The 57,231-nt window shown below is 65.7% G+C and carries 47 protein-coding genes and 3 tRNA genes (1 of these 50 running past the window's edge); 27 read left to right on the top strand and 23 right to left on the bottom strand.

Features of this window, described 5'->3' with window-relative positions; genetic code table 11:
* Positions 1–60 precede the first annotated feature (60 nt).
* From tatC to HOP58_RS09685, 13 genes are all read right to left on the bottom strand, one after another.
* Positions 61–840 (bottom strand): twin-arginine translocase subunit TatC, encoded by a 780-nt coding sequence (gene tatC, locus HOP58_RS09745; protein WP_234260185.1) that lies wholly within the window; start codon positions 838–840, stop codon positions 61–63.
* Positions 837–1,283, bottom strand: coding sequence for a Sec-independent protein translocase protein TatB (gene tatB / locus HOP58_RS09740; RefSeq protein WP_010630130.1), 447 nt, complete (start codon positions 1,281–1,283; stop codon positions 837–839). The genes tatC and tatB overlap by 4 nt, the downstream gene beginning before the upstream one ends.
* Positions 1,284–1,289: 6 nt before the next feature.
* A complete protein-coding gene (gene tatA / locus HOP58_RS09735) occupies positions 1,290–1,550 on the bottom strand; it encodes a Sec-independent protein translocase subunit TatA (RefSeq protein ID WP_010630129.1) in 261 nt (86 codons plus the stop codon).
* 46 nt (positions 1,551–1,596) lie between these two features.
* Positions 1,597–1,932 carry a phosphoribosyl-ATP diphosphatase gene (locus HOP58_RS09730; protein WP_010630128.1) on the bottom strand — a complete coding sequence of 112 codons (336 nt, stop codon included), beginning with the start codon at positions 1,930–1,932 and terminating at the stop codon, positions 1,597–1,599.
* Between the two features lie 30 nt (positions 1,933–1,962).
* Positions 1,963–3,585 (bottom strand): ubiquinone biosynthesis regulatory protein kinase UbiB, encoded by a 1,623-nt coding sequence (ubiB, locus tag HOP58_RS09725; RefSeq protein WP_026038327.1) that lies wholly within the window; start codon positions 3,583–3,585, stop codon positions 1,963–1,965.
* Entirely contained in the window at positions 3,585–4,223 is a 639-nt protein-coding gene (locus tag HOP58_RS09720; protein WP_234260184.1) for an SCP2 sterol-binding domain-containing protein, read from the bottom strand. The genes ubiB and HOP58_RS09720 overlap by 1 nt, the downstream gene beginning before the upstream one ends.
* Before the next feature lie 7 nt (positions 4,224–4,230).
* Positions 4,231–4,998, bottom strand: coding sequence for a bifunctional demethylmenaquinone methyltransferase/2-methoxy-6-polyprenyl-1,4-benzoquinol methylase UbiE (ubiE, locus tag HOP58_RS09715; RefSeq protein ID WP_234260183.1), 768 nt, complete (start codon positions 4,996–4,998; stop codon positions 4,231–4,233).
* Positions 4,999–5,121: 123 nt separating this feature from the next.
* Positions 5,122–5,505: a DUF971 domain-containing protein gene (locus HOP58_RS09710; RefSeq protein ID WP_234260182.1), complete on the bottom strand. Its 384-nt coding sequence runs from the start codon at positions 5,503–5,505 to the stop codon at positions 5,122–5,124.
* A 209-nt stretch (positions 5,506–5,714) separates the two neighbouring features.
* Positions 5,715–7,037, bottom strand: a complete 1,323-nt coding sequence (gene hslU / locus HOP58_RS09705; RefSeq protein ID WP_234260181.1) for an ATP-dependent protease ATPase subunit HslU — start codon at positions 7,035–7,037, stop codon at positions 5,715–5,717.
* An 11-nt stretch (positions 7,038–7,048) separates the two neighbouring features.
* Positions 7,049–7,567 (bottom strand): ATP-dependent protease subunit HslV, encoded by a 519-nt coding sequence (hslV, locus tag HOP58_RS09700; RefSeq protein WP_010630122.1) that lies wholly within the window; start codon positions 7,565–7,567, stop codon positions 7,049–7,051.
* 207 nt (positions 7,568–7,774) lie between these two features.
* Complete coding sequence (locus tag HOP58_RS09695; protein WP_010630121.1) at positions 7,775–8,500, bottom strand: SPOR domain-containing protein; 726 nt, start codon at positions 8,498–8,500, stop codon at positions 7,775–7,777.
* Positions 8,501–8,503: 3 nt separating this feature from the next.
* Complete coding sequence (gene argS, locus HOP58_RS09690; protein ID WP_234260180.1) at positions 8,504–10,189, bottom strand: arginine--tRNA ligase; 1,686 nt, start codon at positions 10,187–10,189, stop codon at positions 8,504–8,506.
* 135 nt (positions 10,190–10,324) lie between these two features.
* Positions 10,325–12,562, bottom strand: coding sequence for a primosomal protein N' (locus tag HOP58_RS09685; RefSeq protein ID WP_234260179.1), 2,238 nt, complete (start codon positions 12,560–12,562; stop codon positions 10,325–10,327).
* Between the two features lie 172 nt (positions 12,563–12,734).
* Between HOP58_RS09685 and rpmE the strand changes: the two genes are divergently transcribed.
* A complete protein-coding gene (rpmE, locus tag HOP58_RS09680; protein ID WP_026038326.1) occupies positions 12,735–12,950 on the top strand; it encodes a 50S ribosomal protein L31 in 216 nt (71 codons plus the stop codon).
* Positions 12,951–13,206: 256 nt separating this feature from the next.
* Positions 13,207–14,478 (top strand): malic enzyme-like NAD(P)-binding protein, encoded by a 1,272-nt coding sequence (locus tag HOP58_RS09675; RefSeq protein ID WP_010630117.1) that lies wholly within the window; start codon positions 13,207–13,209, stop codon positions 14,476–14,478.
* Positions 14,479–14,553: 75 nt separating this feature from the next.
* Here the strand turns inward: HOP58_RS09675 and HOP58_RS09670 are convergent, their stop codons facing one another.
* Both HOP58_RS09670 and HOP58_RS09665 read right to left on the bottom strand, forming a co-directional pair.
* A complete protein-coding gene (locus HOP58_RS09670; protein WP_010630116.1) occupies positions 14,554–15,324 on the bottom strand; it encodes a DUF481 domain-containing protein in 771 nt (256 codons plus the stop codon).
* Positions 15,325–15,429: 105 nt separating this feature from the next.
* Positions 15,430–17,955: a penicillin-binding protein 1A gene (locus tag HOP58_RS09665; RefSeq protein WP_010630115.1), complete on the bottom strand. Its 2,526-nt coding sequence runs from the start codon at positions 17,953–17,955 to the stop codon at positions 15,430–15,432.
* 270 nt (positions 17,956–18,225) lie between these two features.
* Here HOP58_RS09665 and pilM point away from each other — a divergent pair, with 270 nt between their 5' ends.
* The 12 genes from pilM (at position 18,226) to eno (ending at position 35,668) form a co-directional block, all read left to right on the top strand.
* A complete protein-coding gene (gene pilM, locus HOP58_RS09660) occupies positions 18,226–19,287 on the top strand; it encodes a type IV pilus assembly protein PilM (RefSeq protein ID WP_086509309.1) in 1,062 nt (353 codons plus the stop codon).
* The gene (locus HOP58_RS09655) at positions 19,284–19,865 is read left to right on the top strand and encodes a PilN domain-containing protein (RefSeq protein ID WP_234260178.1); all 582 of its coding nucleotides are present in this window, start codon (positions 19,284–19,286) and stop codon (positions 19,863–19,865) included. Before pilM ends, HOP58_RS09655 begins: the two co-directional genes overlap by 4 nt.
* Positions 19,862–20,485 carry a type 4a pilus biogenesis protein PilO gene (locus HOP58_RS09650; protein WP_234250783.1) on the top strand — a complete coding sequence of 208 codons (624 nt, stop codon included), beginning with the start codon at positions 19,862–19,864 and terminating at the stop codon, positions 20,483–20,485. Before HOP58_RS09655 ends, HOP58_RS09650 begins: the two co-directional genes overlap by 4 nt.
* On the top strand, positions 20,482–21,003 hold the full coding sequence (locus tag HOP58_RS09645) for a pilus assembly protein PilP (RefSeq protein WP_234250782.1): 522 nt from the start codon (positions 20,482–20,484) through the stop codon (positions 21,001–21,003). Before HOP58_RS09650 ends, HOP58_RS09645 begins: the two co-directional genes overlap by 4 nt.
* Before the next feature lie 58 nt (positions 21,004–21,061).
* Positions 21,062–23,227 (top strand): type IV pilus secretin PilQ, encoded by a 2,166-nt coding sequence (pilQ, locus tag HOP58_RS09640; RefSeq protein ID WP_234260177.1) that lies wholly within the window; start codon positions 21,062–21,064, stop codon positions 23,225–23,227.
* Positions 23,227–23,769, top strand: a complete 543-nt coding sequence (aroK, locus tag HOP58_RS09635; protein WP_086509304.1) for a shikimate kinase AroK — start codon at positions 23,227–23,229, stop codon at positions 23,767–23,769. The genes pilQ and aroK overlap by 1 nt, the downstream gene beginning before the upstream one ends.
* Before the next feature lie 3 nt (positions 23,770–23,772).
* A complete protein-coding gene (aroB, locus tag HOP58_RS09630) occupies positions 23,773–24,885 on the top strand; it encodes a 3-dehydroquinate synthase (protein ID WP_234260176.1) in 1,113 nt (370 codons plus the stop codon).
* A 486-nt stretch (positions 24,886–25,371) separates the two neighbouring features.
* Positions 25,372–29,823: a glutamate synthase large subunit gene (gene gltB / locus HOP58_RS09625; protein WP_234260175.1), complete on the top strand. Its 4,452-nt coding sequence runs from the start codon at positions 25,372–25,374 to the stop codon at positions 29,821–29,823.
* Positions 29,824–29,846: 23 nt separating this feature from the next.
* On the top strand, positions 29,847–31,268 hold the full coding sequence (locus HOP58_RS09620; protein ID WP_026038323.1) for an FAD-dependent oxidoreductase: 1,422 nt from the start codon (positions 29,847–29,849) through the stop codon (positions 31,266–31,268).
* Positions 31,269–31,619: 351 nt separating this feature from the next.
* Positions 31,620–33,275 carry a CTP synthase gene (locus HOP58_RS09615; protein WP_234252422.1) on the top strand — a complete coding sequence of 552 codons (1,656 nt, stop codon included), beginning with the start codon at positions 31,620–31,622 and terminating at the stop codon, positions 33,273–33,275.
* A gap of 4 nt (positions 33,276–33,279) precedes the next feature.
* Positions 33,280–34,146 (top strand): 3-deoxy-8-phosphooctulonate synthase, encoded by an 867-nt coding sequence (gene kdsA, locus HOP58_RS09610; RefSeq protein ID WP_234260174.1) that lies wholly within the window; start codon positions 33,280–33,282, stop codon positions 34,144–34,146.
* Positions 34,147–34,375: 229 nt separating this feature from the next.
* The gene (gene eno / locus HOP58_RS09605; protein WP_086509298.1) at positions 34,376–35,668 is read left to right on the top strand and encodes a phosphopyruvate hydratase; all 1,293 of its coding nucleotides are present in this window, start codon (positions 34,376–34,378) and stop codon (positions 35,666–35,668) included.
* A gap of 537 nt (positions 35,669–36,205) precedes the next feature.
* Here the strand turns inward: eno and fdxA are convergent.
* A complete protein-coding gene (gene fdxA, locus HOP58_RS09600; protein ID WP_010630102.1) occupies positions 36,206–36,529 on the bottom strand; it encodes a ferredoxin FdxA in 324 nt (107 codons plus the stop codon).
* A 156-nt stretch (positions 36,530–36,685) separates the two neighbouring features.
* Complete coding sequence (gene mutS, locus HOP58_RS09595) at positions 36,686–39,277, bottom strand: DNA mismatch repair protein MutS (protein ID WP_103970171.1); 2,592 nt, start codon at positions 39,275–39,277, stop codon at positions 36,686–36,688.
* A 171-nt stretch (positions 39,278–39,448) separates the two neighbouring features.
* On the opposite strand from mutS, the gene HOP58_RS09590 reads away from it, so the two are divergent.
* The 9 genes from HOP58_RS09590 to HOP58_RS09550 all read left to right on the top strand — a co-directional run bounded on the left by HOP58_RS09590 (position 39,449) and on the right by HOP58_RS09550 (position 46,800).
* On the top strand, positions 39,449–39,976 hold the full coding sequence (locus HOP58_RS09590; protein WP_086509289.1) for a CinA family protein: 528 nt from the start codon (positions 39,449–39,451) through the stop codon (positions 39,974–39,976).
* Positions 39,977–40,110: 134 nt separating this feature from the next.
* Complete coding sequence (gene recA, locus HOP58_RS09585; protein ID WP_086509288.1) at positions 40,111–41,175, top strand: recombinase RecA; 1,065 nt, start codon at positions 40,111–40,113, stop codon at positions 41,173–41,175.
* A gap of 33 nt (positions 41,176–41,208) precedes the next feature.
* Positions 41,209–41,691, top strand: coding sequence for a regulatory protein RecX (locus HOP58_RS09580; protein WP_200825327.1), 483 nt, complete (start codon positions 41,209–41,211; stop codon positions 41,689–41,691).
* A gap of 172 nt (positions 41,692–41,863) precedes the next feature.
* Positions 41,864–44,476, top strand: a complete 2,613-nt coding sequence (gene alaS, locus HOP58_RS09575) for an alanine--tRNA ligase (protein WP_234238751.1) — start codon at positions 41,864–41,866, stop codon at positions 44,474–44,476.
* 113 nt (positions 44,477–44,589) lie between these two features.
* Entirely contained in the window at positions 44,590–45,840 is a 1,251-nt protein-coding gene (locus HOP58_RS09570) for an aspartate kinase (RefSeq protein ID WP_234260173.1), read from the top strand.
* A 245-nt stretch (positions 45,841–46,085) separates the two neighbouring features.
* Positions 46,086–46,283, top strand: a complete 198-nt coding sequence (gene csrA / locus HOP58_RS09565) for a carbon storage regulator CsrA (protein ID WP_010630095.1) — start codon at positions 46,086–46,088, stop codon at positions 46,281–46,283.
* A gap of 102 nt (positions 46,284–46,385) precedes the next feature.
* Positions 46,386–46,478, top strand: a tRNA-Ser gene (locus HOP58_RS09560).
* A gap of 63 nt (positions 46,479–46,541) precedes the next feature.
* Positions 46,542–46,618: transfer RNA gene (locus HOP58_RS09555), tRNA-Arg, on the top strand.
* 105 nt (positions 46,619–46,723) lie between these two features.
* Positions 46,724–46,800, top strand: a tRNA-Arg gene (locus tag HOP58_RS09550).
* 58 nt (positions 46,801–46,858) lie between these two features.
* Here the strand turns inward: HOP58_RS09550 and HOP58_RS09545 are convergent.
* Positions 46,859–47,854, bottom strand: coding sequence for a tRNA-dihydrouridine synthase (locus tag HOP58_RS09545; protein ID WP_234260172.1), 996 nt, complete (start codon positions 47,852–47,854; stop codon positions 46,859–46,861).
* A 172-nt stretch (positions 47,855–48,026) separates the two neighbouring features.
* Between HOP58_RS09545 and HOP58_RS09540 the strand changes: the two genes are divergently transcribed.
* Genes HOP58_RS09540 through HOP58_RS09530 form a run of 3 tightly spaced genes read left to right on the top strand, consistent with a single transcriptional unit; the run spans position 48,027 to position 51,495 of the window.
* Positions 48,027–48,272 carry an OadG family protein gene (locus tag HOP58_RS09540; RefSeq protein ID WP_234260171.1) on the top strand — a complete coding sequence of 82 codons (246 nt, stop codon included), beginning with the start codon at positions 48,027–48,029 and terminating at the stop codon, positions 48,270–48,272.
* A gap of 56 nt (positions 48,273–48,328) precedes the next feature.
* Complete coding sequence (gene oadA, locus HOP58_RS09535) at positions 48,329–50,161, top strand: sodium-extruding oxaloacetate decarboxylase subunit alpha (RefSeq protein ID WP_234260170.1); 1,833 nt, start codon at positions 48,329–48,331, stop codon at positions 50,159–50,161.
* A gap of 11 nt (positions 50,162–50,172) precedes the next feature.
* Positions 50,173–51,495: a sodium ion-translocating decarboxylase subunit beta gene (locus HOP58_RS09530; protein ID WP_010630091.1), complete on the top strand. Its 1,323-nt coding sequence runs from the start codon at positions 50,173–50,175 to the stop codon at positions 51,493–51,495.
* A 63-nt stretch (positions 51,496–51,558) separates the two neighbouring features.
* Here HOP58_RS09530 and HOP58_RS09525 read toward each other — a convergent pair whose 3' ends face one another.
* Genes HOP58_RS09525 through HOP58_RS09515 form a run of 3 tightly spaced genes read right to left on the bottom strand, consistent with a single transcriptional unit; the run spans position 51,559 to position 54,306 of the window.
* Positions 51,559–53,166, bottom strand: a complete 1,608-nt coding sequence (locus tag HOP58_RS09525; RefSeq protein ID WP_234260169.1) for a gamma-glutamyltransferase family protein — start codon at positions 53,164–53,166, stop codon at positions 51,559–51,561.
* Between the two features lie 43 nt (positions 53,167–53,209).
* Positions 53,210–53,740, bottom strand: coding sequence for a chromate transporter (locus HOP58_RS09520; protein WP_234252428.1), 531 nt, complete (start codon positions 53,738–53,740; stop codon positions 53,210–53,212).
* Positions 53,737–54,306: a chromate transporter gene (locus tag HOP58_RS09515; protein WP_234252430.1), complete on the bottom strand. Its 570-nt coding sequence runs from the start codon at positions 54,304–54,306 to the stop codon at positions 53,737–53,739. The genes HOP58_RS09520 and HOP58_RS09515 overlap by 4 nt, the downstream gene beginning before the upstream one ends.
* 154 nt (positions 54,307–54,460) lie before the next feature.
* Between HOP58_RS09515 and HOP58_RS09510 the strand changes: the two genes are divergently transcribed.
* The gene (locus HOP58_RS09510; RefSeq protein ID WP_234252431.1) at positions 54,461–55,129 is read left to right on the top strand and encodes an FCD domain-containing protein; all 669 of its coding nucleotides are present in this window, start codon (positions 54,461–54,463) and stop codon (positions 55,127–55,129) included.
* Positions 55,130–55,256: 127 nt separating this feature from the next.
* Here the strand turns inward: HOP58_RS09510 and HOP58_RS09505 are convergent, their stop codons facing one another.
* The gene (locus HOP58_RS09505) at positions 55,257–55,598 is read right to left on the bottom strand and encodes a 2Fe-2S iron-sulfur cluster-binding protein (RefSeq protein ID WP_234260168.1); all 342 of its coding nucleotides are present in this window, start codon (positions 55,596–55,598) and stop codon (positions 55,257–55,259) included.
* Positions 55,599–55,852: 254 nt separating this feature from the next.
* On the bottom strand, positions 55,853–57,231 hold the 3' portion of the coding sequence (locus HOP58_RS09500; RefSeq protein WP_234252432.1) for a hypothetical protein. It continues 103 nt past the right edge of the window; the window shows 1,379 of its 1,482 coding nt (coding positions 104–1,482); the start codon falls outside the window, past its right edge; it ends in the stop codon at positions 55,853–55,855.

The raw sequence follows: 57,231 nt of genomic DNA, 5'->3' as shown, positions 1-57,231 counted from the left end.
CCTTCGAAGCGGGGCGCTTGCGTATCGGGCTTTATGTTTCGAGCTTTATGTTTTTCGGGCTCAGGCCTCGTCGCGCTCTTCGCTGGCCTCGGCCGTCTTGCGGCGCCGCCGGCGTACCAGGCGGCCGAACAGGATGCCCACCTCGTAGAGCAGATACATGGGAATGGCCAGCAGGCTCTGGGAGATCACGTCGGGCGGGGTCAGCAACATGCCGACCACGAAGCAGCCCAGAATGATGTAAGGGCGCTTCTTCGACAGTCTCTCCACCGTGGTGGCACCGGAGGCGATCAGCAGAAAGGTGGCGATGGGGATCTCGAAGGCCACGCCGAAGGCGAAGAACAGCTTGAGAACGAAGTTCAGGTACTGGTTGATGTCGGTCATCACCGCCACGTTCTCCGGCCCGGTCTGGGTGAAGAACTGGAACAGCAGCGGGAAGACGACGTAGTAGGCGAAGGCGGCACCGGCATAGAACAGGCCCACGCTCGAGGCCAGCAGCGGCAGGGCCAGCGCCTTCTCGTTGTCGTACAGGCCGGGAGCGACGAAGGCCCAGGCCTGGTGCAGCACGTAGGGGATGGCGATGAACACCGCCACCACCAGGGTCAGCTTGAAGGGGGCCAGGAACGGCGAGGCCACCTCGGTGGCGATCATCTGCGAGCCTTCCGGCAGCATGCCCATCAGCGGCTGGGCCACGAAGGTGTAGATCTCGTTGGCGAAGGGGTATAGGCCGAGGAAGATCACGAAGATCGCCACCACCGAGCGCAGCAGACGCGAACGCAGCTCGATCAGGTGCTCGATCAGGGGGGCCTGGCCAAGTTCCTGCTTGTCGTCGGAGTCGCTCATCGGGAAGCGGCGTCCTTGTCATCGTCGGGGGGAGAGGAGGGCGCGTCGTCGCTTTGCCTGACCTCGGCCAGCGCCTCGTCTAGCCGCGCCGAAGCGGACGGCGGCGGCGCCACGTCGTCGGGCTTGTGCTCGGGTGTGGCTGGCGCGTCGTCGTCGCCCTTGCGCGGGGTCGAGGTGGAGTAGGGCTGGGCGATGCTCTCCACGTCGCGCTTGGCCTTGTTCAGGCTCTCGTCGAGCTTGCTCTGCTGCTCCTTGAGCTTCTGACGCAGCTCCTCCGCCTCGAGCTGCGAGTTGATCTCCCGCTGCATGCTCGACACGGTGCGCTTGATCTTGCCGACCCACAGCCCTGCCGTGCGCGCAGCCTTGGGCAGGCGCTCAGGACCGAGCACCAGCAGGCCCACGATTCCCAGAATCAGAAGTTCGAGAAAGCCGATATCAAACATGAAGGCTTACTTGCGCTCTTCTCGTTCCTCGACGCTGTCCGCCGCCTTTTTCTCTTCGGCGCGAACGTCATAGGTGTTGGGCTGCTCTTCGTGGCTCACTTTGGCCTGAGGCTTGCCATCCTTCTCTTCCTCATTGACGGCCTGCTTGAAGCCCTTGACCGCTCCGCCCAGATCGGTGCCGACGTTGCGCAGCTTCTTGGTGCCGAAGATCAGAATGATAATGCCGAGTACGATCAGCAGTTGCCAGATACTGATGCCACCTAACATGAAGGTTACCTCTGAGTCGGGATTCCGGCGGATCCGGAAGTCATTTTTACTTTGACCTTGCGGCCTTCTCTTCGTGCCCGGATATTCCGAAACGCCGGGCCAGCTCGTCGAGCACGTCCCGGTGGTCGAGTCCAAGATGCGACAGCATCACCAGGCTATGAAACCACAGGTCGGCGGTTTCGGCGACCAGCGCTTGACGTTCGTCTTCGCCACCGGTCTCGGCATCCTTGGCTGCCAGCAGGGTCTCCGTGGCCTCCTCTCCGACCTTTTCGAGTATCTTGTTAAGCCCCTTGTCATGCAAGGCGGCAACGTAGGATTCGGCGGGGTCGGCGCTGCGGCGGCTGGCCAGTACGTCGAAGAGTTCATCGAGAATATCACGCATGCGGGCAGCTCCGGTTGCGATGGGTCAAGTTCATTGCCAGGCCAGCAGCACGAGCCCGATGAGTCCGGCAGCCAGCACCGGCCAGGGCTGGTTCGCAGCCCATTCGGTGAGCGGCTGCCAGGCCAATGCCAGGGCCGCCAGCAGTAGTCCCAGGCGCAAACGCCTTCCCCCGCGCCGGCCGGCACGCAGGTGGCGCTGGATGCCGCTCAGGGCCAGGGCCTGGCGACGGCGCTGGCGATGCTCCTGTTCGAGGCGGCTCAGGGCCTGGTGGGCCACGCTGGGCAGTTCGGGCAGCTGACGCGAGAGCTCCGGCGCCTGGCGCTTGAGCGACTCCCACAGGCCCACGGCACCGGCGCGCTCCTGCATCCAGCGCTCCAGGTAGGGCTTGGCGGTGCTCCACAGGTCGAGGTCGGGATAGAGCTGGCGCCCCAGGCCCTCGATGTTGAGCAGGGTCTTCTGCAGCAGCACCAGCTGCGGCTGGACCTCCATGTTGAAACGCCGCGCCGTCTGGAACAGCCCCAGCAGCACTTGACCGAAGGAGATGTCCTTGAGCGGTTTCTCCAGAATCGGCTCGCACACCGTGCGGATGGCGGCGGCAAACTCGTTGGCTCGGGTCTCCTCGCCGACCCAGCCCGACTCGATGTGCAGGGCGGCGACCTGATAGTAGTCCTGATGGAAGAAGGCCAGCAGGTTGCGCGCCAGGTAGTCCTGGTCTTCGCGGGTCAGGCTGCCGACGATGCCGCAGTCGATGGCGATGTACTGCGGGTCCTGGGGCTGCTCGCGGGCGACGAAGATGTTGCCCGGGTGCATGTCGGCGTGGAAGAAGTTGTCGCGAAACACCTGGGTGAAGAAGATCTCCACGCCGCGCTCGGCGAGGCGCTTGAGGTCGGTGCCCTGGGCCTTGAGCGCGGCGATGTCAGCTACCGGGATGCCGTGAATGCGCTCCTGGACCATGACCCGCTTGCGTGTCAGCGACCAGTGGATCGCCGGCACGTAGAGCAGCGGGGAGCCATTGAAGTTGCGCTTGAGCTGAGAGGTGTTGGCGGCTTCCTTGCGCAGGTCGAGCTCGTCGAACAGGGTCGCTTCGTAATCGCGCACCACCTCCACCGGACGCAGGCGGCGCGCTTCCGGGAGCAGCGTCAGCAGGCCGGCCACGCGGTACATCAGCGCCATGTCCTGACGCATGACCCGGTCGATGGCCGGGCGGATGATCTTGACCACCACGTCCTCGCCGCTGTGCAGGCGGGCGGCGTGGACCTGGGCGATGGAGGCGGAGGCCAGCGGCTCGGGCTCGAAGTGGGCGAAGGCGACATCGAGGGGCATGCGCAGCTCGCTCTCCACCAGTGCCCGGGCCTCCTCGCCGGGGAAGGGGGGCACCTGGTCCTGCAGGCGGCGGAGTTCGTCGGCGATCTCCTCGGGCAGCAGGTCGCGGCGGGTGGAGAGCAGTTGGCCGAACTTGACGAACACCGGGCCGAGCGATTCCAGCGCCAGGCGCAGGCGCTCGCCGCCCGTGCGCCGGCCCACTGGTACCACGCGCAGCGGTGAGAACAGAAAGGCCAGTCGCAGCCACCAGGGCAGGCGCTGCAGCGGCAGCAGAGTGTCGAGCCGGTAGCGGGTGACCACCCAGATGATGCGCAGCAGGCGAAGCAGCATCATGCCGTGGCCTCGCTTTCCAGCCGTCGCCGCAGGCGGTTCAGACGGGCTTCGAGGCGGTCGGCGGCCACTTCCAGCTCGGTGAGGTGATCGCGCAGGGTATCGAGCTGCTGGCGCCCGGGCAGCAGGCGGGCCTCCTCGAACACGTATTCTGCGATATCGGCACGCATCTCCTCATGAGCGCGCAGCCCCCAGCGGGCCATGCGCTTGACCCCTTCGGCCAGGCTGTGGGCCGGCACGTCGCCCAGCCAGCGGGCCAGTTCGCCCTCCCAGTCGATGTCGAGATCGAAGAACAGGTCGCGCACCTCCTCGAGCAGGTGCACGCGTCCGCGTACCGCCAGTCGGCCGCGGAACATCAGGCGCTCCATCGACTCGCCGCCCAGCAATTCGCCCAGGGTTTCGGTGTCGAGTTCGACCACGGTGTCGACGGTGCTCTCGTCGGGATCGTCCTGGCGCATCAGGTCGACGCCATGCGGGTGGAAGCCGATCAGCAGCGTCAGCGCCGGACGCTCCAGGCGCAGCAGCAGCCGGCTCCCGGCCAGCCGTGACAGGCGTGTGGGAGCGGCCATGTCGCGGGCGAGCAGGGCATTGAGGGTGCGCTCGATGCCGGCCAGCAGCAGGGTCGGGGTCAAGGTCATTGCGCCCTCAAAGCTTGATGCCGCGATGCAGGGCGACGATGCCCCCGGTGAGATTGGTGTACTCGACCCGTTCGAGGCCGGCCGCTTCCATCATCGCCTTGAGCGTCTCCTGGTCGGGATGCATGCGAATCGACTCGGCCAGGTAGCGATAGCTGTCGGCATCGCCCGCCACCATCTGGCCCATGGTGGGCAGCAGCCGGAAGGAGTACTCGTCGTAGGCGCGGCTCAGCACGGGGTTGTTGGGCTTGGAGAACTCCAACACCAGCAGGCGGCCGCCGGGCTTGAGCACCCGGGCCATGGAGCGCAGAGCGGCGTCCTTGTCGGTGACGTTGCGCAGGCCGAAAGCGATGGTGATGCAATCGAAGCTGTTGTCGGGAAACGGCAGGCACTCGGCGTTGGCCTGCACGTATTCGACGTTGCCGCCGACGCCGTTGTCGAGCAGCTTGTCGCGCCCGACCCGCAACATGGACTCGTTGATATCGGCCAGTACCACCCGGCCGCGGGGGCCGACCATGCGCGAGAACTTGAGCGTCAGGTCGCCGGTGCCGCCGGCAATGTCGAGCACGCTGTGGCCGGGGCGCACCCCGCTGCGCTCGATGGTAAGCCGCTTCCACAGCCGATGGATGCCGAACGACATGAGATCGTTCATGACGTCGTAGCGCGCCGCCACGGAGTGGAAGACGTCGGCCACGCGCGAGGCCTTCTCCTCGATCGGCACTTCCTGGTAGCCGAAGTGAGTCGTGCGCTGGTCCCCGGGGGTGGAGTGAGGGCTCATGCGTGAAAGGCTCCCGAATCGCTGCGAAAGGTGAGGCTGGGCCTCATGATGGGCCACATTGTAGCCTTCCCCCGGCTGCCTTGTCTTTGACCTGCTGGGGCTACTGGAGCTGCTTGCTCTCGATCACAGCTGCTTGATCTCGATGCCCAGCGGTGCGCGGCTGGCCCCGGCCTTTTCCAGGCGCTGGAGATAATCGGACCAGTAGGCCTCGCGGTGCTCGATCAGCTCATGCAGGTATTCCCAGCTGAAGATGCCGCTGTCGTGGCCATCGTCGAAGACGAGCTTGACGGCATAGCGGCCCACCGGCTCGATGTTCTTGAGGCCGACGTCCTTCTTGCCGACCTGCAGCACGGCCTGGCTGGGATGGTGACCGCGCACCTCGGCGGAGGGTGAGTAGACCCGCAGATACTCCACCGGCAGGCGGTGGCTCTCGCCGTCGGCGTAGCTGAGCTCCAGCTCGCGGGCCTTCTTGTGGTAGTGAATCTTGCTGGGGATGGGGGCTGTCATGCAGGACTCCGCTTGCGTTGGTGAAGCGCAGCTGTCCGGCGACAGGCACTTCGCGGAGGCGCTGTGAACCCATCCCTGGGCGCTACATTCGCCATCCCTGGCGAATGACCTCCGCTACGACCTGTCCCCGGCGCTGCGCTCATGTAGGCCTCGCTGCTGCGACACTGGCGAACCGAGCAGTACCATCAACTACAGCTACAGCGCTCGTCTCAAAGGATATACCGCGACAGATCCTCGTCCATGGCCAGTTCGCCGAGCTGGGAGTCGACGTAGGCGGCGTCGATCGACAGCGGGCTGCCGAAATCGCCGCCCTTGAACGAGGCTTCTTCGAGCAGCCGCTCCATTACCGTGTGCAGGCGCCGTGCGCCGATGTTCTCGGTGCCCTCGTTGACCTTCCAGGCGATCTCGGCGATGCGCTCGATGCCGTCCTCGGTGAACTCGATGTCGAGCCCTTCGGTGGCCAGCAGTGCCTTGTACTGCTTGGTCAGGGCGGCGGAGGGCTCGGTGAGGATGCGCTTGAAGTCCTCTGGCGTGAGCGCCTCGAGCTCGACCCGGATCGGCAGGCGGCCCTGCAGTTCGGGGATCAGGTCCGAGGGGCGCGACAGGTGGAAGGCGCCGGAGGCGATGAACAGGATATGGTCGGTCTTGACCATGCCGTACTTGGTCGAGACGGTGGAGCCCTCGATCAGCGGCAGCAGGTCGCGCTGCACGCCCTCGCGGGATACCTCGCCGCCGCTGGACTGACCGCTGCCCTTGGCCACCTTGTCGATCTCGTCGAGAAAGACGATGCCGTTCTGCTCCACGGCGTCGATGGCGCGGTGCTTGATCTCCTCCTCGTTGACCAGCTTGGCGGCTTCCTCGTCGCGCAGCAGGGCGAAGGCATCCTTGACCTTGACCCGGCGGGTCTCGGTCTTGTGGCGGCCCATGTTGGAGAACAGGCTCTGCAGTTGGCTGGTCATCTCCTCCATGCCCGGCGGGGTCATGATGTCGATACCCGGGCCCTGGGGCGTGATCTCGATGTCGATCTCCTTGTCGTCGAGATCGCCCTCGCGCAATTTCTTGCGGAAGATCTGGCGCGTCGAGCTGTCGCTGCGGGGGTTGTCTTCCTGGCCGCGGGGCGGCGGCAGCAGGGCGTCGAGGATGCGATCCTCGGCGGCGTCCTCGGCGCGGTGGCGCACTTCGTCCTTGGCCTGCTCGCGTACCAGCTTGATGGCGGCCTCGGTGAGGTCGCGGATGATCGACTCCACGTCGCGGCCGACATAGCCCACTTCGGTGAACTTGGTCGCCTCGACCTTGATGAACGGGGCGCGGGCGAGCTTGGCCAGGCGGCGGGCGATCTCGGTCTTGCCCACCCCGGTGGGGCCGATCATCAGGATGTTCTTGGGCGTGACCTCGGGGCGCAGGTCGTCGTCGAGCTGCATGCGCCGCCAGCGGTTGCGCAGGGCGATGGCCACGGCGCGCTTGGCGTCCTGCTGACCGACGATGTACTGATCCAGGGCGTGGACGATCTCGCGGGGTGTCATCTGGGACATGGTGGCGGCCTTCACAGCGTTTCGAGGGTGACGTGGTGGTTGGTGAACACGCAGATGTCGCCGGCGATCGCGAGCGACTTCTCGGTGATCTCCCTGGCCGAGAGATCGGTGTTCTCCAGCAGCGCGCGGGCCGCGGCCAGGGCGAAGTTGCCGCCCGAGCCGATGGCGATGATGCCGCGCTCCGGCTCCACCACGTCGCCGTTGCCGGTGATGATCAGCGAGGCGTTCTTGTCGGCCACGGCCAGCAGCGCCTCGAGACGGCGCAGAGCGCGGTCGGTGCGCCAGTCCTTGGCCAGCTCCACGGCGGCCTTGACCAGATTGCCCTGGTACTTCTCAAGCTGCGCCTCGAAGCGCTCGAACAGGGTGAAGGCGTCGGCGGTGCCGCCGGCGAAGCCTGCCAGCACCTGGCCGCGATAGAGGCGGCGCACCTTGCTGGCGTTGCCCTTCATCACGGTATTGCCCAGCGATACCTGGCCGTCGCCGGCCAGGGCAACCTGGTCACCGCGGCGTACGGAAACGATCGTGGTCATGGAGATAACTCCGTAACGGGGAGCCGGGGCTCCCGGTGACTTTCGGCGCCCCATGACAATCGGGGGCCGGACAAGAGCGTTCAGGGTAGGTGTGGGCGGCGGCAGGCGAATTCAAGCGCACCGATCAACCGCCCATGCCTGGAAGGTCCGTTGTCATGGACCGCGCAACGCAGCGATGCGTTCGACCAGGCATGGTGCCGTGTTTCCTCAGTTGGTGGCCCGGTGACGCAGCGGCGTGATGCCCTGGGTCGTCATCAGATCCTCGGCGCGATTCAGCTCGCGGGTGTCTTCATACGGCCCCACCATCACCCGGTGCCAGGTCTGACCGTCGGCGGACTGCACCTGGCTGACCTGGGCCATCAGACTCAAGTTGCGCAGACGCTGGCGCAGTTGCTCGGCATCGCCAGGCTCACGGAACGAGGCTGCCTGCAGCATGTAGCGCGTGCCTGCCGGGGCCGCCGCTTCGCTCTCCGGCGTGGCGTTGACCTCGTCGCGCAGGTTGGCGGCGATGACCTGGGCGATGGGATCGTCGGCCGGTGCCGGCTCGGCGGCGGCGCTGGGCTCGATCGGCGGCGGCACGTTGACCGTCGGTTCCGGCGGCGAGGCGGTGGAGGCCACCTCCCGCGGTGCTACCACCTCTTCAGGCAGCAGGGTGTAGAACTCGAAGGTCGGCATGCGCGGTTCCCGCGGCTCGACGCTCGGCGCCGGCTCGACGGTCTCGGTCGGCGTGCGTGGCATCAGCCTGGCCAGCGGCGAGTCGCTACCCTCCTGCCAGGGTGCGGTGCCGTGCTGGTGCTGAGCGAGCAGGAAGCCGGCGATGACGCCGCCCAATGCCCATAGCCAGCCGGGCAGGCGAAAGCCCTGGCCTCTGGCGGGGGCGCGCTTGCGGCTGGTGGTGGCGCCGCGTCTCTTGGGCGTGCGACGGGTGGCCATGACTTACATCTCCTCCGGGGCGCTGACCCCCATCAGATCGAGACCGTTGCGCAGCACCTGCCGCGTGGCCAGGCCCAAGGCCAGGCGAGCGTTGCGCAGCTCGTCGTCGTCGACCATGACCTTCACTGCGTTGTAGCAGGAGTGGAACTCGGCGGCGAGGTCGAGCAGATACTGGGCCACCTGCTGCGGCTCCCGCGAGGCCGCGGCATGGGCGACCACCTCGGGGAAGCGTGCCAGGCGGTTCATCACCGCCTTTTCCTGATCCTCTTCCAGCTTGCCGAGGCTGACCATGGCCAAGTCGTGATCGAAGCCCAGGCCCTGGGCTTCGGCCTTGCGCAGCATGCTGCACACCCGGGCGTGGGCGTACTGCACGTAATAGACCGGGTTGTCGTTGGACTGCGAGCGGGCCAGGTCGATGTCGAAGGTGAGCTGCGAGTCGGCGCGGCGCGCGGCGAGGAAGAAACGCGTGGCGTCGCGGCCCACCTCGTCGATCAGGTCGCGCACGGTGACGTAGCTGCCGGCGCGTTTGGAGAGCTTCACCTCTACCCCGGAGCGGGTCACCATCACCATCTGATGCAGCACGTAGTCGGGCCAGCCCTGAGGGATGCCGGTTTCCAGCGCCTGCAGGCCGGCGCGCACCCGGGTCACGGTGGAGTGGTGGTCGGCACCCTGCTCGTTGATCACGGTCTCGAAGCCGCGCTGCCACTTGTTCAGGTGGTAGGCCACGTCGGGCAGGAAATAGGTGTAGCTGCCGTCGGACTTGCGCATCACCCGGTCCTTGTCGTCGCCGAAGTCGGTAGTGCGCAGCCACAGGGCGCCGTCCTGCTCGTAGGTGTGACCGCCGGCGATCAGGCGTTCCACCGCCTCTTCCACCTTGCCTTCGCGATAGAGCGAGGACTCCAGGAAGTAGACGTCGAAGGAGACGCCGAAGGCCTTGAGGTCGAGATCCTGCTCGCGGCGCAGCCAGGCCACGGCGAAGTCGCGGATGGCATCGAGGTCGTCCGGGTCGCCCTTGGCGGTGACGTGACGGTCGTCGGCGTGCACCGTCTCGCCGGCCAGGTAGTCGTTGGCCACCTCGGTGATGTAGTCGCCGCGGTAGCCGTCTGCGGGCCAGGCGTCGTCGTCGGGCGTCAGGCCCTTGGCGCGGGCCTGCACCGAGAGGGCCAGGTTGGCGATCTGAGCGCCGGCGTCGTTGTAGTAGAACTCGCGGGTCACGTCATAGCCGGTGGCCTCGAGCAGCCGGCTGATACAGTCGCCGATGGCGGCGCCACGGCCGTGGCCCACGTGCAGCGGGCCGGTGGGGTTGGCGGAGACGAACTCCACCTGCACCTTGCGGCCGCGACCGGCCAGGCTGCGGCCGAAGGTGTCGCCGGCGTCGAGCACCTGGCGCACGATTTGGGCGGCGGCATCGGTGGCGGTGAAGAAGTTGATGAAACCGGGGCCGGCGATCTCCACCTTCTCCACGGCGTCGCTCTGCGGCAGCGCGGCGATCAGCGCCTCGGCCAGTTCGCGGGGTTTCTTGCCGGCCGGCTTGGCCAGCATCAGCGCCAGGTTGGTGGCGTAGTCGCCGTGGGCCTTGTCCTTGGTCGGGTCGACCTTGAGAGTCGGCGTGACGTCGGCGGGCAGGGCGCCCTGCTGCTTGAGCGTGTCGATGGCGTTCTCGAGCAGGGAAATGATCGTCTCTTTCATGAAGCGGTTATGTCCTGTAGCGGCTGGCGCACGAGATGGTGACGGTGACAAGGCACTCGCGAAAAGGCGCGGCCACGAAAGTTTGGCTGGTCGGCCATTATCGGCAATTGTGCCGCGGCTTTAAAGGTCGTGCGTTCAGCTCAGCGTCTGCGGGTCGACGTCGAGCGACCAGCGTACCCGCCGGGCCTCGGGCGAAGCCTCCAACCAGGCGGTGAGCCGGGCGCAGGCGGCGTGCAGTTGGCTGCGCCGACTGCCGCTCAGCATCAACTGCATATGATAGCGGTTCTGGCGCCGTTCCATGGGCGCGGGCACGGGCCCCAGGCAGCTCACGTCGGGGGCGTGCTCGCCGAGCCATTCGCGCAGCATCGCGGCCGCCTCGAGGCCGAGTGCCGCTGCCGCCTCTTCCCGCGGGCTCTCCAGGCGCAGCAGGGCGAGAAAGCGAAACGGCGGCAGGGCGGCGGCGCGACGCTCGGCCAGCAGTTGGCTGGCCAGGGCGTCGTAGCCGTGCTCGGCGAGCAGGCGCAGGTGCGGATCGTCGGTGTGCAGGGTCTGGACCAGCACGCGGCCGGGGTGGGCGGCACGGCCGGCACGGCCGGCCACCTGGGTAAGCAGCTGGGCGCTGTGCTCCAGGGCGCGAAAGTCGCTGGCATAGAGCCCGGCGTCGGCATTGACCACGATCACCAGGGTGACGTGGGGCAGATGGTGGCCCTTGGCCAGCATCTGGGTGCCCACCAGCAGGCAGGGCTCACCGCGCCTGACCTCAGCGAGGGTGCGCTCGAAGGCATCGCGGCGCCGCGTGCTGTCGCGGTCGATACGGTGCACCGGTACCTTGGGGAAGAGCGTGGCCAGGGTCTCCTCGGTGCGCTCGGTGCCGCTGCCCAAGGGGCGCAGGTCGGCGCTGCCGCAGTCGGGGCAGGCATCCGGCACTGGGCGGCGCTTGTCGCAGTGGTGGCAAGCCAGCATCGGCGGCTGGCGATGCAGGGTCATGCGCGCGTCGCAGGAGTCGCAGTCGGCCAGCCAGCCGCAGGCGTGACAGGCCAGGGTCGGTGCGAAGCCGCGACGATTGATGAATACCAGCACCTGATGTCCGGCTGCGAGGGTCGTGCGAATCGCTTCGATGGCCGGCGGGATGAGCCCGCCCTGACGCGGGCGGCCGCGCAGGTCGACCAGCTCCAGCCGGGCCGGGGCATGGCGGCTGGCGCGACGGGTCAGACGCAGGTGCCGATAGTTGCCGCGCTCGGCGTGATAGAGGCTCTCCAGCGAGGGCGTGGCGCTGCCCAGTACCAGCGGGATGGCGTGATGCTTGGCGCGGGCCACTGCCAGGTCGCGGGCATGGTAGCGCAAGCCCTCCTGCTGCTTGAACGAGCCGTCGTGCTCCTCGTCGACGATGATGGCGCCGGGGCGTGCCAGCGGCGTGAAGATCGCCGAGCGCGTGCCGATGACGATGGGCGCGCGGCCGCTGGCGACGGCTTCCCAGGCGTCCAGGCGTTCGTTGTCGGTGAGCCCCGAATGCAGCGCCACCACCGGCACCCGGAAGCGGCTCCGGAAACGTGCCAGGGTCTGCGGTGTCAGACCGATCTCCGGCACCAACAGCAGCGCCTGGCGACCGCGGGCGACCACCGCCTCGATCAGCTGCAGATAGACCTCGGTCTTGCCGCTGCCGGTGACGCCGTGCAGCAGGCAGGGATGAAAGGCATCGAGGCGTTCGTGGATCGTTGCCAGCGCCTGGGCCTGTTCGCGGTTGAGCGGTAGCGCCGGCTCGGCAAGCAGTTGCTCGGTGGCGGGTTCGGCGGCGGTGAGGGGAATCTCTTCGCGCACGGCAAGGCGTTTTTCCACCAGCGTGGACAACTGTTCGCGCGAATAGCCCTGGGCCACTATCGCCTGGGTCGGCAGCCCATGGGGATGTTGGCGCAGCATGGCCAGCAGCTCGGCCTGGCGCGGCGCTCGCTTCAGGCGCGGGTCGTCGTCACCGGGCTCCACCAGGGCCTGCCAGCGCTCGCGCATGCGGCCGGCCAAAGGGCGGCCCTGGCGCAGCAGCACGGGCATCGCCTGATGCAGGGTGTCGCCTAGCGAATGCTGGTAGTAGCGCGCGGTGAAGCGGCATAGCCACAGCCAGTCCTCCGGCAGCGGCTCGGCGTCCAGCCAGCACTCCACCGGCTTGAGCTGCTCCAAGGGGAAGTCGCTGCGCTCGCTGCACTCCACCACCACGCCGACCACCTGGCGCCGCCCGAACGGCACGCGTACGCGAATGCCGGGCTGCCAGCCGCAGGCAGGCGCCTCGCGGCACGGACGGTAGTCGAACATGCGTCGCAAGGGGCTGGGCACCGCGACGCGAAGCACGCGAGGCGGAAGCGAGGAGATGGAGTCGGGCAATTGGCCTCCGGCATCGACTCTGCTAGAATATCCGGCCGTCGTGGCGCCAGCTCATTGGCTCGGGCCCGCGGCTACCGGTTGGTTGAACGACTCAACGTTGTACGAAAAGACAACCCGTATGCGGTGCCTGGCAACGGATCAGGTGGCGGCATACCGCTCCATGAGGCTCAAGATGAAACAAGGTATTCACCCGGATTACAAGAAGGTCACTGCGACTTGCTCCTGCGGCGCAACCTTCGAGGTCGGCACCACCGTCGGCCATGACCTGTCACTGGACGTCTGCTCCCAGTGCCACCCCTTCTACACCGGTAAGCAGAAGCAGGCGACCACCGGTGGTCGCGTCGAGCGCTTCAACAAGCGCTTCGGAGCTGCCATCAAGCGCGGCTGATCCGGCTCGCCCCCAGGGCGACGATCGCAGCGCGAGAAAACCCGCCTTAACGGCGGGTTTTCTTTTGTCTGTCGTTTGCCGGGGAGATCGATAAGGTATCGGTTATGGTTGCCTTGCGAGGTATAAGTTGCAGCAAATGGTCAGCAACGTTCGCGAAAGCGCGTATAAAAAGCGCGAACGGGTGTTTCATTGAGATGTGGAAGGTTTTTCTATATGGTAGGTGGCCCTCCCCCAAGATGGATACCGGACTTTCAGCATGACAGACGCCAAGAAGCAGGCAGCGCTGGACTATCACGCCAAACCGATTCCCGGAAAGCTCTCCGTGGAGCTGACCAAGCCCACCGCTACCGCTCGTGATCTCTCCCTTGCCTACAGTCCAGGTGTCGCCGAGCCGGTACGGGAAATTGCCCGTGATCCGGAGAATGCCTACCGTTACACCGGCAAGGGCAATCTGGTCGCGGTGATCTCCGACGGCAGCGCCATCCTCGGCCTGGGAAATCTCGGGCCGCTGGCCAGCAAGCCGGTGATGGAAGGCAAGGGCGTGCTGTTCAAGTGCTTCGCCGGCATCAACTCGGTGGACGTCGAGGTCAATGCCGAGAGCCCCCAGGCCTTCATCGACACGGTGGCGCGCATTGCCGATACCTGGGGCGGCATCAATCTCGAGGACATCAAGGCGCCGGAGTGCTTCGAGATCGAACAGGCCCTGATCGAGCAGTGCAGCATTCCCGTGTTCCATGACGATCAGCATGGCACCGCCATCGTCACCGCGGCCGGCATGCTCAATGCGCTGGAGATCGCCGGTAAGCGGCTGGAAGATGCCAAGATCGTCTGCCTGGGCGCCGGCGCGGCGGCCATCGCCTGCATGAAGCTGCTGCTGGCCTGCGGGGCGCGCTCCGAGAATCTGGTGATGCTCGACCGTCGTGGCGTGATCCACGCCGGGCGCGAGGGGCTCAACCCCTACAAGGCGATGTTCGCGCTGGACACCGACAAGCGCACCCTGGACGATGCCATCGATGGGGCCGACGTCTTCATCGGCCTTTCCGGGCCCAACCTGATGACCGCCGAGCACATCCGCAAGATGGCGCCGAACCCCATCGTCTTTGCCTGCACCAACCCCGATCCGGAGATTCACCCCGACGTGGCACGCGAGGCGCGTCCCGACGTGATCATGGCTACCGGTCGCTCCGACTATCCCAATCAGGTCAACAACGTGCTGGGCTTCCCCTTCATCTTCCGCGGGGCGCTGGACGTGCGCGCCACGCGCATCAACGAGGAGATGAAAGTGGCCGCGGTACATGCGCTCAAGGATCTGGCGCGTGAGCCGGTGCCCCAGGAAGTGCTGGACGCCTACGAGCGCGAGCACATGGAGTTCGGCCCCGAGTACATCATTCCCACGCCGGTCGACGTGCGTCTGCTGGAGCGTATCCCGGCGGCGGTGGCCCAGGCTGCGGTGGACTCCGGCGTGGCACGGCGTCCTTATCCGGCCCACTACCCGCTGAAGACGGTGGATGACGTCTACGGCGCTTGATCGAGCGTTCGCGGCTTCGTCCCCATTACACTGCGCCGGCCCAAGGGCCGGCGCAGTGCGTTGCGTGGGTAGCGATTACCAGGTGTAGAGCAGCGTCACGCTGGTGGTATGGTCGGTGTTGGCATCGGCCGTTTCCGGCGGGCTCGAGTTGTGCCTCACCTCATGGGAGAGGCGCATCGACAGCCGGGAGTTGAGCCTGGCGGTCAGCGAGGAGACCGAGCGAGACGTGGTGTTCTCGTTGGCGGCTTCCACCGACATTTCCTGGCGTACGAAGGAGTGAGGGGAGAGCGTCCACATGTAATCGAGAGCGGCGTATAGCAATCCTAGATTGTCGTTCTCCTCATCCTTGATTTGGTCGTAGCGATAGCCCGGCCCCGCCTCCAGCGAGAGGCGGTGGCGCTGGGTATCGATCACGTCGCGTCCATAGCCGCCGATGGCAGTAAGCTGATGTTCGTAGCCGCTGAAGCGGTCCCTCTCCCAGCGGCCGAAGCCGAACAGGTAGTGAGGCCCGTAGAAGTCGTAGCGTTCACGCAGGGAGAGCAGGTACTGCTCGGCGCTGGTGGTGCCGTCTCGGGTCACGTTGCGCACTTCGCCACGTAGGGTGTGGCTCAGGCGCCCCGTCAGCCAGGTGAGCCGGCTCTTGCCGATCAGGGTCTGGCTGTCGGTATTGCCGGCGAGGTGGGTGTAGCCGAGCTCGGCTTCGCCGCTGAAGGTGGGGGAATCCTCTCCTGGCGGCGGCGGCGCATAGAATACACTGGCGGCAAGGGCGAGACCCGGAAAGAGCAGAAGCAGAAGTGCGAGTCCAATGGCACTCCATGGCCTGAGTCGTGGCCTGAATCGTAACATGGCAACGAACCTGTCCTGTTGTCCAAGGTAAAGCCGCCTCGAGGGCGGCATTCGTCAGTCGACAAGACGATGGCGGCATCCTTGCCGCCGGGAGCGGCGAGCTTGCTAGAAGATCGCCTCGTAGCTACCGGTGCCCTGCGAGCCGCTGCGCTGCTCGATCTCCTGCTCGACGCGGCGAGGTTCCATGTCGGGCAGATAGTCCGGATGGAAGATCTCGGTGATCCCGCCGGGCTGACCGTCGGTCAGACGGCGACCGGTCTGAGCGTCGACGCGGGCGGTGATGAGGCCGGCAGGCGGCTCGGGCCTGGCTTCCGGGCGGCCGTTGAGCGCATTGCCCATGAAGTCGATCCAGATCGGCAGGGCGGCATTGCCGCCGTACTCGGCGATGGTCTCGTTGTTGTCCTTGCCGATCCAGACGGTGACCACCAGATCGTCGTTGTAGCCGGCGAACCAGCCGTCGCGCTGGTTGTTGGTGGTGCCGGTCTTGCCCACCACGTCGTTGCGATTGAGCGACAGCGCGGAGCGCCCGGTGCCGCTCTCGATCACGTCGCGCAGCATGTCGCGCAAGATGTAGACGGCAGTGGGGTCGGCGACCCGGGGGGCGACGTCATAGGTTCTGCCATCGATGACGACCTCGGTCTGGCCCTCGTCGCAGCTACGGCAGGCGATGGTCGGGCGGGCCTCGTCGAGTACGTTGTCGTCGCTGCCGCGGGTGACGCGTTCGATGAACCACGGGGACACCCGATGGCCGCCGTTGGCCAGCACGGCATAGGCGTTGGTCATCTCCAGCGGCGTCAGGTCGGCGCTGCCTAGTGCCAGCGACAGGCCGTGAGGCAGGCGGCTGCGGCTGAAGCCGAAGCCTTCCAGGTACTCGATGGTACTGTCGAGGCCCAGGGTCTGCAGGATGCGGATGGTCACCAGGTTGCGTGAGCGGGCCAGGGCTTCGCGCAGCCGGGTCGGGCCGAGGAAGTCGCCGCTGGCGTTCACCGGACGCCACAGGCTGCTGCCGTCGTGCATGACCACCGGGGCGTCGTTGACCACGGTAGAGGCAGTCATCAGGCCGGTGTCCAGCGCGGCGAGGAACACGAACGGCTTGAAGATAGAGCCGGACTGGCGCTGGGCCTGCACCGCGCGGTTGAACTTGCTGGCGTTGAAGCTGAAGCCACCCTGGAGGGCGAGAATGGCGCCGGTATCGGGCTCCATGACCACGATGGAGCCTTCTGCATCGGGCCGCTGGGAGAGTCGCCAACTGCCATCGTCACGCTGCAGGATGCGCACCAGGTCGCCGCGCGAGGCGATCTCGCTGGCCGAGCTGGGCTCCGGTCCGCGGGCCCTGGGGCTGCGGTAGGCGCGGGCCCATGACAGGCCGTCCCAGTTCAGCGTGACGAGTTCGCCGCCGCGGGTCAGCACGCGCATCTCGCGGCCTTCGCTGGCCACCACGATGGCCGGCTGCAACGGGCCGAAGCCGGGGGTGCGCTCGAGCACTCGCAGCCAGTTGCTGACGTCGCCTTCGATGCCTTCCACGCGGGTCTGGCTGCGCTCGGCGGCCTGGCGGGCGGTCTGCATGATCTCCGGCGACTCGGCCAGCTCTTCCTCCAGGCCGCGGCGTTCGGTACGGGCCTGAGCCTCGGCCAGGCTCGAGGGGATTTCACGCTCCTCCGGGCCGCGCCAGCCATGGCGCGTATCGTAGTCGATCAGACCGCGCGCCAGGGCCTGGCGGGCGTAGGGCTGCAGTTCGCTGTCCAGGGTGGTGTGGATGCGGTAGCCGCCGGTGTAGGCTTCCTCGCCGAAGCGTTCCACGGCGTACTGACGCGCCATCTCCGCCACGTAGTCGGCGTCGACCTCGATCTGGGCCACGTGGCGGCGGGCCGTGACCGGCTCCTGCACGGCGGCTTCATAGGTGGCCTGGTCGATGTTGCCGAGATGACGCATGCGGTAGAGGATCCAGTTGCGGCGGATCAGAGAGCGCTCGGGATTGGCCAGTGGGTTGAACGACGACGGCGCTTTGGGCAGGCCGGCGATCATTGCCTTCTCTGCCAGGGTCAGCTCTTCCAGCGGCTTGTTGTAGTAGACCTCCGCGGCGGCGGCGATGCCGTAGGCGCGGTTGCCCAGGAAGATCTTGTTGACGTAGAGCTCGAGGATCTCCTCCTTGGTGAGGATGCGCTCCATTTGCAGCGCCAGCAGGATCTCGCGAATCTTGCGGGTAAAGGTGCGGTCGAGCGTGAGCAGATAGTTGCGCGCCACCTGCATGGTGATGGTGGAACCGCCCGACTGGATGTCGCCACCGCTGGAGACCAGTTCCACGGCGGCTCGCGCCAGGCCGCGGGGGTCCACGCCGCGATGCTCGAAGAAGGCGGCGTCCTCGGCGGCCAGCAGTGCCTGGATGAAGTCTTCGGGAATCTCGTCGAAGGAGACCGCCATGCGACGCTCCTCGCCGAACTCGCCGATCAGCTTGCCGTCACGGGTGAAGACGCGCAGCGGCGTGTGCAGCTCGAAGTCCTGCAACTGGCGCACGTCGGGCAGACCCGGGGCGAAGTAGAGGGCCGCCCCGGCCACGCTGAGCAGTGCCGCGGCGGTCAGCGATACCAATAGCCAGAAGGCCGAGAAAACCAAAGTCTTGATCCACTTCATGAAAAGGCGTTGTCCGTGGTGAGAGCGTGAAGAAATGGCGATGAAAGTGAGCCTTCACTGGCCTGCCCATTATAAGGAATCCGGACCTTCTACCACCAGCGTTGAGGGAGTGTCCGTCCAACTTTGTGTGGGCTGGCCAAATATCATGTAACCTCGGTCATGGAGAGCGAGTATGATTTCTGTCAGCCTTGTGGTTCCTGCTGCTTCAAGGCGCATAAGCATAATGTAGGACAGCCGCTCATCGCAGCACATACGCAAGGGCAACGATTGATGCGACTCAGACCCTCCGGTAAAGGGTTGATCGGTGTCGACATTACCTCGGCAACGGTCAAGCTGATCGAACTCAGGCGGATGGGTTCCCGCTACCAGATCGAAAGCTATGCCGTGAGGCCGCTGCGTGAAGGTGCCGTGGTCGAACGGCGCATACGCGACATGGGCGAAGTGGCCGACGCGCTGCGACGAGCCGTGGAGAGTGCACGTCCCACGTCACGCCTGGCCGTGGCAGCCGTTCCGGCCAGCGCCGCCATCACCAAGACCCTCACGCTTCCCGCCTCGCTCAACGACGACGAGATCGAGGCGCGCATTCAACTCGAATCTGACAAACACATTCCGTTTCCGTTCAGTGAGGTGGCCTTCGATTTTCAGCGCCTGGGGCTCAATGCCCGCTACGGCGACCAGCAGGACGTCCTGCTGGTCGCCTGCCGCCAGCAGGACGTCAGCCAGCTCACCGATGCGCTGAACCAGGCCGGCCTGATCCCGGCGGCGGTAGACGTGGAAACCTTTGCCATGGAGCGCGCCTTCGGCGAGCTGCGCCAGCAGCTGCCGCCCGCGGCGGGCGAAGACGACTGCGTGGCGCTGGTCGACATCGGTGCCACCATGAACGCCTTCCACGTGCTGCGCGGCGGCCGCATCGTCTACAGCCGCGACACCGTGTTCGGCGGACGTCAGCTCACCGAGGAGATTCGCGCGCGCTACGGTCTGACCCTGGAGGAGGCTGGGCTGGCCAAGAAGCGCGGTGGCCTGCCCGAGGATTACCGCGCCAGCGTTCTGATCCCTTTCATCGAGACCGTCGTTCAGCAGGTCGGCCGCTCGCTGCAGCTCTATTACACCGCGGGACGCAAGCATGAAGTGAAGCGCATGGTCCTTGCCGGTGGTTCCAGCGTGATTCCGGGGCTGGCCGAACGGCTCGCCCAGGAGAGCGCCATGCAGGTGGTGATCGCCAATCCCTTCCTGCGCATGCGCATCAATTCGCGTATCGACGTGCAGACCCTGGCCAGCGATGCGCCGGCCATGGTGACCGCTTGCGGCCTGGCGATGAGGTCGGTCTCATGAGCATCGAAATCAATCTCCTGCCCTGGCGGGAGCAGCAGCGCGCGCGTCGCAGTCGGCGCTTCTATCTGGCCCTGGCGGCGATGGCGGTGCTCGGCGGAGCCGGTGGGCTGGGCATGGCCCACTTCTACGACATGGCAGTGAGCGCCCAGCAGCAGCGCAACGCCCATGTGCAGGCCCGGATGCAGCAGCTCGACGGCGACATACGCTCGATTCGCGAATACGAAGCCATACGCGAGCGCATGATCGGTCAGGTTCAGGTCTTCAGCGACCTGCAGCAGGGGCGCTCCCAGACCGTGCGTGTGTTTCGCGACCTGACCCTGAGCCTGGTCGACGGCGTTCACTACACCCAACTGAGCCGGCAGGGCGATCAACTGCGGCTGTCGGGCCGGGCCGAGAGCAATCGCCGGGTCTCCGAGCAGATGCGGTCCCTGGCGGCTGCGCCCTCGTTCTCCGAGCCGGTGCTGTCGGAGGTCGAAGCCGATGGCGGAGGTGAGCGTCGTCGCTTCAGCCTCAGTGTGGTGCAGCTCATGGAAGGCGCTCAGGGGGCGGAAGACGCTGAAGCGGGAGACGAGTCATGAGCCTGCAGGCAGAGTTTCGTCGTCTCCGCGAGCTCGACTGGCGTGAACTGGACCTCAAGGAGTCCGGCACCTGGCCGCTGCTGCTGCAGTGGCTGTGCTGCCTGCTGGTGCTGGGCCTGACCTTCGCCGCGACACACTGGTATCTGGCGGGGCCCAAGGCCGATGAGCTGCAGCGTGCCGAGGCCGAGGAGGCACGCCTGCTGGCGGATTACCGCAACCGCGCCGCCCAGGCGGCCCAGCTGCCGGAGATGCTCGAGCAGATGGCCCGGCTCGAAACGCGCATGGGCGAGCTGATGGCCATGCTGCCTTCCGGCGCCGAGATTCCCTCGCTGATCGACAGCATCAGCGAAAGCGCCCTCGACCACCACCTGTCGATCGATTTCATTCGGCTGCGCAGCACCGTGGAGCGCGACTTCTATATCGAGCGGCCCTTCGATATCCAGGTGGAGGGCGAATATCACCACATTGCCGGCTTCCTGGCCGGCGTTGCGGCATTGCCGCGTATCGTCACGCTGCACGACTTCGTGCTGGCGCCGGTGGAGGGCAGCGATCGTCTGCGTCTCTCCATGCTGGCGCGCACCTACAGCTATCGGCCGCAGGGCGGGGAGGGTGCGCGATGAAAGTGCGCTGGCTGCTGGCCTTGGCAACCCTGCTGCTGGTCGGCTGCGCCGATCCGCAGCTGGGCGAGCTGGACCGCCGGCTGACCGACATTCGCAACGATCCCGGTATGCCGCGCCCGCTGGAGATGCCGGAGGTGCCCGACTATGCAGCGGTACCCTACCAGGCCAGCGATCGTCGCAGCCCGTTCCGGCCGCAGCTGCCGGAGCCGGACGCAGCACCGCGGGGCAGCAGCGACCTGGCGCCCGATCCCGAACGCGCCCGGGAGCCGCTCGAGACATACGACCTGGAAGCGCTCAGGCTGGTGGGCATCTTGACCATGGGTGGCCAGACGAATGCCCTGGTGAGGGCGCCGGGAGGCGAGGTGCATCGCCTGCGCACCGGCAATCACCTGGGGCGCAATCACGGCCGGGTGGTCGGCATCACCGACTCGTCGGTGCAACTGGTGGAGCTGGTGCCCACCGGCGGCGGTGGGTGGATGGAGCGAACGGCTCGCCTGGCGCTCGAAGAGCGTCGCTAGAGCACGGCGGCAGTCGAGGCAGCAGGGTAGTGGTAACGGGCAGAGGGGAAGGGGAACGATGAGACATCTGATTGGCACATTGGCGGTACTCTGCCTGGCATTGACGGCGACACCGGTCCTGGCGGCATCCACGTTGACCGACCTCGACTTTCGTCAGGGCGAGCGCGGCGAGCTGCTGATCGATCTGAGCTTTCGTGGCGGGGTGCCCGAAGTACGCGGCTACCGGTTGGACGAGCCCGCACGCCTGACCATCGATCTCGTCGATACGGCCAACGCTCTGGAGCGTCGCCGTCTCGACCTGGGCATCGGCGGCGTCGAGCAGGTCACGGCGCTCGAAGCCGGCTCGCGTACGCGGCTGGTCTTTCACATGGACCGCCCGCTACCCTACGACACCGTGCAGCAGGGCGACCAGCTGCGGCTGACCATCGGCGGTCCGGCGACCGCGCCGTCCACGGCCGCGGCGCGCCCCGAGCCGGCGGCGCCTCAGACCTCGGCGCCGGCATCGGCTGCCCCCAGCGGCATGCCGAGTATCGCCGACATCGACTTTCGCCGCGGCGAGGGCGGCGCGGGGCGGTTGATCGTCACCTTCGATCGGGGCGGGGTCGACGCCAGGGTGCGCGAATCGGGCCGCAACCGCATCGTCGCCGAACTAAGCGGTGTCGACCTGCCGGAGGCGCACAACCAGGTGCTCGACGTCAGCGACTTCGGCACGCCGCTGCGGCGCATCACGCCGCGGGTCGGGCGCGACGGCGTGACCCTCGAGATAGAGGGCAGCGGCGAGTTCGCCATGCTCTCCACCCAGAGCGGGCGTCAGCTCACCATCGAGGCGCAGCCCGTCACCCAGCAGGAGCGCGAGCAGCGGATACGCCAGCAGTTCCCCTATACCGGCGAGCGCATCACGCTCAACTTCCAGGACATCGAGGTGCGCTCGGTGCTGGCGATCATCGCCGATTTCACCGGACTCAACCTGGTGGCCAGCGACAGCGTGACCGGCCAGGTCACCCTCAACCTGCAGGACGTGCCCTGGGATCAGGCGCTCGACCTGGTGCTCAAGAGCCACGGCCTGGCCAGTCGCCAGGAGGGCAACGTGATCATGGTGGCCCCGGCCAGCGAGCTGGCCAACATCGAGCGTCAGGAGCTCGAGGCGCGGGCCCAGGTCGAGACCCTGGCGCCGTTGGTCTCGGAGTACGTTCAGGTGCGCTATGCCCGCGCCGAGGATCTGGCGCAGCTGCTGCGCGGCGGCGACGGCTTCGGCCTGCTCACCGAGCGCGGCCGCGTGGCGGTGGATCAGCGCACCAACACCCTGCTGATCCAGGACACCGCCGACCAGATCCAGGAGATCCTGCGCACCCTGGATCAGCTCGACGTGGCGGTGCGTCAGGTGCAGATCGAGGCGCGTATCGTCATCGCCCGCGATGGCGTGACCCAGGAGCTAGGCGTCAACTGGGGGGCGTCCACCACTCGAGGCTTTAGACTTGCAGAAGATGGAACTTGGAATAGGGATACTATTGAATTTCCGGAGGATCCTTCTCGATTCACGCCGGGGGCTGGAGAGATCGTTGGTCAGCAGCAGCGAAATCGAGGAGCGCCATACTACGCCCCAGATAATCAAAACCCACTACGAATGAGGCGTGGTTCAGGTAGCTTGGCTGTAGATCTGGGGTCGGCTAGTCCTATGTCGGCTTTTGGATTTGGTTATTTAGCTGGCGACATCCTGCTCGATCTCGAGCTGCGGGCACTGGAGAGCGAGAACAAGAGTCAGACCATCTCGCAGCCGCGGGTGATCACCGCCAACCAGCGCACCGCCATCATCCAGCAGGGCGAGGAGCGGGCCTTCCAGACCATCAGCGACCGGGGTACCGAGACCGACTTCAAGGAGGCGCTGCTGTCGCTCGAGGTGACGCCGCAGATCACCCCGGACAATCGCATCATCATGGATCTGGTGATCACCAACGACAGCTTCCGTGAGGCCCTGCCGGGCCAGGCGCCGCCCATCGATACCAATCGCATCGAGACCCAGGTGCTGGTCGACAACGGCGAGACGGTGGTGCTCGGCGGCATTCTCACCACCGAACAGCTGAGCCGTCTGGCCAAGACGCCCTTCTTCGGCGACCTGCCTGTGCTGGGCAGGCTTTTCCGGTACAATGAGTCGAGCAATCAGAAGGTGGAGCTGCTGGTCTTCATCACTCCACGCATACTCGAGGACGGCCTGGCGATTCGCTGATGCAGGACTTGCCCAATCTGATATTGATCGGCCCCATGGGGGCGGGAAAGAGCACCATCGGCCGCCTTCTGGCGGCCGAACTTTCGCGTCAGTTCCTCGACAGCGACCATGAGATCCAGGCTCGCTGCGGGGCCGATATCCCCTGGATCTTCGACGTCGAGGGCGAGGCGGGCTTTCGCCAGCGCGAAGTGCAGATGATCGAAGAGCTGACCGAGCTCGAAGGGGTGGTCATTGCCACCGGCGGCGGGGCGGTACTGCGCGAGGAGAACCGTCGGCGGCTGCGCGAGCGAGGCACCGTGATCTATCTGTTCACCACCGTCGAGCAGCAGCTCAAGCGCGTGGCCAAGGATCGCAACCGTCCCTTGTTGCAGCGCCCCGACCGTGAGCAGGTGCTGCGCGAGATGTTCGATCTGCGCGACCCGCTCTATCGCGCCACGGCCGATATCGTGGTGCGCACCGACCGGCGCAGCCCCCGTGCGGTGGTCAACGAGATCGTGCGCCGCGTGCAGCGGCTGGTCGACCCTCTACAAGCCAAGGCCTGAACCATGACCGAGAGCGAAACCTCCATCGTCCCGCGCACGCTTCAGGTGGCGCTGGGCGAGCGCAGCTATCCCATCCACATCGGTGCCGGCCTGCTCGGCGATCCGGCCTGGCTGACGCCCTACCTGGCCGGGCGCCAGGTCATGATCGTCACCAACGAAGCGGTTGCCCCCTATTACCTGGCGCGCCTCAAGGCGGGGCTGCCGAGTGACGCCATGGTGCGCGAACTGGTGCTGCCCGACGGCGAGACGACCAAGACCCTGGCCAGCGTCGGCCTTGTCTGGGATGCGCTGCTGGAGGCCGGCTTCAACCGACGCTGCACCCTGATCGCCCTGGGTGGCGGGGTGATCGGCGACATGGTCGGCTTCGCCGCCGCCTGCTATCAGCGCGGCGTGGCGTTCATCCAGGTGCCCACCACGCTGCTCTCCCAGGTGGACTCTTCGGTAGGCGGCAAGACCGGTGTCAATCATCCGCTGGGCAAGAACATGATCGGTGCCTTCTGGCAGCCGCGGGCGGTGCTGATCGACACCGATACCCTGCGCACGCTGCCGGCCAAGGAGCTCTCGGCGGGGCTGGCCGAGGTGATCAAGTACGGTCTGATCCGCGATGCCGAGTTCCTCGCCTGGTTGGAAGACGAAATGACCGCGCTGAGGGCCTTGCAGCCGGAGGCACTGGCCTGGGCCATCGAGCGCAGCTGTCTGCTCAAGGCCGAGATCGTGGCCGAGGACGAAACCGAGCAGGGCGTACGCGCGCTGCTCAACCTCGGGCATACCTTCGGTCATGCCATCGAGGCGCACCAGGGCTACGGCCAGTGGCTGCACGGCGAGGCGGTGGGGGTCGGCATGCTGATGGCGGCCGAGCTCTCGCATCGGCTCGGCTGGCTGAATGCCGGCGACGTCGAGCGCACCGCCAGTATCATCGCCGCCGCCGGCCTGCCGCTCGAGGCGCCCGCCGACATGGACGTGGAAGACTTCCTCACCCGCATGCGTCTGGACAAGAAGAATGTCGACGAGCGCCTGCGCCTGATCCTGCTCGAGGCGCTGGGCCGGGCGGTGATCCACGACCAGACCCCTCGGGAGCTGCTCGAGGAGTTGCTGGCTACGTTCCCCCGGCACTGAGGTTTCCTCGGCACTGACGTTCCGCCCATTTTCCCTCTCTTGAGCGCAAGCAGGCCGCACGAAGCGATTCGTGCGGCCTGCTTGCCGTTTGTCGGCTGCTGTTCTGAACTGTTCTGAGCGACCCGTGTTGCATCTCAGGCATCAAATCCGTATGCCTCATGCCGTATCGGCATGGGGAAAATGGGTGTTTTTAGACTAAAGTCGCATATTCGGTTTCGAGCGTTTGAAATCCGTTTATGGGTTTCGCAAGTCTTTGAACTGGTGGTTTTTTTTGCTTTGATTCATTCAGCAAGTTGCGGATTTGACGAGAGTTTTGGAGGCGGTGTGGCGGGCGGGAGATTGCACGGCGGGGCAGTAAGTGTCTATGCTGGGCGTCCTTTTCTCGCGACGGCAGCAGGCTGCTCTTGGCAGTCATAACAAGAAGAAAACAGATCAAAATACATAACTGCTGTTGTTTGGTCAATAGTCATTTTCTGAGGCACGCCCATGAACCGAGGCCTTCATCAACCAGGCGAGTTCCGTGACAACTGCGGGTTCGGCCTGATCGCACATATGGAAGGGCAGGCCAGCCACGATCTGCTGCGTACCGCCATCGAGTCTCTCACCTGCATGACCCATCGCGGCGGTATTGCCGCCGATGGCAAGACCGGTGACGGCTGCGGTCTGCTGCTGAAAATGCCCGAGGCCTTCATGCGCGAGGCCGCCGCCGAGGCGCTCGACGTCGAGCTGGGTGAACTGTTCGCCGTGGGCGCGGTGTTTCTGCCCGACGACGACGCCAAGGAGGCTCGCGCCCGCGGCATCCTGGAAGGTGAGCTGCGTGCCTGCGGCCTGGTGATCCGCGGCTGGCGCAACGTGCCGGTGGATCCCACCTACTGCGGGCCCATCGCCCGCGCCTGCCTGCCGCGCATTCGCCATCTGTTCGTTGAGCCGGGCAAGCTCAGCGACCCCGAGCGCTTCGACGTCGATCTGTTCATGGCCCGCCGCCGGGCCGAGCAGATGCTGCGCGACGAGCAGGACTTCTACGTCAGCTCGCTGTCGTCCCAGGTGATCTCCTACAAGGGCCTGATGATGCCGGTGGATCTTCCCACCTTCTATCAGGACCTGGGCGACGAGCGGCTGCAGACCTCGATCTGCGTGTTCCACCAGCGCTTCTCCACCAATACCGAGCCGCGCTGGCCGCTGGCGCAGCCGTTCCGCTTCCTCGCCCACAACGGCGAGATCAACACCATCGAAGCCAACCGCGGCTGGGCCAACTCGCGCAAGGAGAACTTCGTCAACGAGCGGCTGCCCGACATCGCCGAGCTCGACGAGATCGTCAATACCACGGGCTCCGACTCCTCGAGCATGGACAACATGCTCGAAGTGCTGCTGATGGGCGGCATGGAGCTGCACCGGGCGGTGCGCATGATGGTGCCGCCGGCCTGGCAGAACGTCGAGACCATGGGGGCGGAGCTGCGCGCCTTCTACGAATACAACTCCATGCACATGGAGCCGTGGGACGGCCCTGCCGGTCTGGTCATGACCGACGGCCGCCAGGCGGTCTGCATGCTCGACCGCAACGGCCTGCGTCCGGCGCGCTGGGTGATCACCAAGAACGGCTACATCACCCTGGCCTCGGAGATCGGCACCTACGATTACAAGCCCGACGATGTGGTGGCCAAGGGGCGCGTCGGCCCGGGTCAGATCCTCGCCGTGGACACCCAAACCGGCGAAGTGCTGCACACCGGAGACATCGACGAGCGGCTGAAGTCCGCCTATCCCTACAAGCGCTGGCTCAAGGAGGAGGCGCACTATCTGGAATCGGCGCTGACCGAGCTGGCCAGCTTCCAGAACATGGACTCCGATGCGGTCAATACCTGGCAGAAGATGTTCCAGGTCAGCTTCGAGGAGCGTGACCAGGTGTTGCGCCCGCTGGCCGAGAGCGGTCAGGAGGCGGTGGGCTCCATGGGTGACGACACCCCCATGGCAGTGCTGTCCGGCCGCAGCCGGCTGCTCACCGACTACTTCCGCCAGAAGTTCGCCCAGGTCACCAACCCGCCCATCGACCCGCTGCGCGAAGCGATCGTGATGTCGCTGGAGACCTGCATCGGCGCCGAGCTCAACGTGTTCAAGGCCACGCCCGAGCATGCCCACCGGATCATTCTGACCACGCCGGTGCTGTCGCCGCGCAAGTTCACCGCGCTGCTCGAGCAGGACGACCCGGCCTTCTCCCATCACCGCCTCTGCCTGGGCTACGACCCGGAGCGGATGGGGCTCAAGGCGGCCATCATCGAGCTGTGCCGCCAGGCCGAAGCCGCGGTGCACGAGGGCAAGGTGATCCTGGTGCTGTCGGACGCCAACCTGGAGAAGGGGCAGCTGCCGATCCACGCCGCGCTGGCGGTGGGGGCGGTGCACCACCATCTAGGCAAGCTGGCCCTCCGCCCGCGCGCCAACATCGTGGTCGAGACCGGCTATGCCCGCGACGCTCACCAGATGGCGGTGCTGTTCGGTGTCGGCGCCACCGCGGTGTTCCCGTGGCTGGCCTACCAGGTGATGGCCGACATGCATCGCACCGGCGAGCTCAGCGGCAACCCGGCCGATGCCCGCGAGAACTACCGCAAGGGCATGCAGAAGGGGCTCTACAAGATCCTCTCCAAGATGGGGATCTCGACGCTGGCCTCCTACCGCGGCTCGCAGCTGTTCGAGGCGGTGGGGCTCTCCTCCGAGGTGATCGAGCTGTGCTTCACCGGCATGGCCTCGCGCATCGAGGGCACCGGCTTCAGCGAGCTGCAGCTGCAGCAGGAGCTGCTGGCCCGTGACGCCTGGACGCCGCGCAAGGGCATCGCCCAGGGCGGCCTGCTCAAGTACGTGCACGACCACGAGTATCACGCCTACAATCCCGACGTGGTGAAGGCGTTGCAGGAGGCCGTGCAGGAGGGCGACTACGCCAAGTGGAAGAAATTCGCCCGACTGGTCAACGAGCGCCCCGCTGCGACCATCCGCGACCTGTTCAAGCTCAAGGCCGCCGAAGCGGCGCTGCCGCTCGAGGAGGTGGAGTCGATCGATGAGCTGATTCCGCGCTTCGACAGTGCCGGCATGTCGCTGGGCGCGCTCTCCCCCGAGGCTCATGAAGCGCTGGCCCAGGCCATGAACGAGGCCGGCGGGCGCTCCAACTCCGGCGAGGGCGGCGAGGATCCGGCGCGCTACGGCACCATTCGCAGCTCCAAGATCAAGCAGGTCGCTTCCGGACGCTTCGGCGTCACCCCGACCTATCTGGTCAACGCCGAAGTGCTGCAGATCAAGGTGGCCCAGGGCGCCAAGCCCGGCGAGGGCGGACAGCTGCCCGGCGGCAAGGTCAACGACCTGATCGCGCGGCTGCGCTACTCGGTGCCCGGCGTGACGCTGATTTCGCCGCCGCCGCACCACGACATCTATTCCATCGAGGACCTGGCGCAGCTGATCTTCGACCTCAAGCAGGTCAACCCGGAGGCGCAGGTGTCGGTGAAGCTGGTCTCCGAGCCTGGCATCGGCACCATTGCCACCGGCGTGGCCAAGGCCTATGCCGACCTGATCACCGTGTCCGGCTACGACGGCGGCACCGCAGCCAGCCCGCTGACCTCGATCAAGCACGCCGGCTCGCCGTGGGAGCTGGGTCTGCCCGAGGTGCATCAGGCGCTGCGCATCAACGGCCTGCGCGACAAGATCCGTCTGCAGACCGACGGCGGCCTGAAAACCGGCCTCGACGTGGTCAAGGCGGCGATCCTCGGCGCCGAGAGCTTCGGTTTCGGCACCGCGCCGATGGTGGCGCTGGGCTGCAAGTATCTGCGCATCTGCCACCTCAACAACTGTGCCACCGGTGTGGCCACCCAGCATCAGTACCTGCGCGACGAGCATTTCCGCGGCACCGTGGACATGGTCAAGAACTACTTCCGCTTCATCGCCGAAGAAGTGCGTGAGCTGATGGCGATGATGGGCGTGCGCAAGCTGACCGACCTGATCGGTCGCACCGACCTGCTCGAGGTGCTGGAGGGTGAGACCGCTTCCCAGCGCAAGCTCGACCTGACGCCGCTGCTGGTCAACGACTTCGTGCCCGCCGACGCGCCGCAGTTCTGCCAGGTCAGCCGCAATGTGCCGCATGACCCGGGCGCCAAGAACCAGGAGGTGCTGGCCGCTATCGAGCAGGCCATTGCCGACAAGAGCGGCGGTGAGTTCTCGTTCACCATCACCAACTGCGACCGTTCGGTGCCGGCGCTCTCCTCGGGTGCGGTGGCCAAGCACTACGGCGAAGCCGGCCTCGAGGACGCCCCGATCACGCTGCGCTTCACCGGCGTGGCCGGGCAGAGCTTCGGTGTGTGGAACGCCCGCGGTCTCAATCTCTACCTGGAAGGCGATGCCAACGACTATGTCGGCAAGGGCATGAACGGCGGCAAGGTGGTGCTGGTACCGCCCCGCGGCAGCCGTTTCGAGAGCCACAAGACGGCGATCATCGGCAACACCTGCCTGTACGGCGCCACCGGTGGCAAGCTGTTTGCCGCCGGCACTGCCGGCGAGCGCTTCGCCGTGCGTAACTCCGGCGCCCATGCAGTGATCGAGGGGGCCGGCGACCACTGCTGCGAGTACATGACCGGCGGCTTGGTCTGCGTCCTCGGCGAGACCGGGGTCAACTTCGGTGCCGGCATGACAGGTGGCTTTGCCTACGTGCTCGACGAGGACCGCTCCTTCGTCGATCGCTACAACCATGAGCTGGTGGAGATTCACCGGATCAACACCGAGGCCATGGAGGCCTACCGGCGTCACCTGCGGGAGATCATCGAGGAGTTCGTGAGTGAGACGAACTCTGCCCGCGGACACGAGATTCTCGACGACTTCAGCGAACACGTGCGTCATTTCTGGCTGGTCAAGCCCAAGGCGGCAAGCCTTGGCAGCCTGCTCGACGAATCGCGCAGACGTCCCGAGTGAGCCGGATTCCAGGAGATACGCAAATGGCCAACCGATTGACCAGAAACGACTTTCAATTCCTCGACGTGGGCCGTCAAGACCCGCAGAAGAAGGATGCCCGGACCCGCTCGCGCGAGTTCGCCGAGATCTACGAGCCGTACAAGCCCCAGGAGGCGGCCAGCCAGTCGCACCGCTGCCTGCACTGCGGCAACCCGTACTGCGAGTGGAAGTGCCCGGTGCACAACTACATTCCCAACTGGCTGCAACTCGTGGCCGAGGGCAACATCCTCGAGGCCGCCGAGCTGTCGCACAAGACCAACTCGCTGCCCGAGGTGTGCGGCCGGGTGTGCCCGCAGGATCGCCTGTGCGAGGGCGCCTGCACCCTCAACGACGGCTTCGGCGCGGTGACCATCGGTTCGGTGGAGAAGTACATTACCGATACCGCCTTCGCCATGGGCTGGCGCCCCGACATGTCTCAGGTCGTTTGGACCGACAAGAAGGTCGCCATCATCGGGGCCGGTCCGGCCGGGCTCGGCTGTGCCGATATCCTGGTGCGCAATGGCGTCAAGCCGGTGGTGTTCGACAAATACCCCGAGATCGGCGGCCTGCTGACTTTCGGCATACCCGAGTTCAAGCTCGACAAGACGGTAATGGAGCGGCGGCGTGCGGTGTTCGAGGAGATGGGCATCGAGTTCCGTCTCAATGTCGAGGTGGGCAAGGATGTCACCATGGAACAGCTGCTCGAAGAGTACGACGCGGTGTTCCTCGGTATGGGCACCTACAAGTACATGACCGGCGGCTTCCCCGGCGAGGACCTGCCCGGCGTGCACAAGGCACTCGACTATCTGATCGCCAACGTCAACCACTGCCTCGGCTTCGAGAAGGATCCGGCCGATTACGTCTCGCTGGAAGGCCAGAAGGTGGTGGTGCTAGGCGGCGGCGACACCGCCATGGACTGCAACCGCACGGCGATTCGCCAGGGTGCGGCCACGGTGACCTGCGCCTACCGCCGAGACGAGGAGAACATGCCCGGCTCCAAGCGCGAGGTGGCCAACGCCCGCGAGGAGGGCGTGGAGTTCCTGTTCAACCGTCAGCCGGTGGCGGTGGTCGGTGAAGGCAAGGTCGAGGGGGTCAAGGTGGTGCGCACGCGTCTGGGCGAGCCCGACGAGAACGGCCGTCGTCGCCCCGAGGTGGTGCCCGGCTCCGAGGAGATCCTGCAGGCCGATGCCGTGGTCATTGCCTTCGGCTTCCAGCCGAGCCCGGCACCCTGGTTCGAGAAGTTCGGCATCGAGCTCGACGAGCGCGACCGTGTGCTGGCGCCCGAGAAGGGCACCTACGCCTTCCAGACCACCAACGAGAAGATCTTCGCCGGCGGCGACATGGTGCGCGGCTCCGATCTGGTGGTCACCGCCGTGTTCGAAGGCCGTCAGGCCGCCGAGGGTATCCTCGACTACCTGAAGGTTTGAGGCTCTGCTGATGTGGGGCGGGCCTATGTGCCCGCTCCCACGGCTCTCCCGTCGACAGGTCTAGGCGGGAGCGCTGTGAAAACAGTCTGTCGTATCGCTACGGTGAGCGGCGCCGGGGGCAGGCCAAAGAGGAGGTCTTTTGCCAGGGAAGGCAAAAGTAGCGCCCAGGGATGGGTTCACAGCGCCTCCTCGACGGCCTGCCCCCGGTACAGCCGCGTTCGAGGCCGCCAAGACCACTCAAAGTCACTAAGTCGGCTGAAATTGAGCCATTGGTCGTAATCTGCTACGCTGTCGTCCCATCCTGGCGCGGCTTTCTGCCGGGCCTACCGATCACGTTTCGACAGGTTCTCCATGACACGATATATCTTCGTGACCGGCGGCGTTGTGTCCTCTCTTGGCAAGGGCATCGCGTCGGCCTCGCTGGCGGCGATTCTCGAGGCGCGTGGCCTCAAGGTCACCATGCTCAAGCTCGATCCCTACATCAACGTGGATCCGGGCACCATGAGCCCCTTCCAGCACGGCGAGGTGTTCGTCACCGAAGATGGCGCCGAGACCGACCTCGACCTGGGCCACTACGAGCGCTTCATCCGCACCAAGATGACCCAGGGCAACAACTTCACCACCGGCCGCGTCTACGAGCACGTGCTGCGTCGTGAGCGCCGCGGCGACTACCTGGGCGGCACCGTGCAGGTGATCCCGCATATCACCGACGAGATCAAGCGTCGTGTGTATGCCGGCGGCGAGGGCTTCGACGTGGCGCTGGTGGAGATCGGCGGTACCGTGGGCGACATCGAGTCGCTGCCGTTCCTCGAGTCGATCCGCCAGATCCGCAGCGAGCTGGGGGCGAGCCGGGCGATCTTCATGCACTTGACCCTGGTGCCCTACATCAAGACCGCCGGCGAGACCAAGACCAAGCCGACCCAGCACAGCGTCAAGGAGCTGCGCTCCATCGGTATCCAGCCCGACATCCTGATCTGTCGCAGCGAAGTCGAGCTGGAAGAGACCGAGCGGCGTAAGATCGCGCTGTTCACCAACGTCGAAGAGCGCGCCGTGGTGCCGCTGCAGGACGCCGACACCATCTACCGCATTCCGCTGATGCTCCACGAGCACGGCCTCGACGAGATCGTCTGCGACAAGCTGCGTCTCGAGGCGGCGCCGGCCGATCTCACCGAGTGGGTTCACGTGCTCGATGCCAAGCTCAACCCGCTGAAGTCGATCAACATCGCCATGGTCGGCAAGTACATGGAGTTGCTCGACGCCTACAAGTCGCTCAACGAGGCGCTGATCCACGCCGGCATCCAGACCCGGGTCAAGGTCAACGTCGACTACATCGACTCCGAGATCATCGAGCGTCAGGGCACCGAACGCCTGGCCGGCAAGGACGCGATCCTGGTGCCTGGCGGCTTCGGCGAGCGCGGCGTGGAGGGCAAGATCGCGACCGCCCGCTACGCTCGCGAGAACGGCATCCCCTATCTCGGTATCTGTCTCGGCATGCAGGTGGCGGTGATCGAATTTGCCCGCCATGTGGCCGGTTGGGAAGATGCCAACTCCACCGAGTTCACCCACGACACCCAGCATCCGGTGGTCGGCCTGATCACCGAGTGGATCAACGCCGAGGGCAAGATCGAGCTGCGTGACGCAGCCTCGGACCTGGGCGGCACCATGCGCCTGGGCGGCCAGGTGTGTCACCTTGCAGCGGGCAGCAAGGCGCGCGAGGCCTACGGCAGTGACGAGATCGTCGAGCGCCATCGCCACCGTTTCGAAGTCAACAACCAGTTCATCGAGCAGTTGGAGAAGGCCGGTCTGGTGGTCTCCGGCAAGAGCGTCGACAATTCGCTGGTGGAGATGATCGAGCTGCCCGACCACCCTTGGTTCGTGGCCTGCCAGTTCCATCCCGAGTTCACCTCCACGCCGCGCGACGGCCATCCGCTGTTCACCGGCTTCGTCAACGCGGCGCTGGAGCACAAGGCGGCGCGCGCTCGCGCGCTCTCCTCGCATCAGGAGTGAGACCATGTCTGCCATGACCCCGTCCACACCCGAACGTCATATCTCCTTTGCCGGCCTCACCGCCGGCAATTCTTTGCCGCTGATGCTACTTGGCGGCATGAACGTGCTGGAGTCCCGTGAGCTGGCCCTCGAGGTGGCCGAGACCTATGTCGAGGTGACCGACCGGCTCGGCATGCCTTATGTGTTCAAGGCCAGTTTCGACAAGGCCAACCGCAGCTCCATCCACTCCTTCCGCGGCCCCGGCCTGGAAAAGGGGCTGGAGATACTGGCCGAGATCAAGCAGCGCTTCGGCGTACCGGTGATCACCGACGTGCACGAGCCGTGGCAGGCCGAGCCGGTGGCCGAGGTGGCCGACATCATTCAGCTGCCGGCCTTCCTGGCGCGCCAGACCGACCTGGTAGTGGCCATGGCCCGGACCGGTGCGGTGATCAACATCAAGAAGCCGCAGTTCCTGGCACCCCACGAAATGCGCCACATCATTCGCAAGTGCGAAGAGGCGGGCAACGATCGCGTGTTGCTTTGCGAACGTGGATCGAGCTTCGGGTATAATAATCTGATCGTCGATATGCTCGGTTTTGGTGATATGAAGCAGACCGGCTGCCCGGTATTCTTCGATGTCACCCACTCCTTGCAGCGTCCGGGCGGGCGCGCCGACAGCGCCGGTGGGCGTCGCCAGCAGGTGGCCGAGCTGGCGCGCGCCGGCATTGCCGTGGGGCTGGCCGGGCTGTTCCTCGAGGCGCATCCGGACCCCGACAGCGCCCTGTGCGACGGCCCCTGCGCGCTGCCGCTGGACCAGCTCGAACCCTTTCTGACCCAGGCGAAAGCACTCGACGATCTGGTCAAGGGCTTCCCGGCGCTGAAAATCGAATAACGGCTACCCAGGCAGCTCCAAGAGGGTGTTTACAAAAGTCACGAGCGATGGCCAGGCAAGGCGAAATCAGCCGAAAAAGCGGAGTTTACAGGCTTGTAAATGAGCATTTTGAGACTGATTTCAACACAGCATGGGCGAGCGCAGTAGTTTGTAAGCACCCTCTTGAGGCCGAGAGAGAAAGCGGTACCCACGACTCAATCAACGCTGACTGAATGAAAGGACGATAGAGATGACCAAGATTGTCGATATCCAGGCCCTCGAGGTGCTCGACTCCCGCGGCAACCCCACCGTGCAGGCCGAGGTGCGCCTGGAGAGCGGTGCTGTGGGCGTGGCCTGCGCCCCGAGTGGCGCCTCCACCGGCTCCCGCGAGGCGCTGGAGCTGCGCGACGGTGACAAGTCGCGCTACCTGGGCAAGGGCGTGCTGAAGGCGGTGGAAGCCGTCAACGGCGCCATCCGCGAGCGGCTCATCGGGATGGATGCCCGCGACCAGCGCGGTCTCGACAATGCCATGCTCGAACTCGACGGCACCGACAACAAGGCCAAGCTGGGCGCCAATGCCATCCTCGCCGTATCGCTGGCGGCGGCCAAGGCGGCGGCCAACGCCAAGGGTATGCCGCTGTACGCCCACATCGCCGAACTCTACGGCCAGCCGGGCCAGTACAGCATGCCGGTGCCGATGATGAACATCCTCAACGGCGGCGAGCATGCCGACAACAACGTCGACATCCAGGAGTTCATGGTGCAGCCGGTGGGTGCCGCGAACTTCCGCGAGGCCCTGCGGGTCGGCGCCGAGATCTTCCACGCGCTGAAGAAGGTGCTGTCGGCCAAGGGCCTCTCTACCGCCGTGGGCGACGAGGGTGGCTTCGCGCCCAACCTGGAGTCCAACGCCGAGGCGCTCGCCGTGATCAAGCAGGCCGTCGCCGATGCCGGCTACGAGCTTGGCCGTGACGTGACCCTGGCGCTGGACTGCGCCTCCTCCGAGTTCTACAAGGACGGCCAGTACAGCCTCTCCGGTGAGGGCAAGAGCTTCGATGCCAATGGCTTCGTCGACTACCTGGCCGAGCTGTGCGACCAGTACCCCATCGTCTCCATCGAAGACGGCATGGACGAGTCCGACTGGGACGGCTGGAAGGCGCTGACCGACAAGCTCGGCGACAAGGTGCAGCTGGTCGGCGACGATCTGTTCGTCACCAACACCAAGATCCTCAAGCGCGGTATCGACGAGAAGATCGGCAACTCCATCCTGATCAAGTTCAACCAGATCGGCTCTCTCTCCGAGACGCTGGACGCCATCAAGATGGCTCAGGACGCCGGCTTCACCGCCGTCATCTCTCACCGCTCCGGCGAGACCGAGGACACCACCATCGCCGATCTGGCAGTGGGCACCTCGGCCGGTCAGATCAAGACCGGTTCCCTGTGCCGTTCCGACCGCGTGGCCAAGTACAACCGCCTGCTGGTGATCGAGCAGCAGCTCGGCGAGCGGGTGAGCTACCCCGGACGAGGGGCCATCAAAGGGCAGTGATTGGGCTCTGAACCGACGATATCGCTGACAATTTTGTAGGAAATTGCCTACAAAGAGGCGACGATCCAAGCCTAATCCTACTAGGAAAAACCGATGCCTTGAGTGTCGGTTTTTCTTTATCTGGTTGTTTTTAAAGGATTTGATGTTTTCGCTGTCAACCGGCTAGATTTGGCGAGGTTGCCAGGGGCGCGCAGGAGCGCGTTTGCGTCTTTTGGCGGAAATGCCAGAATGCGTGTGGGACAAGGCAGAGCGGGAGGCTCTCCAGCAGGATGCAACGGGATGCTTGATTCGTGGCACGCCCGGTGTGACAGGAAGTCGCCTCCGGGCAGGGAAGCTGCCACTGGAGAGAGGGCGGAAGGAGCCGCCCAAGGAAATGCTGGGAGCCGGGCGGCCTTAGGGCCGCCTTTTTTTTGCCTGTCAATCATGTCTCGTTCATGAGCAAGCCTTGCTCATGAACGATGCCGAAGGCCGCTTGGCCCTTGGCGCATGTCGCCAGGTCTGAAGGGATGGTTGGCGCGCAGGTCGGGAAGAGGGCGCTCAGCGCTCCAGGTACTGCAGCTTGCCCGGCTTGCCATCCCACTCCTCGGCGTCGGCCGGCGGATCCTTCTTCTCGGCAATGTTCGGCCACACCTCGGAGAGTTCGGCGTTGAGCGCGATGAACTCCTCCTGGCCTTCCGGCAGCTCGTCCTCCGAGAAGATCGCTTCGGCGGGGCACTCCGGCTCGCACAGGGCGCAGTCGATGCACTCGTCCGGATGGATCACCAGGAAGTTGGGCCCCTCATAGAAGCAGTCCACCGGGCAGACCTCGACGCAGTCGGTGTACTTGCACTTGATGCAGTTTTCGGTGACGACAAAGGTCATGCCTGTCTCCCTCTTCACGGCCGGGTGCCTTGCCCGGGGTGATGTCGATAACTTGTTTAAGCCTAAAAGTTATAAAAAACCAACTTCTTATAATGGCGATAAAATTGGACGCTTCATTCTAGTCATGGCGGCCTGCCTGAGCAAGCGGCACGGTGCTCATAGCTGCTCGCGCCAGGTATAGATCAACTCCAGCGCCCGGCGCGGCGTCAGCTCATCCGGGTCCAGATCGGCCAGGGCGTCGAGCAGCGGGTGCGGTGCGCTGGCGAACAGGTCGCTCTGCATCGGCTTGGCAGCGTCGCCCCGAGGCATGCCGCCGCCGCGACTGCTCTGGTCGACCTCCTGCTGCTCGAGCTGGGCCAGCTTGTCCCGCGCCCGCGCGATGACCGACTGCGGCACGCCGGCCAGCTGAGCCACCTGCAGGCCGTAGCTCTGGCTGGCGGGGCCCTCTTCCACCCGGTGCATGAAGACGATGCCGTCGCGATGCTCGGCGGCGGTGAGGTGCACGTTGGCCACCCCTTCGGCCTGCTCGGCCAGCGCGGTCATCTCGAAGTAGTGGGTGGCGAACAGGGTGAAGGCGCGGGTGCGGGTCAGGTGCTCGGCGCTGGCCCAGGCCAGCGACAGGCCGTCGAAGGTGCTGGTACCGCGGCCGATCTCGTCCATCAGCACCAGGCTGTGGTCGGTGGCGTTGTGCAGGATGCTGGCGGTCTCGGTCATCTCCACCATGAAGGTGGAGCGTCCGCCGGCCAGGTCGTCCGACGAGCCGATACGGGTGAAGATGCGGTCCACCGGGCCGATGCAGGCCTCGTCCGCCGGCACGAAGCTGCCGGTATGGGCGAGCAGCACGATCAGCGCCGCCTGGCGCATGTAGGTCGATTTACCGCCCATGTTGGGGCCGGTGATCACCAGCATGCGGCGGCTGTCGTCGAGCACCAGGTCGTTGGGCACGAAGGGGGCGTCGCTGACGTGCTCCACCACCGGATGGCGTCCGCCGCGAATCTCGATGCCCGGCGCCTCGGCGAGCCGGGGCCGCGAGAAGCCCAGCGCCTGGGCGCGCTCGGCGAAGGCGCAGAGCACGTCGAGGGCGGCCAGCGCGCGGCCGGTGCCCTGCAGGGGGGCAAGCTCGGCGTTGAGCGAATCGAGCAGGCCGTCGTAGAGCAGCTTTTCGCGGGCCAGGGCGCGCGACTTGGCCGACAGCGCCTTGTCCTCGAACTCCTTGAGTTCGGGGATGATGAAGCGCTCGGCGTTCTTCAGGGTCTGGCGGCGCACGTAGTCCACCGGCACCTCGCGGGCCTGGGCGCGGGGAATCTCGATGTAGTAGCCGTGTACGCGGTTGTAGCCCACCTTGAGGCCGGCCAGGCCGGTGCGCTCGCGCTCGCGGGCCTCGAGCTTCACCAGATAGTCGCCGGCGTGCTCGGCCAGGCCGCGGTAGTCGTCGAGTTCGGCGTCGAAGCCGTCACGAATCACGCCGCCGTCGCGGATCACCACCGGGGGGTTGTCGAACAGCCCCCGGGCGAGCATGTCGGCCAGCTCAGGATAGGGGCGGATATGGTGGGCCAGTTCGTCCAGCGCAGTGCCTTCGCTGTAGTCCTGCAGCTCGCGCTGGAGCTCCGGCAGGGCGAGCAGAGCGTCGCGCAGGCGGGCCAGATCCCGCGGCCGGGCGCTGTAGAGCGCCACCCGCGCGAGAATGCGCTCCACGTCGCCGATCGCCTTGAGCAGCTCGCGCAGGGCGACGAAACCTTCCTGCTCGAGCAGCAGGGCGACCGCCGCCTGGCGCCCCTGCACCTGGTCGCGGTCGCGCAGTGGGCGGTTGAGCCAGCGCTTGAGCAGCCGCGAGCCCATGGCGGTGGCGGTGGTGTCGAGCACGCTGGCCAGCGTATTGTCGCCACCCCCGCCGAGATTGATGTCGATCTCCAGATTGCGCCGGCTGGCGGCGTCGATCACCACGGCGTCGTCGCGGTTCTCCACCCCCAGCGCGGTGACGTGGGGCAGCGGCGAGCGCTGGGTGTCGCGGGCGTATTCGACCAGCACCCCGGCGGCGGTCAGCGCGGCCTCGAGATGGGCACAGCCGAAGCCGCGCAGGTCCTGCACCTGGAACTGGTCGCACAGCAGGCGCGTGGCCGATTCGAGATCGAACAGCCAGTCGCTCTGGCGGCGCAGGCCCGGTCGCCCTTCCAGGGCGGGCGGCAGCGACAGGCTCTCGGCGATGAGCAGCTCGGCGGGGTCGAGACGCTGAAGCTCGGCGAGCATGTCGCCCTCGCCCTCCACCTCGAGCACGCTGAAGCGTCCACTGGAGAGCTCCAGCCAGGCGATGCCCCAGCAGTCGCCGGCCGGGTGCACGGCCACCAGCAGGTTGTCGCGGCGGGCGTCGAGCAGCGCCTCGTCGTGCAGCGTGCCGGGGGTGACGATGCGCACCACGCGGCGCTCCACCGGTCCCTTGCTCGTCGCCGGGTCGCCGATCTGCTCGCAGATCGCCACCGATTCGCCGGCCTTGACCAGGCGCGCCAGGTAGCCCTCGGCGCTGTGGTAGGGTACGCCGGCCATGGGGATCGGCTTACCGGCGGACTGGCCGCGCTGGGTCAGGGTGATGTCGAGCAGGGCGGCGGCGCGCCTGGCGTCGTCGAAGAACAGCTCGTAGAAATCGCCCATGCGATAGAAGAGCAGCACGTCGGGATGCTCGCGCTTGATCTTCAGGTACTGGGCCATCATCGGGGTGTGGGCCGGCATGGCCGTCTGGACCGCGTCGTTCATGCGTTCTCGGCTGGCTCGTCGATTGTATGGGGCGTGGGAGGGCAAGGTTAACATGCACGGCCCGGAGCCGACACGCTCGGGGCCGGCGGGAATCTGCGCAGAGGATGGCCTGTCGCTTCGGGAAGGATGCGCTATGGTGGCAGGCAGTCCCATTCGATCAGGAGCGATACCATGCCGCATAGTGCTTCCAGCCTGGCCAACCTCGATCTCACCACGCTGGCCGAGCGCCTCGGGCGGCGCTGCCGCGAGCAGGGCGTCAGCGTGACTGCGGCCGAATCGTGCACCGGCGGCGGGGTGGCCAGTGCCATCACCGCGGTGGCGGGCAGTTCGGACTACTTCGAGACCGGCTACGTGACCTATTCCAATGCGGCCAAGGCCCGCCTGCTGGGCGTTGCCGAGGCGCTGATCGCCCAACACGGTGCCGTCAGCCGCGAGGTGGTGGAGGCGATGGTGGCGGGCGCTTGTCGCGACAGCGGCGCCAAGCTGGGAGTGGCGATCAGCGGCGTGGCCGGGCCCGATGGCGGTACGCCGGAGAAGCCGGTGGGTACCGTATGGCTGGCCTGGGGCAGTGAGCACGAGCAGCGCGCCGAGCGCTTCCACTTTCCCGGCGACCGCCGGGCGGTGCGCGAGCGGGCGGTGCGCGAGGCCATCGTCGGGCTGATTCGCTACCTGGAGAACCCGCCGGGGCAGGCACGTTGAACGAGTGACTAGGCGCGCGGCGTTTTTTTCGTCATACTACTGTCCAACCATACAGTGTCCGGGCGTGCTCCCCTTGGCGGCCCACCATTCATCATTGCATTTGCAGCGTCTGCGAGTTCTGCGAGGAGAGCCTCATGGCACAGGATGAAAATCGTTCCAAGGCATTGAATGCCGCCCTTTCCCAGATCGAGCGGCAGTTCGGCAAGGGTACCGTGATGCGCCTGGGCGATGCGCCGCGGGTGGCGATGCCTTCGGTGTCCACCGGTTCGCTGGGGCTGGACATCGCCCTGGGCATCGGCGGCCTGCCCTTTGGTCGCGTGGTGGAGATCTTCGGTCCGGAATCCTCGGGCAAGACCACCCTGACCCTGTCGGTGATCGCCCAGGCCCAGAAGCAGGGCAAGACCTGCGCCTTCATCGATGCCGAGCACGCCCTCGACCCGAGCTACGCCGAGAAGCTCGGCGTCAACCTCGACGACCTGCTGGTATCGCAGCCGGACACCGGCGAGCAGGCGCTGGAGATCTGCGACATGCTGGTGCGCTCCGGCGGCGTCGACGTGATCATCATCGACTCGGTGGCGGCGCTCACCCCGCGGGCCGAGATCGAGGGCGAGATGGGCGACTCTCACGTCGGCCTGCAGGCGCGCCTGATGTCCCAGGCGCTGCGTAAGATCACCGGCCACATCAAGAACGCCAACTGTCTGGTGGTGTTCATCAACCAGATCCGCATGAAGATCGGCGTGATGTTCGGCAGCCCCGAGACCACCACCGGCGGCAACGCACTGAAGTTCTACGCCAGCGTGCGCCTCGACATCCGCCGCACTGGTTCGGTCAAGCAGGGCGACGAGGTGACCGGCAACGAGACCCGCGTCAAGGTGGTGAAGAACAAGGTGGCACCGCCGTTCCGTCAGGCCGAGTTCCAGATTCTCTACGGCAAGGGCATCTACCACGCCGGTGAGGTGATCGATCTTGGCGTACAGTGCAACCTGGTCGACAAGGCCGGCGCCTGGTACAGCTACAAGGGCAACAAGATCGGTCAGGGCAAGGCCAACGCCGCGCAGTTCCTCGAGGACAACCCGGCGGTGATGGAGGAGATCGAGAGCCAGATCCGCGGCCAGCTGCTGGCCACGGCGGCGCCCAAGGAAGAGGAGGTCGCCGAGCCGCTGGCCGCCGAGGCCGAGCGCGAGGACGACCTGCTCTAAGCATGCTGCTCTAAAACCATGTTGCGCTAAACCATGCCATTGCAGCCCGGCTCCGAGCGTGCGTCGTCCCCGCGGGACGACGCTATCCGCCTGCTGGCCCGGCGCGAGTACGCTCGCGCCGAGCTGGCCCAGCGGCTCGCGGCGCGAGCCCACTCGGCCGAGGCGATAGCCGCCTGCCTCGACGCCCTGGTCGACGAAGGCCTGCAGTCCGACACCCGCTTCGTCGAGAGCTTCGTGCGCTCGCGCATCGCGCGCGGCCAGGGCCCGCTGAAGGTGCGGGCCGAGCTGGAGCGGCGCGGCGTCGAACGCGCCCTGATCGCGGCCGCACTGGCCGAGGCCGAGCGGGAGGGCGAGGTCGACTGGTTCGAGCTTGCCGCCGCGACGCTGGCGCGGCGCTATTCCCAGCCTGACAGCACCCCCCGCGAGCGCGCCCGGCGCGAGCGTTTCCTGGCGTCTCGCGGTTTCGAATTCGAGCATGTGCGCTACGCCCTCGAGCGGCTCGATTCGGTCGAATGACGCTCGCTTGGGCGCCTCCTCTTTAGTCGCTTGACAACTGCGCTATAATGCCTCCCTTTGTGAACGCCCTCGGTGGCGCTCCTGACACGCCAAGGCGTGCGAATTCGGCCATGTGAAGCGCGCCGAGCGCGCCTGCCCGTCGGGTGACCACGCTCATCGCCACGGATATGCCATGAAAAGCGCAGACATCAGACAGGCCTTTCTGAATTACTTCGAGGAGCACGGGCATACCGTTGTGCCATCCAGCTCCCTGGTGCCGGGCAACGACCCGACGCTGCTGTTCACCAATGCCGGCATGGTGCCGTTCAAGGACGTCTTCCTCGGCCGCGACCCGCGCCCCTACGTGCGTGCGGCCTCGTCCCAGCGCTGCGTGCGCGCCGGCGGCAAGCACAACGACCTCGACAACGTCGGCTACACCGCGCGGCATCACACCTTCTTCGAGATGCTGGGCAACTTCAGCTTCGGCGACTACTTCAAGCGCGACGCCATCCGTCTCGCCTGGACCTTCCTCACCGAGCGCCTGGGGCTGCCGGCCGAGAAGCTGTGGATCACGGTGTTCACCGAAGACGACGAGGCCTACGGCATCTGGGCCGACGAGATCGGCGTGCCTCACGAGCGCATCGCGCGTATCGGCGCCAAGGACAACTTCTGGCAGATGGGCGATACCGGGCCCTGCGGCCCCTGCTCGGAGATCTTCTACGACCACGGTCCCGAGGTGTGGGGCGGCCCACCCGGCACCCCCGAAGAGGACGGCGATCGCTACATCGAGATCTGGAACCTGGTGTTCATGCAGTTCGACCGCGACGCGGCCGGCAACCTGAACCCGCTGCCCAAGCCCTCCATCGATACCGGCATGGGCCTCGAGCGGGTGGCGGCGGTGCTCCAGGGCGTGCACTCCAACTACGAGATCGACCTGTTCCAGAACCTGCTGAAGGCGGCCGCCGATGCCACCGGCCACGCGGATACCGACACGCCCTCGCTGCGGGTCATCGCCGACCATATCCGCTCCTGCGCCTTCCTCATCGCCGACGGCGTGCTGCCCTCCAACGAGGGGCGCGGCTACGTGCTGCGCCGGATCATCCGCCGCGCCATTCGTCACGGCCACAAGCTCGGCGCCAAGGAGCCGTTCTTCCACAAGCTGGTGGCGGCACTCGATGCCGAGATGGGTGAGGCCTACCCCGAGCTGCGCGAAGCCCGCGGCCAGGTCGAGCGCATCCTGCTCAAGGAGGAGGAGCAGTTCGCGCGCACCCTCGAGCACGGCATGAGCCTGCTCGAGGAGGCCCTGGCCGGGCTCCAGGGCGACGTGCTGCCGGGCGAGACGGTGTTCAAGCTCTACGACACCTACGGCTTCCCTTACGACCTCACCGCCGACGTCTGCCGCGAGCGCGGTGTCAGCCTGGACGAAGCCGGCTTCGAGCGTGAACTCGAGGCCCAGCGCGAGCGCGCCCGTGCCGCCAGTCAGTTCGGTGCCAGCCAGGGTGTGGCGCTGGAACTCGAAGGCGAGACCGCCTTCACCGGCTACGAGCGGCTCGAAGACCGCGCCACCGTCACCGCCATTGCCGACCATGAGGGCAATGCCCTGGTTGCGCTGGAAGCCGAGCAGCGCGGCATCGTGGTGCTCGACCGTACCCCCTTCTATGGCGAGTCCGGCGGCCAGGTGGGCGACACCGGCTACCTGACGCTCGACGGCGGACGCTTCCTGGTCACCGATACCCAGAAGCAGGGCGGCCATCACCTGCATCACGGTGTGCTGCTCGAAGGTCGCCTGAGCGTGGGCGCCGAGGTAACGCCTCAGGTCGATGCCAGGCTGCGCGGCGCCACCATTCGCAACCACTCAGCCACTCACCTGATGCACAAGGCGCTGCGCCTGGTGCTGGGCGACCACGTGCAGCAGAAGGGTTCGCTGGTGACGCCCGAAAGGCTGCGCTTCGACTTCAGCCACTTCGAGGCCATGACCGCCGAACAGCTGGCCGAAGTGGAGCGTCTGGTCAACGAGCAGATCCTGGCCAATGCGCCGACCCGCATCGAGCAGATGACGCTCGACCAGGCCAAGGCCAGGGGCGCGGCGGCGCTGTTCGAGGCCAAGTACGCCGACAGCGTACGGGTGCTGACCATCGGCGCCGATGATTTCTCCATCGAGCTGTGCGGCGGCACCCACGTGGCTCGCAGCGGCGACATCGGCTGCTTCCACATCGTCAGCGAGCAGGGCATCGCGGCGGGCGTACGCCGCATCGAGGCGATCACCGGTGAAGGGGCGCTTGCCTACTTCCGCGAGCAGGAAACGCGCCTGGCGCGCATCGGCGAGCGTCTCAAGGCCAAGCCGGAGCAGGTCGAGGAGCGCGTCGAGTCGCTGGTGGAGCGTAACCGCAGCCTGGAGAAGGAGCTCGAACGGCTCAAGGCCAAGCTGGCCAGCGCCGCGGGCAGCGACATGCTGGCGCAAGCCCAGGAGATTGCCGGCGTCAGGCTGCTGGCCACCCAGCTCGAAGGCGTTTCGGCCAAGGAGCTGCGCGGCGTGCTCGACCAGCTCAAGAACAAGCTGGGCTCGGGTATCGTGGTGCTCGGCGTGGCCGACCGGGAAGCGGGCAAAGTGAGCCTGATTGCCGGTGTCACCGACGATCTCACCGGCAGGGTCAAGGCCGGCGAACTGGTCAATCACGTGGCCACCCAGGTGGGCGGCAAGGGTGGCGGTCGCGCCGACATGGCCCAGGCCGGGGGCAGCGACGTGGCAGCCCTGCCGGCGGCCCTGGAGAGCGTATCCGCCTGGGTCGAACAGCGCCTGCAGTAGCGGGAGCTCGGGCCAGCCGCTCCGGCCCGAGTTCGGAGAACTGTTTCAAGAACCGATTAGCGACTTTCACTCATCCGGGCGCAGCGCGCTCGACAAGCGAGGGAAAACCGTAGATGGCACTTTACGTACAGAAATTCGGTGGTACCTCGGTGGGCTCCGTGGAGCGCATCAAGGCCGTGGCCGAGAAGGTCAAGGGCTTTCGTGACGAGGGCCATCAGGTGGTGGTCGTGGTCTCCGCCATGAGCGGCGAGACCAACCGTCTGATCGCCATGGCCAACGAGATCAACGACGAGCCCACGCCGCGCGAAATGGACATGCTGGTCTCCACCGGCGAGCAGGTGACCATCTCGCTGCTGGCTCTCGCCCTGCACAAGCTGGGCGTGCCGGCCACCTCCTATACCGGCTCCCAGGTGGGCATCCTCACCGACAGCGCCCACACCAAGGCCCGCATTCAGCGCATCGAGACCGACGAGATGCGCGAAGATCTCGACGAGGGCAAGGTGGTCGTGGTGGCCGGCTTCCAGGGCGTCGACGAAGAGGGCAACATCACTACCCTCGGCCGCGGCGGCTCCGATACCACCGGGGTGGCGCTGGCGGCGGCGCTGGGCGCCGACGAGTGTCAGATCTACACCGACGTCGACGGCGTCTACACCACCGACCCACGGGTCTGCTCGAAGGCGCAGCGCCTCGACACCATCACCGTCGAGGAGATGCTGGAGCTGGCGAGCCTCGGCTCCAAGGTACTGCAGATCCGCTCGGTGGAATTCGCCGGCAAGTACAATGTCCCGCTGCGCGTGCTGTCCAGTTTCCAGGATGGCCCCGGCACCCTCATCGTTGCTGAATCCGACCAAGACGAGGACTCCATGGAAGAACCGCTGATCTCAGGCATCGCCTTCACCGCCAACGAGGCCAAGCTGACCCTGCTCCATACGCCGGACGTGCCGGGCGTGGCCTCGCGCATTCTGGGCCCGATCGCCGACGCCAACATCGAAGTCGACATGATCGTGCAGAACGTGGCGCCGGCCGGCGACTACACCGACTTCACCTTCACCGTGGCCAAGGGCGACTACAAGAAGACGCTCAAGATCCTCGAGGAGCAGGTGATTCCCGACCTGGGTGGCGGTGAGGTCAACGGCGACGACAACATCGCCAAGGTCTCCCTCGTCGGTGTGGGCATGCGCTCGCACGCCGGCGTCGCCGCCAAGATGTTCCGCGTGCTGGCCGACGAGAACATCAACATCCGCATGGTGTCCACCTCCGAGATCAAGATCTCGGTCGTCATCGACGAGAAGCAGATGGAACTCGCCGTTCGTGCCCTGCACACCGCATTCGGTCTCGACAAGAGCGATATCGAGAGCGAATAAGAACGTAACAAGAACATCAACAAGGTATGGACGACTTCAGCGGGTGTCTCTTCTACTCTGGGAAGGCTTGCCGCGATGAGCGGCCCGGCTTCCCTTCAACGCTGTCATCGTGTCATGGTGGGGTTGGGTGGTGGTGATGCACCTTTGGTGCACCTTGGTACTAATGTGTTACATAATGAGAGCAACCTAGCGTCGATGGGATCGACGCGTATCCCGTTGCAAGTCGTCTGAGAAGGAGATCAGTCATGCTCATCCTGACCCGCCGAGTCGGTGAAACGCTGATGATAGGTGATGACATCACCGTGACCGTCCTTGGCGTCAAGGGCAACCAGGTGCGTATTGGGGTCAATGCCCCCAAGGATGTCGCCGTACATCGTGAGGAAATCTATCAGCGCATCCAGCGCGAAAAGTCAGACGAAGAGGGTGGGAGCGGTCAGGCTTAGTAGACGACGTTGTCTCCGCCGGTTTCGGTAACAGGAAACAAATGTCTGAATACGCTGGACAAAGCACGGTAGAAAAGATAGGATATGCGCCGTGTCGTTGAGGGAGAGGTGGCCGAGTGGCTGAAGGCGCTCCCCTGCTAAGGGAGTATGGGGTTTATAGCCCCATCGAGGGTTCGAATCCCTCCCTCTCCGCCATACGACATGGATCCATTGTTCGATGCGTATCGTTAGATGCGTGATGGTTCGAAGTGTGATGATGCGCCCGTAGCTCAGCTGGATAGAGTACCTGACTACGAATCAGGTGGTCGGAGGTTCGAATCCTCCCGGGCGCGCCACGAAGCATGCTGAAGCGGTCATGAAATGAGCGTCGATCGTGTCTCCGCAGAGCGCAAGAATTCGAAGCAATGGTGACTACCTGCAGGACCTCGGTCTTGCAATCCGCGCCCGTAGCTCAGCTGGATAGAGTACCTGACTACGAATCAGGTGGTCGGAGGTTCGAATCCTCCCGGGCGCGCCAGATTCAAAAACCCGTCCTCCTGTGAGGACGGGTTTTTTGCTTTTGTCAGCCCCTTTCTTCAGACGTGGCAGAGCGTGCCTGCAGGCGCTCCTGGCGGCGTGAGCCCGGGCTTCTGCGGCGCGTGCCCGAGCCCGGCCAGCAACCCTTCGAGCAGCCCTTCGAGATCGTTGATGCGCTTCACCGCCTGGAAGCGTCGCTCCGCTTCGTCGTTCCTATAGCGCATGTGGTTCAGCCACTGTTTTACCAGAGACGTGACAATGCGTTCGGGAAGTGTGCTACGCTGCAATGCAGCATATTCGGCAAGGATGGCAGCCCGTTCCTGCCACTGCGTATCGGGCAGTCGCTCGCCGGTACTCAGCCAGTGGCGGATGCGAGGTGCCAGTAGCGGATCGGCAAGGGCGCCTCGGCCCAGCATGACGTCGCGGCAGCCGGACAGCGTGCGCGCCTTCCAGTAATCCTCCAGGCTCCAGATATCGCCGTTGGCGACCACCGGAATCTGGATGTGACGGCGAATGCGGCCGATCCACTCCCAGTGGGCCGGTGGGCGATAGCCTTCGTCGCGGGTGCGTGCATGTACCACGAGCTGCGTAGCGCCGCCGTCGGCTGCCGCCTGGGCGCAGGCCAGCGCCAGGCGGCGATCAGAGAAGCCGAGGCGGACCTTGGCCGTCACCGGTATCGAGTCGCCTACGGCGTTGTGAACCGCGGCCACGGCGGCCTGCACGCGACGTGGGTCGCGCAGTAGCGAGGCGCCGCCGTCGTGACGGTTGACCAGCTTGGCCGGGCAGCCGAAGTTGAGATCGATGGCGCGGGCGCCGAGGTCTCGCGCCTGCTCGGCGTTGGCCGCCAGCGCCCCGGGATCGCTGCCGAGCAGCTGTAGCGCCACGGGAACCCCCGCTGGCGTGACTACCCCGGTTTCGAGCTCGGGGCAGTGGCGCAGGAAGACCTTGGGCGGCAGTCGCGCATCGACGACGCGGACGAACTCCGTCACCGCCCAGTCGAAACCGGGGCGGCGGGTAAGCAGATCGCGGGCATGGGCATCGATCACGCCCTCCATGGGGGCGAGTCCGATCCTTCCTTGTAGTAAAACAACAACGTTGGCTTCCACCATGGGGTGCTTGCAATTCATCCGGAGTGTGGCAGTTTAGATGGCCGAATTTCAAAAGCTTGGCGGCATGTTTGCGGCAATTTAGCTCTAGAACTTAGCTCAATAACAAGGGGGAGTGCGCATGCAGGATGAGCAGTTGCTACTCGATGGCCTGGCCCTGATGGGGGTTGGCATGGGGTTCGTTTTTGTTTTTCTTACCATTCTGGTGCTGGCCACCACCCTGATGTCGCTGGTGGTTCGCCGCCTGGCGCCGTCCCCCGTTGCCCCGGCCGCTGCGCCGACCTCGACCACGCCATCCACCAAGGATGACGCCGAAATCATGGCCGTCATCAGCACCGCCATCCATCGCTATCGTCAGCGCCGCTGACGGCTGGCAGCGAACGCAATACTACTACACAACACGCCATTCACGGGGTCATTGTCATGAGCGAGACCAATCGCCCGCTGGGCATCACCGACGTCGTCCTGCGCGACGCCCACCAGTCGCTATTTGCCACCCGCATGCGGCTCGACGACATGCTGCCGATCGCCGAGAAGCTCGACCGGGTCGGCTTCTGGTCGTTGGAGTCCTGGGGCGGTGCCACCTTCGACGCCTGTATCCGCTACCTCGGCGAGGATCCGTGGGAGCGGATACGCGCGTTGAAGGAGGCCATGCCCAACACGCCGCAGCAGATGCTGCTGCGCGGCCAGAACCTGCTCGGCTATCGCCACTACGCCGACGACGTGGTCGACCGCTTCGTCGAGCGGGCCAAGACCAACGGCGTCGATGTGTTCCGCGTGTTCGATGCCATGAACGATCCGCGCAACCTGGAGCGGGCCATCAAGGCCGTACGCAAGGTGGGCGGCCACGCTCAGGGCACCATCTCCTACACCGTGAGCCCGGTGCATACCCTCGACAGCTGGGTCGAGCTGGCCGAGACCATCGCCGACATGGGCGCCGACTCGCTGGCGATCAAGGACATGGCCGGCCTGCTGGCCCCCTACGACGCCTATGAGCTGGTCACGCGGCTGAAGAAGGCGCTGTCGATTCCGATCCACATGCAGTGTCATGCCACCACCGGCATGTCCACCGCCGCCATTCTCAAGGCGGTGGAGGCCGGGATCGACAACGTCGACACGGCCATCTCGTCCATGTCGATGACCTACGGCCACAGCCCCACCGAGTCGGTGGTGGCGATCCTCAAGGGCACCGGGCGCGACACCAACCTCGACCTCGAACTGCTCGAGGACATCGCCGGCTACTTCCGCGAGGTGCGCAAGAAGTACGCCGCCTTCGAGGGCTCGCTCAAGGGCATCGATTCGCGCATCCTGGTGGCTCAGGTGCCCGGCGGCATGCTCACCAACATGGAGAGCCAGCTCAAGGAGCAGGGCGCCGGCGACAAGCTCGACGACGTGCTGGCCGAGATCCCCCGCGTGCGCGAGGACCTGGGCTTCATCCCACTGGTCACGCCCACCTCGCAGATCGTCGGCACCCAGGCGGTGATGAACGTGATGATGGGCGAGCGCTACAAGTCGATCTCCAAGGAGGTTCAGGCGCTGCTCAAGGGCGAGTACGGCGCCGCGCCGGCTCCCTTCAACAAGGAACTGCAGAGTCGCGTGCTGGAGGGCGGCGAGCCGATCACCTGTCGCCCCGCCGATCTGCTCGAAGCCGAAATGGAGCGACTGGCCGCCGAACTCAAGGAGAAGGCCAAGACCGACGGCATTCGCCTCGCCGAAGGCGAGCGCGAGATCGACGATGTCCTCACCTATGCGCTGTTCCCGCAGATCGGGCTGAAGTTCCTCAAGAACCGCGACAATCCCGATGCCTTCGAACCGGCCCCCCAGTCGCCGGGGCAGGAGGCCAGCCTGCCGGTGACCGCTCAGAAGGGCGAGGACAAGCTGCCGGCGACGCGTGCGGCGGCGCCTGCCGGCCCCGAGACCTATACGGTCAAGGTCAACGGCAAGCAGTACGTGGTGGAAGTGGCCGAGGGCGGCGAGATCGGTGCCGTGTCGGAGTCGGCCGCCCAGTCGGCGGCTCAGCCGGCGGCGGGTGTCGCAGGCTCGTCGGGTGAAACGATCACCGCCCCGCTGGCCGGCAACATCTTCAAGGTCAACGTGCGCCCCGGCGACAGCGTGCAGGAAGGCGATGTGGTGATCATCCTCGAGGCAATGAAGATGGAAACCGAAGTGCGGGCCGCCAGCAGCGGTACCGTGTCCGAGGTCAAGGTCGGTGAGGGCGACAGCGTCGCCGTCGGCGACACGCTGATCGTGCTGTAAGGGCTTCTACCATGGAAAAGCTGTTGACCCTGTGGGAGGGTTCCGGCCTCTACAACCTGACCTTCGGCCAGGTGGTCATGATCCTGGTGGGCCTGGTGCTGCTCTACCTGGCGATTGCCAAGAAGTTCGAGCCGCTGCTGCTGGTGCCGATCGGCTTCGGCGGCATACTCGCCAACATTCCCGAGGCGGGCCTGGCGATCTCGGCGCTGGATCAGGCCATCGAAGTGGCGCGCCCGGCGGTGCTGCAGCAGATGGCGGCGGCGCTCGGCGCTACGCTCGATCCGCTGGCCGGCGAGGAGGCGTGGCGCGCCACGCTAAAGGCGCTAGTCGACAACGGTGCTGCACCGGATCAGGTCCGCGCCGCCCGGGACATCGCCCTGAACGTCGGCTACGGCGACGGGCTGCTCTACGTCTTCTACTCTCTGGCCGTGGCTTCGGGCATCGCACCGCTGCTGATCTTCATGGGCGTGGGGGCGATGACCGACTTCGGCCCGCTGCTGGCCAACCCGCGCACCCTGTTCCTGGGAGCGGCGGCGCAGTTCGGCATCTTCGCCACCCTGTTCGGCGCGGTTGGCATGTCGGCTCTGGGCTGGATGGACTTCTCCATCGAGCAGGCCGCGGCCATCGGCATCATCGGCGGTGCCGACGGGCCGACCTCGATCTACGTGTCGAGCGTGCTGGCGCCGGAGCTGCTGGGTGCCATCGCCGTGGCAGCCTACGCCTACATGGCACTGGTGCCGATGCTGCAGCCGCCGATCATGCGGCTGCTGACCACGCGCAAGGAGCGCGCGATAGCGATGACGCAGCTGCGTCCGGTCTCCAAGCTGGAGAAGATCGCCTTCCCCCTGCTGCTGCTGATGCTGGTGGCGCTGTTCCTGCCCGATGCCGCGCCGCTGCTGGGCATGTTCTGCTTCGGCAACCTGATGCGCGAGTGCGGCGTGGTGGAGCGACTGACCGATACCGCGCAGAACGCCCTGATCAACATCGTCACCATCGTGCTGGGGCTGGCCGTGGGTTCGCGGCTGATGGCCGAGAGCTTCCTGGCGCTGGAGACTCTGGGCATCATGACGCTGGGCATGGTGGCCTTCGCCATCGGTACCGCGGCCGGGGTGCTGATGGCCAAGCTGATGAACCTGGTGAGCCGCATGCCGATCAATCCGCTGATCGGTGCCGCCGGGGTGTCGGCGGTGCCGATGGCGGCACGGGTCGCCAACAAGGTGGGGCTCGAGTCCAACCCGCACAACTTCCTGCTCATGCACGCCATGGGTCCCAACGTGGCCGGCGTCATCGGCTCGGCGGTGGCCGCCGGGGTGATGATCAAGTACCTGGGCTAGCAGGGCCTCGATGAGTAACGACTACGGCACCCGAGGGTGCCGTAGTCGTTCATGCAGGTCACGCTACCAGGGCAGCACGGCACCGTCGGTACGCGGCTCGGTGCCGCCGCACAGCACGCCGGATGTCGGGTCGCGCAGGATGATCTGGCCACGACCGAAGCTGATCGTGTCGGCAAGCTTGACGATGTGGTGGCCGCGCCGCGCCAGGGCTTGTGCCAGGTGGTCGGGGAAATGCGGTTCCACCTCGACGGTCTTGCCCTTGGTCCACTTCCAGCGCGGCATATCCAGGGCCGCCTGAGGATTGAGCCGGTCCTCGAGCATTGCGGTGATCACCTGCACGTGGCCCTGGGGCTGCATGTAGCCGCCCATCACCCCGAACGGCCCCACTGCCTGACCATCCCGGGTGATGAAGCCGGGGATGATGGTGTGATAGGTACGCTTGCCCGGTGCCAGGGCGTTGGCGTGGTCGGCATTGAGAGAGAAGGAGGCGCCGCGATTCTGCAGGCTGATGCCGGTACCCGGGATCACGATGCCCGAGCCGAAGCCGTGGAAGTTGCTCTGGATGAACGACACCATGTTGCCCTCGCCATCGGCGGTGGCCAGATAGACGGTACCGCCCATGATCGGGTTGCCGTGGACCGGGTCGACGGCTTTCTCCCCGATCAGTCCGGCGCGCTGTGCCAGGTAATCGCCGGCGAGCATCTGCTCGACGCTCGGCTTCATGGCGTCGCGCTCGGTGATGTAGTTCAGTCCATCCACATAGGCCAGCTTGGTGGCCTCGATACGCCGATGCAGCGTCTCTACCGGGTCGCGCCCCTCCGCCCCCATCTGCTCGAGCATGCCGAGGGCTTGCAGCGCGATCATGCCGGAGCCGTTGGGGGGAATTTCCCAGATGTCGTGGCCGCGGTAGCGCGTGGAAATGGGTTCGACCCATTCCGGCTGGAAGGCGGCCAGGTCCGCCTTGCGCAGCAGTCCGCCGTGTTCGCGGAAGAAGGCATCGATCTTGTCGGCCAGCTCGCCCTCGTAGAAGGCGCGGCCCTTGGTCTCGGCGATGGCGCGCAGCGAGCTGGCGTGGCCTGTCGACGACCAGCGCTCGCCGGGCCTGGGCGCGCGACCCTCGATTGCAAAGGTATCGAACCACGGCTTGAAGGCGGCATCGTCATAGGCCGAGTAGGTGTGGAAGGACTCGTCCCACATCTGGTGGGCCACCGGGGTGACCGCATAGCCCTGCTCGGCCAGTGCCACTGCGGGGGCGAGCAGGTCGGCGAAGGGCAGCTTGCCGAAGCGCTCGGAGAGGGCCGCCCATGCCGCCGGCGCGCCGGGCACGGTGACCGGCAGCAGGCCGTGAAGAGGCATGTTGGCATGACCCAGTGCCTTCATGGTCTCGATGGTGGCGGCCTGGGGGGCCGGCCCGCTGGCATTCAAGCCGTGCAGCTTGCCGTCGATCCAGACGATGGCGAAGGCGTCGCTGCCGATGCCGTTGGAGGTTGGCTCGACCACGCTCAGCGCTGCGGCGCTGGCGATGGCGGCATCCACGGCATTGCCCCCCTTCTGAAGGATCTGCATGCCCACCTGGGCGGCCACCGGCTGGGAGGTGGCGACCATGCCGCGGGTGCCGAAGGCGGCCATGCGTCGTGAAGGGCTGGGGTAGTAAAGCGCATCGTGTTGCATAAGGGATCCTTGAGGGGCTTGTTGATGGCAGGCGGCGGGCGTCTCAGCCCAGGAACAGGCCACCATAAACCAGAGCGCCGAGTACCACGAAGGCCGGGTGGGTACGAAAACGCAGCAAGGCGACCGCGGCCACCGCACCGATCAGCAGCGTGTGGAGCAGACCGGCGTTATTGATGCCCTCACTGAAGAAGCTCCAGGTCAGCCAGGCCATCATCATGGCAATGACGGGGCGTACCCACTGGCTCATGCACTGAACCCGCGGCGAGTTGCGGTGGCGATGAAGCAACCCCAGCGCACACAGCATCAGCAAAAGCGAGGGGGCCACTGTCGCCAGCACCGCCACCATGGCGCCGCTGATACCGGCGACGTCATAGCCCACGTAGCCGGCCATCTTGGTGGCGATGGGGCTGGGCAAGGCGTTGCCCAGCGCCAGGGTCTCGGCAAATTGTTGTGCGTTCATCCAGCCGTAGCGACCCACCACCTCGGCTTCGATCAGAGGGATGATGGCCGGCCCACCGCCATAACCGATGATGTTGGGAATGAAGAAGGCGAGGAACAGCTCCCCATAGATCATGATGCACCCGCCTTGCGAGGCATGGGCCTCAGTAGCGCCGCCGCCAGGATGCCGCCGATCACCAGGCCGGGATGCACGCCTAGCAGGTAGATCAGCACGCCGGCCGCCGCCGCCATCGCGAGACTGACCAGCCAGCCGAGCACCAACTGCGACTTGTCGAGGAAGTCCCAGGCCAATTGACCCATCATCACCATCACCACCGGTACCACCGCTTGGCCCATACCGCGGATCCAGGCGACGTCGCGGTAGCGGCTGAATACCGTGAGCAGAGCAATCATGGCCACGATCATGGGTATGATGACGGCACCCACGGCAACGATGCAGCCGAGCGTGCCGGCGACCCGGTAGCCGATATAGCCGGGCATCTTGGTGGCGATGGGGCCGGGTAGGGTATTGCCGATAGCCAGGATGTCAGCGAACTCCTCGTCGCTGAGCCAGGCATGGCGTTTGACTACCTCTTCCCGTACCAGGGGTATCATGGAGGGGCCGCCGCCGAAGCCAAGCAGGCCGATGCGTGTGAAGGCCCAGAACAAGGTGCCAAGGGGCGCTTTGCTGGGCGCCTTCATGCGGCTACCTCATGTACATCGGTAATGGGAGCGATGATTGATTTAGTGTTCATCTGTCTTCTTAATGATAAAAAATCGATTGTTTGGGCTAGAATATAGGTTGAGCCCGAAAGCCGCGTCAACCTTCGTTGCCCAAACGAGCTGAGGAGGGAGCATGGGGATACCCAAACGCCAGGTGTCGTCGACAGCATCCAGCCGCATCTACGACACCCTGCGACAAGACCTGATCAACGGTCGTTTTACTGCCGGCGAAAAGGTCGCTATCAGCGCGCTCAAGGAGCGCTATGAGATCGGGCTGAGTCCGCTACGTGAGGCGCTGAATCGCCTGGCGGCTCACGGTTTGCTGATCCAGGAGAACCAGCGCGGTTTCCGCGTGCCCAGCATGGAGCGCAGCGAGCTCGACGATATCGCCGAGATGCGTCGCGAACTCGAAGGCATGGCACTGGAGCGTGCCATCCGTTTGGGCGATGCCGAATGGGAGTCCGAGTTGCTGGCCGCTGCGCACCGCTTGAAGCGGGCCGACATGGCGCCGGACAAGGTCGAGGAGTGGGAGCATTTCCATGCCTGTTTCCACCGCACCCTGGTGGCACCCTGCGGCTCGGCTTGGTTATTGCGCTTCATTGCGCAGCTGCATGATCAGTTCGACCGCTATCGGCGCATGGCACCGGAGGCACCCGAGGTGCGTCGTGTGCTGGACGCTCAGCATGGCGAGTTGGTGGAGCTGGCGTTGGAGCGTGATATCAAATCGGCTCGAGCGCTGATGGACGACCACATTCAGCGTTCGTATCAGGTGGCTCTGCAAGGTGTGTTGTCACCGGCCTGATTCGTAGCAAGCAGGTCTCGCGTGCCGTGCAGCCATGCTTGCAGTCTCTTCCGCGGTCAGCGAGAAACCGATGGCGGCACAGGTTGCCAACGAATCGGTATTGGCTCGCCTGGCCGCCTGTCGCCGCTCATGAGGCCGTAACGCCACTGGCTCGGCTCGGCTGGCTGCTGCCGGCCGCACTGTCCTGAGCCAGCTCGAGATCCTCTTCCACCCACAGCTGGCAGGCGAGCCGGTAGCCCTGTTCCAGGCGCTCTCCCAGCATCTTCTTCTCCTTCCAGTTGGGCTCGGGCAATGCTTCACCTCCCTTGAGCACCTTGCACATGCACTTGGCGCACTTGCCCATACCGCAGCCGTAGCTCAGGTGGGGGTAGGGAAACTGGCGGATGCCGGCGCGCACCACCAGGTTGGTGTTGGGCTGGACTTCGCCTTCGAAGACCTCGCCGTTCTTGTGGATCGTGATCAGGGGCATGAGGGTCACCTAGTCGTTATCGTCAGATTGCGCATCGCGCTTCCATGTCGCTCTTCCATGTCTCTCGGGCGTAACGCGCGATGCCTGTCGTCTGCATTGCCTTTTGGCATATGGTATACCATGTGCCAGTTGTGAGGTTTCGTCAACCCTACATTGCGCTATTTTTTGCGGCCCAAAAAAAACTCACCCGGCGTCGTGGACGCCGGGTGAGATGGCAATTGAGATGGCTACTGCCTGGACAGGCTCCTTGGGCGCTATATCAGCAGGAACACGGCAAGCAGCGAGGCCACGACGACACCCGAGATCACCGGGATGAAGTTGCGTCGCACCAAGGCGGCAGGGCTGACGCCAGCGATACCGGCATCGGCGGCCACGCCGAAGGCCCAGGCTGCCAGCGTGCCACCACCGGCGAAGATCGCCGCCACCTGGCCGAGGGCCGCCAGGACGTGAATGTCGACATTAGCCGCGGTACCCAGCGCGCCGGACAGCGAACCCACCAGCGGCAGGCCGGAGAAACCCGAGCCGTCCATGCCGGAGAGCAGGCCGATGAAGGCCATGCCGAAGGTCAGCAGGAAGACGTTGCCATCGATGTAGTGGCCGATGTTGTGGCCGATATCGAACAGGAAGCCTGACGCGCCGGCGCCGATTACCTCGGCGGAGTGCCCGGGGTGGCCGAGGAAGAAGAAGCCGGCGATGGGGATGATGGGGGCGAAGATCTTGATGGCGAAGAAGAAGCCTTCGCGGGTATAGGTGCTGATGCCATCCAGGGCATGGTGTCCGTGGGAGGCGAACGATGAAAGCACCAGCAGGATCGTTGCCGTGCCGCCCAGCAGCGCCGTGGCACCGCCGCCGCGAATCGCCTGGTCGGGCATGAACACGGCGCGATAGATCATCAGCCCCGCGATGCCGAGCAGGATGACGGGAACGGCGATGGCGAAGATGCGCGCGTAGGGGCCGGCCTCGGGCTCATCCTCTTCCTTGACGGTATCGGTCTGCACCGCGGCGGCACCTGCCGAGCGCGGAGTGAATACCTCGTCGGACTGGGGGGCTTCCAGAACGCCCGAGCGCATGTCGCGACGCAGGGCAAGGCAGGCCATGGTGATGGCAACACCGCCCACGACCAGGGAGAACAGCAGGGTATAGGGCACCAGGACGGTGGTATCGATGCCGGCGGCGCCGGCGGTCAGGCGGCTAGCCCCCTGGATGACCGGATCGGCGGAAAGCGCCATGCCGTGGCCGAACAGGTTGACCGCCATGGCGGCACCGATGGCCGGCAAGCCGACCTGCATGGCCACCGGAATCAGCACCGTGCCGACGAGTGCCACGGCCGGGGTCGGCCAGAAGAAGGCGGCGGCAACGTACATGGTGATGCCGACCACGAAGAAGGCGGTCCAGGGGCCGATCATCAGCTTCTTCATCGGCGCCACCATCATCCTGTCGGCGCCCTGGCTCTGTAGCGACTTGAGCATGGCAACCATCAGCGCGATGACCAGCATGATGTCGAAGAGCTCGGTGCCGGCATTGAGCAGGGCACGGAAGACCACCTGTACGGCGAAGATCAATTGATTCAACCCGCCCTCATGGGGGGCGTCGGCCAGCAGGCCGAGCATGAAGATACCGGCGATGGAGGGTA

The sequence above is a fragment of the Halomonas sp. MCCC 1A11062 genome (genome assembly GCF_021404355.1).
Classification (GTDB): Bacteria; Pseudomonadota; Gammaproteobacteria; order Pseudomonadales; family Halomonadaceae; genus Halomonas; species Halomonas aerodenitrificans.
This window is presented reverse-complemented; position numbering and strand designations above follow the sequence as displayed.

Bases quoted from the DNA above. Each gene is read 5' to 3' on its own strand.
- tatC (WP_234260185.1), bottom strand. From the start codon at position 840: ATGAGCGACTCCGACGACAAGCAGGAACTTGGCCAGGCCCCCCTGATC.
- tatB (WP_010630130.1), bottom strand. From the start codon at position 1,283: ATGTTTGATATCGGCTTTCTCGAACTTCTGATTCTGGGAATCGTGGGC.
- tatA (WP_010630129.1), bottom strand. From the start codon at position 1,550: ATGTTAGGTGGCATCAGTATCTGGCAACTGCTGATCGTACTCGGCATT.
- HOP58_RS09730 (WP_010630128.1), bottom strand. From the start codon at position 1,932: ATGCGTGATATTCTCGATGAACTCTTCGACGTACTGGCCAGCCGCCGC.
- ubiB (WP_026038327.1), bottom strand. From the start codon at position 3,585: ATGCTGCTTCGCCTGCTGCGCATCATCTGGGTGGTCACCCGCTACCGG.
- HOP58_RS09720 (WP_234260184.1), bottom strand. From the start codon at position 4,223: ATGACCTTGACCCCGACCCTGCTGCTGGCCGGCATCGAGCGCACCCTC.
- ubiE (WP_234260183.1), bottom strand. From the start codon at position 4,998: ATGAGCCCTCACTCCACCCCCGGGGACCAGCGCACGACTCACTTCGGC.
- HOP58_RS09710 (WP_234260182.1), bottom strand. From the start codon at position 5,505: ATGACAGCCCCCATCCCCAGCAAGATTCACTACCACAAGAAGGCCCGC.
- hslU (WP_234260181.1), bottom strand. From the start codon at position 7,037: ATGTCCCAGATGACACCCCGCGAGATCGTCCACGCCCTGGATCAGTAC.
- hslV (WP_010630122.1), bottom strand. From the start codon at position 7,567: ATGACCACGATCGTTTCCGTACGCCGCGGTGACCAGGTTGCCCTGGCC.
- HOP58_RS09695 (WP_010630121.1), bottom strand. From the start codon at position 8,500: ATGGCCACCCGTCGCACGCCCAAGAGACGCGGCGCCACCACCAGCCGC.
- argS (WP_234260180.1), bottom strand. From the start codon at position 10,189: ATGAAAGAGACGATCATTTCCCTGCTCGAGAACGCCATCGACACGCTC.
- rpmE (WP_026038326.1), top strand. From the start codon at position 12,735: ATGAAACAAGGTATTCACCCGGATTACAAGAAGGTCACTGCGACTTGC.
- HOP58_RS09675 (WP_010630117.1), top strand. From the start codon at position 13,207: ATGACAGACGCCAAGAAGCAGGCAGCGCTGGACTATCACGCCAAACCG.
- HOP58_RS09670 (WP_010630116.1), bottom strand. From the start codon at position 15,324: ATGTTACGATTCAGGCCACGACTCAGGCCATGGAGTGCCATTGGACTC.
- HOP58_RS09665 (WP_010630115.1), bottom strand. From the start codon at position 17,955: ATGAAGTGGATCAAGACTTTGGTTTTCTCGGCCTTCTGGCTATTGGTA.
- pilM (WP_086509309.1), top strand. From the start codon at position 18,226: ATGCGACTCAGACCCTCCGGTAAAGGGTTGATCGGTGTCGACATTACC.
- HOP58_RS09655 (WP_234260178.1), top strand. From the start codon at position 19,284: ATGAGCATCGAAATCAATCTCCTGCCCTGGCGGGAGCAGCAGCGCGCG.
- HOP58_RS09650 (WP_234250783.1), top strand. From the start codon at position 19,862: ATGAGCCTGCAGGCAGAGTTTCGTCGTCTCCGCGAGCTCGACTGGCGT.
- HOP58_RS09645 (WP_234250782.1), top strand. From the start codon at position 20,482: ATGAAAGTGCGCTGGCTGCTGGCCTTGGCAACCCTGCTGCTGGTCGGC.
- pilQ (WP_234260177.1), top strand. From the start codon at position 21,062: ATGAGACATCTGATTGGCACATTGGCGGTACTCTGCCTGGCATTGACG.
- aroK (WP_086509304.1), top strand. From the start codon at position 23,227: ATGCAGGACTTGCCCAATCTGATATTGATCGGCCCCATGGGGGCGGGA.
- aroB (WP_234260176.1), top strand. From the start codon at position 23,773: ATGACCGAGAGCGAAACCTCCATCGTCCCGCGCACGCTTCAGGTGGCG.
- gltB (WP_234260175.1), top strand. From the start codon at position 25,372: ATGAACCGAGGCCTTCATCAACCAGGCGAGTTCCGTGACAACTGCGGG.
- HOP58_RS09620 (WP_026038323.1), top strand. From the start codon at position 29,847: ATGGCCAACCGATTGACCAGAAACGACTTTCAATTCCTCGACGTGGGC.
- HOP58_RS09615 (WP_234252422.1), top strand. From the start codon at position 31,620: ATGACACGATATATCTTCGTGACCGGCGGCGTTGTGTCCTCTCTTGGC.
- kdsA (WP_234260174.1), top strand. From the start codon at position 33,280: ATGTCTGCCATGACCCCGTCCACACCCGAACGTCATATCTCCTTTGCC.
- eno (WP_086509298.1), top strand. From the start codon at position 34,376: ATGACCAAGATTGTCGATATCCAGGCCCTCGAGGTGCTCGACTCCCGC.
- fdxA (WP_010630102.1), bottom strand. From the start codon at position 36,529: ATGACCTTTGTCGTCACCGAAAACTGCATCAAGTGCAAGTACACCGAC.
- mutS (WP_103970171.1), bottom strand. From the start codon at position 39,277: ATGAACGACGCGGTCCAGACGGCCATGCCGGCCCACACCCCGATGATG.
- HOP58_RS09590 (WP_086509289.1), top strand. From the start codon at position 39,449: ATGCCGCATAGTGCTTCCAGCCTGGCCAACCTCGATCTCACCACGCTG.
- recA (WP_086509288.1), top strand. From the start codon at position 40,111: ATGGCACAGGATGAAAATCGTTCCAAGGCATTGAATGCCGCCCTTTCC.
- HOP58_RS09580 (WP_200825327.1), top strand. From the start codon at position 41,209: ATGCCATTGCAGCCCGGCTCCGAGCGTGCGTCGTCCCCGCGGGACGAC.
- alaS (WP_234238751.1), top strand. From the start codon at position 41,864: ATGAAAAGCGCAGACATCAGACAGGCCTTTCTGAATTACTTCGAGGAG.
- HOP58_RS09570 (WP_234260173.1), top strand. From the start codon at position 44,590: ATGGCACTTTACGTACAGAAATTCGGTGGTACCTCGGTGGGCTCCGTG.
- csrA (WP_010630095.1), top strand. From the start codon at position 46,086: ATGCTCATCCTGACCCGCCGAGTCGGTGAAACGCTGATGATAGGTGAT.
- HOP58_RS09545 (WP_234260172.1), bottom strand. From the start codon at position 47,854: ATGGAGGGCGTGATCGATGCCCATGCCCGCGATCTGCTTACCCGCCGC.
- HOP58_RS09540 (WP_234260171.1), top strand. From the start codon at position 48,027: ATGCAGGATGAGCAGTTGCTACTCGATGGCCTGGCCCTGATGGGGGTT.
- oadA (WP_234260170.1), top strand. From the start codon at position 48,329: ATGAGCGAGACCAATCGCCCGCTGGGCATCACCGACGTCGTCCTGCGC.
- HOP58_RS09530 (WP_010630091.1), top strand. From the start codon at position 50,173: ATGGAAAAGCTGTTGACCCTGTGGGAGGGTTCCGGCCTCTACAACCTG.
- HOP58_RS09525 (WP_234260169.1), bottom strand. From the start codon at position 53,166: ATGCAACACGATGCGCTTTACTACCCCAGCCCTTCACGACGCATGGCC.
- HOP58_RS09520 (WP_234252428.1), bottom strand. From the start codon at position 53,740: ATGATCTATGGGGAGCTGTTCCTCGCCTTCTTCATTCCCAACATCATC.
- HOP58_RS09515 (WP_234252430.1), bottom strand. From the start codon at position 54,306: ATGAAGGCGCCCAGCAAAGCGCCCCTTGGCACCTTGTTCTGGGCCTTC.
- HOP58_RS09510 (WP_234252431.1), top strand. From the start codon at position 54,461: ATGGGGATACCCAAACGCCAGGTGTCGTCGACAGCATCCAGCCGCATC.
- HOP58_RS09505 (WP_234260168.1), bottom strand. From the start codon at position 55,598: ATGCCCCTGATCACGATCCACAAGAACGGCGAGGTCTTCGAAGGCGAA.